Origin of the sequence: Serratia liquefaciens (assembly GCF_027594825.1) — a bacterium.
Taxonomy (GTDB): Bacteria; Pseudomonadota; Gammaproteobacteria; order Enterobacterales; family Enterobacteriaceae; genus Serratia; species Serratia liquefaciens_A.
Window position 1 is genome coordinate 4611477 of record NZ_CP088930.1, and the last position, 57671, is coordinate 4669147.

General features: G+C 49.0%; 46 protein-coding genes, 1 pseudogene and 1 other annotated feature (1 of these 48 only partly in view). Of the genes and pseudogenes, 33 read left to right on the forward strand and 14 right to left on the reverse strand.

The genetic code is table 11. From position 1 onward, the window contains the following. Positions 1 to 633 precede the first annotated feature (633 nt). The 18 genes from galU to LQ945_RS21385 all read left to right on the forward strand — a co-directional run bounded on the left by galU (position 634) and on the right by LQ945_RS21385 (position 23047). Entirely contained in the window at positions 634 to 1533 is a 900-nt protein-coding gene (gene galU, locus LQ945_RS21300) for a UTP--glucose-1-phosphate uridylyltransferase GalU (protein ID WP_270101674.1), read from the forward strand. Between the two features lie 44 nt (positions 1534 to 1577). After that, on the forward strand, positions 1578 to 2465 hold the full coding sequence (locus LQ945_RS21305) for a UTP--glucose-1-phosphate uridylyltransferase (RefSeq protein ID WP_270101675.1): 888 nt from the start codon (positions 1578 to 1580) through the stop codon (positions 2463 to 2465). A gap of 450 nt (positions 2466 to 2915) precedes the next feature. Beyond that, entirely contained in the window at positions 2916 to 4052 is a 1137-nt protein-coding gene (locus LQ945_RS21310) for a polysaccharide export protein (protein ID WP_270101676.1), read from the forward strand. Positions 4053 to 4066: 14 nt separating this feature from the next. Continuing rightward, positions 4067 to 4501: a protein tyrosine phosphatase gene (locus LQ945_RS21315; protein ID WP_182821038.1), complete on the forward strand. Its 435-nt coding sequence runs from the start codon at positions 4067 to 4069 to the stop codon at positions 4499 to 4501. Positions 4502 to 4513: 12 nt separating this feature from the next. Next, positions 4514 to 6661 (forward strand): tyrosine-protein kinase Wzc, encoded by a 2148-nt coding sequence (wzc, locus tag LQ945_RS21320; protein WP_182821036.1) that lies wholly within the window; start codon positions 4514 to 4516, stop codon positions 6659 to 6661. A gap of 91 nt (positions 6662 to 6752) precedes the next feature. Next, positions 6753 to 7442 (forward strand): cytidylyltransferase domain-containing protein, encoded by a 690-nt coding sequence (locus LQ945_RS21325; protein ID WP_270101677.1) that lies wholly within the window; start codon positions 6753 to 6755, stop codon positions 7440 to 7442. A gap of 3 nt (positions 7443 to 7445) precedes the next feature. Further along, positions 7446 to 9686 carry an N-acetylneuraminate synthase family protein gene (locus LQ945_RS21330; RefSeq protein ID WP_270101678.1) on the forward strand — a complete coding sequence of 747 codons (2241 nt, stop codon included), beginning with the start codon at positions 7446 to 7448 and terminating at the stop codon, positions 9684 to 9686. After that, positions 9687 to 10925 carry a lipopolysaccharide biosynthesis protein gene (locus LQ945_RS21335; protein WP_270101679.1) on the forward strand — a complete coding sequence of 413 codons (1239 nt, stop codon included), beginning with the start codon at positions 9687 to 9689 and terminating at the stop codon, positions 10923 to 10925. Beyond that, on the forward strand, positions 10922 to 11428 hold the full coding sequence (locus LQ945_RS21340) for an acyltransferase (protein ID WP_270101680.1): 507 nt from the start codon (positions 10922 to 10924) through the stop codon (positions 11426 to 11428). Before LQ945_RS21335 ends, LQ945_RS21340 begins: the two co-directional genes overlap by 4 nt. Before the next feature lie 48 nt (positions 11429 to 11476). After that, positions 11477 to 12493 (forward strand): polysialyltransferase family glycosyltransferase, encoded by a 1017-nt coding sequence (locus LQ945_RS21345; protein ID WP_270101681.1) that lies wholly within the window; start codon positions 11477 to 11479, stop codon positions 12491 to 12493. A gap of 30 nt (positions 12494 to 12523) precedes the next feature. After that, positions 12524 to 13660, forward strand: coding sequence for a glycosyltransferase family 4 protein (locus LQ945_RS21350; protein ID WP_270101682.1), 1137 nt, complete (start codon positions 12524 to 12526; stop codon positions 13658 to 13660). A 2-nt stretch (positions 13661 to 13662) separates the two neighbouring features. Next, complete coding sequence (locus LQ945_RS21355) at positions 13663 to 14997, forward strand: hypothetical protein (protein WP_270101683.1); 1335 nt, start codon at positions 13663 to 13665, stop codon at positions 14995 to 14997. Positions 14998 to 15029: 32 nt separating this feature from the next. Then, positions 15030 to 16088, forward strand: a complete 1059-nt coding sequence (locus LQ945_RS21360) for a glycosyltransferase family 4 protein (RefSeq protein ID WP_270101684.1) — start codon at positions 15030 to 15032, stop codon at positions 16086 to 16088. Then, positions 16085 to 17149 carry a glycosyltransferase gene (locus LQ945_RS21365; protein ID WP_270101685.1) on the forward strand — a complete coding sequence of 355 codons (1065 nt, stop codon included), beginning with the start codon at positions 16085 to 16087 and terminating at the stop codon, positions 17147 to 17149. Before LQ945_RS21360 ends, LQ945_RS21365 begins: the two co-directional genes overlap by 4 nt. A 90-nt stretch (positions 17150 to 17239) precedes the next feature. After that, complete coding sequence (locus LQ945_RS21370; RefSeq protein ID WP_270101686.1) at positions 17240 to 18655, forward strand: mannose-1-phosphate guanylyltransferase/mannose-6-phosphate isomerase; 1416 nt, start codon at positions 17240 to 17242, stop codon at positions 18653 to 18655. 62 nt (positions 18656 to 18717) lie between these two features. Next, positions 18718 to 20091: a phosphomannomutase CpsG gene (cpsG, locus tag LQ945_RS21375; RefSeq protein WP_270101687.1), complete on the forward strand. Its 1374-nt coding sequence runs from the start codon at positions 18718 to 18720 to the stop codon at positions 20089 to 20091. Positions 20092 to 20217: 126 nt separating this feature from the next. Next, positions 20218 to 21612, forward strand: coding sequence for an undecaprenyl-phosphate glucose phosphotransferase (gene wcaJ / locus LQ945_RS21380; RefSeq protein ID WP_182821013.1), 1395 nt, complete (start codon positions 20218 to 20220; stop codon positions 21610 to 21612). A 100-nt stretch (positions 21613 to 21712) separates the two neighbouring features. Further along, the gene (locus tag LQ945_RS21385) at positions 21713 to 23047 is read left to right on the forward strand and encodes a cellulase family glycosylhydrolase (RefSeq protein ID WP_270101688.1); all 1335 of its coding nucleotides are present in this window, start codon (positions 21713 to 21715) and stop codon (positions 23045 to 23047) included. Between the two features lie 265 nt (positions 23048 to 23312). Here LQ945_RS21385 and LQ945_RS21390 read toward each other — a convergent pair whose 3' ends face one another. Beyond that, the gene (locus LQ945_RS21390; protein WP_270101689.1) at positions 23313 to 26300 is read right to left on the reverse strand and encodes a beta strand repeat-containing protein; all 2988 of its coding nucleotides are present in this window, start codon (positions 26298 to 26300) and stop codon (positions 23313 to 23315) included. Positions 26301 to 26959: 659 nt separating this feature from the next. On the opposite strand from LQ945_RS21390, the gene LQ945_RS21395 reads away from it, so the two are divergent. The 3 genes from LQ945_RS21395 to LQ945_RS21405 are packed head-to-tail and all read left to right on the forward strand — an operon-like array spanning position 26960 to position 31494. Beyond that, positions 26960 to 28726, forward strand: coding sequence for a type I secretion system permease/ATPase (locus LQ945_RS21395; protein ID WP_020826025.1), 1767 nt, complete (start codon positions 26960 to 26962; stop codon positions 28724 to 28726). A gap of 54 nt (positions 28727 to 28780) precedes the next feature. After that, a complete protein-coding gene (locus LQ945_RS21400; protein ID WP_020826026.1) occupies positions 28781 to 30112 on the forward strand; it encodes an HlyD family type I secretion periplasmic adaptor subunit in 1332 nt (443 codons plus the stop codon). A gap of 2 nt (positions 30113 to 30114) precedes the next feature. After that, positions 30115 to 31494 (forward strand): TolC family outer membrane protein, encoded by a 1380-nt coding sequence (locus tag LQ945_RS21405; RefSeq protein WP_262242557.1) that lies wholly within the window; start codon positions 30115 to 30117, stop codon positions 31492 to 31494. 92 nt (positions 31495 to 31586) lie between these two features. Here LQ945_RS21405 and LQ945_RS21410 read toward each other — a convergent pair. After that, positions 31587 to 31872: pseudogene (locus LQ945_RS21410) on the reverse strand (transposase); the annotation flags it as partial. A 314-nt stretch (positions 31873 to 32186) separates the two neighbouring features. Between LQ945_RS21410 and galE the strand changes: the two are divergent. From galE to gndA, 8 genes are all read left to right on the forward strand, one after another. Further along, positions 32187 to 33206, forward strand: a complete 1020-nt coding sequence (galE, locus tag LQ945_RS21415; protein ID WP_270101690.1) for a UDP-glucose 4-epimerase GalE — start codon at positions 32187 to 32189, stop codon at positions 33204 to 33206. A 360-nt stretch (positions 33207 to 33566) separates the two neighbouring features. Next, positions 33567 to 34100 carry a dTDP-4-dehydrorhamnose 3,5-epimerase gene (gene rfbC / locus LQ945_RS21420; RefSeq protein WP_270101691.1) on the forward strand — a complete coding sequence of 178 codons (534 nt, stop codon included), beginning with the start codon at positions 33567 to 33569 and terminating at the stop codon, positions 34098 to 34100. Further along, the gene (rfbD, locus tag LQ945_RS21425; protein ID WP_270101692.1) at positions 34100 to 34963 is read left to right on the forward strand and encodes a dTDP-4-dehydrorhamnose reductase; all 864 of its coding nucleotides are present in this window, start codon (positions 34100 to 34102) and stop codon (positions 34961 to 34963) included. Before rfbC ends, rfbD begins: the two co-directional genes overlap by 1 nt. Before the next feature lie 169 nt (positions 34964 to 35132). After that, positions 35133 to 35975: a glycosyltransferase gene (locus LQ945_RS21430; protein ID WP_270101693.1), complete on the forward strand. Its 843-nt coding sequence runs from the start codon at positions 35133 to 35135 to the stop codon at positions 35973 to 35975. A gap of 124 nt (positions 35976 to 36099) precedes the next feature. Continuing rightward, positions 36100 to 36933 (forward strand): ABC transporter permease, encoded by an 834-nt coding sequence (locus LQ945_RS21435; RefSeq protein WP_129940195.1) that lies wholly within the window; start codon positions 36100 to 36102, stop codon positions 36931 to 36933. Beyond that, on the forward strand, positions 36923 to 38239 hold the full coding sequence (locus LQ945_RS21440; RefSeq protein WP_270101694.1) for an ABC transporter ATP-binding protein: 1317 nt from the start codon (positions 36923 to 36925) through the stop codon (positions 38237 to 38239). Before LQ945_RS21435 ends, LQ945_RS21440 begins: the two co-directional genes overlap by 11 nt. Positions 38240 to 38247: 8 nt before the next feature. Beyond that, positions 38248 to 41667, forward strand: coding sequence for a GT99 family glycosyltransferase N-terminal domain-containing protein (locus LQ945_RS21445; RefSeq protein WP_270101695.1), 3420 nt, complete (start codon positions 38248 to 38250; stop codon positions 41665 to 41667). Positions 41668 to 41870: 203 nt separating this feature from the next. Further along, positions 41871 to 43277 carry an NADP-dependent phosphogluconate dehydrogenase gene (gene gndA, locus LQ945_RS21450; protein WP_020826040.1) on the forward strand — a complete coding sequence of 469 codons (1407 nt, stop codon included), beginning with the start codon at positions 41871 to 41873 and terminating at the stop codon, positions 43275 to 43277. A gap of 74 nt (positions 43278 to 43351) precedes the next feature. On the opposite strand, the gene hisIE is transcribed toward gndA, so the two are convergent. The 9 genes from hisIE to hisL form a co-directional block, all read right to left on the reverse strand. Further along, the gene (hisIE, locus tag LQ945_RS21455) at positions 43352 to 43966 is read right to left on the reverse strand and encodes a bifunctional phosphoribosyl-AMP cyclohydrolase/phosphoribosyl-ATP diphosphatase HisIE (protein ID WP_269933986.1); all 615 of its coding nucleotides are present in this window, start codon (positions 43964 to 43966) and stop codon (positions 43352 to 43354) included. Next, positions 43960 to 44736, reverse strand: coding sequence for an imidazole glycerol phosphate synthase subunit HisF (gene hisF, locus LQ945_RS21460; protein WP_044549393.1), 777 nt, complete (start codon positions 44734 to 44736; stop codon positions 43960 to 43962). Before hisF ends, hisIE begins: the two co-directional genes overlap by 7 nt. Next, on the reverse strand, positions 44718 to 45455 hold the full coding sequence (hisA, locus tag LQ945_RS21465) for a 1-(5-phosphoribosyl)-5-[(5-phosphoribosylamino)methylideneamino]imidazole-4-carboxamide isomerase (protein ID WP_270101696.1): 738 nt from the start codon (positions 45453 to 45455) through the stop codon (positions 44718 to 44720). The genes hisF and hisA overlap by 19 nt, the downstream gene beginning before the upstream one ends. Positions 45456 to 45460: 5 nt before the next feature. Next, entirely contained in the window at positions 45461 to 46051 is a 591-nt protein-coding gene (gene hisH, locus LQ945_RS21470) for an imidazole glycerol phosphate synthase subunit HisH (RefSeq protein ID WP_044549398.1), read from the reverse strand. Further along, a complete protein-coding gene (gene hisB, locus LQ945_RS21475) occupies positions 46051 to 47118 on the reverse strand; it encodes a bifunctional histidinol-phosphatase/imidazoleglycerol-phosphate dehydratase HisB (protein ID WP_044549401.1) in 1068 nt (355 codons plus the stop codon). Before hisB ends, hisH begins: the two co-directional genes overlap by 1 nt. Beyond that, positions 47115 to 48203: a histidinol-phosphate transaminase gene (hisC, locus tag LQ945_RS21480; RefSeq protein WP_270101697.1), complete on the reverse strand. Its 1089-nt coding sequence runs from the start codon at positions 48201 to 48203 to the stop codon at positions 47115 to 47117. The genes hisB and hisC overlap by 4 nt, the downstream gene beginning before the upstream one ends. After that, on the reverse strand, positions 48200 to 49507 hold the full coding sequence (gene hisD / locus LQ945_RS21485; protein ID WP_270101698.1) for a histidinol dehydrogenase: 1308 nt from the start codon (positions 49505 to 49507) through the stop codon (positions 48200 to 48202). The genes hisC and hisD overlap by 4 nt, the downstream gene beginning before the upstream one ends. 4 nt (positions 49508 to 49511) lie before the next feature. Beyond that, a complete protein-coding gene (hisG, locus tag LQ945_RS21490; RefSeq protein ID WP_041414374.1) occupies positions 49512 to 50411 on the reverse strand; it encodes an ATP phosphoribosyltransferase in 900 nt (299 codons plus the stop codon). 70 nt (positions 50412 to 50481) lie between these two features. Next, positions 50482 to 50608: a sequence feature (His leader region), on the reverse strand. Continuing rightward, positions 50584 to 50631 (reverse strand): his operon leader peptide, encoded by a 48-nt coding sequence (gene hisL, locus LQ945_RS21495; protein WP_101495319.1) that lies wholly within the window; start codon positions 50629 to 50631, stop codon positions 50584 to 50586. (Overlaps the previous feature by 25 nt.) A gap of 229 nt (positions 50632 to 50860) precedes the next feature. On the opposite strand from hisL, the gene LQ945_RS21500 reads away from it, so the two are divergent. Beyond that, entirely contained in the window at positions 50861 to 51685 is an 825-nt protein-coding gene (locus LQ945_RS21500) for an SDR family oxidoreductase (RefSeq protein WP_044549404.1), read from the forward strand. On the opposite strand, the gene LQ945_RS21505 is transcribed toward LQ945_RS21500, so the two are convergent. Beyond that, entirely contained in the window at positions 51678 to 52619 is a 942-nt protein-coding gene (locus LQ945_RS21505) for a LysR family transcriptional regulator (protein ID WP_270101699.1), read from the reverse strand. The two genes, LQ945_RS21500 and LQ945_RS21505, sit on opposite strands and share 8 nt — an antisense overlap. Before the next feature lie 246 nt (positions 52620 to 52865). Here LQ945_RS21505 and speB point away from each other — a divergent pair, with 246 nt between their 5' ends. Together speB and LQ945_RS21515 are read left to right on the forward strand one after the other, a co-directional pair. Further along, a complete protein-coding gene (gene speB / locus LQ945_RS21510) occupies positions 52866 to 53798 on the forward strand; it encodes an agmatinase (protein ID WP_044549407.1) in 933 nt (310 codons plus the stop codon). 73 nt (positions 53799 to 53871) lie between these two features. Next, a complete protein-coding gene (locus LQ945_RS21515) occupies positions 53872 to 55254 on the forward strand; it encodes a sodium:solute symporter (RefSeq protein WP_270101700.1) in 1383 nt (460 codons plus the stop codon). 39 nt (positions 55255 to 55293) lie between these two features. On the opposite strand, the gene corA is transcribed toward LQ945_RS21515, so the two are convergent. Together corA and LQ945_RS21525 are read right to left on the reverse strand one after the other, a co-directional pair. Continuing rightward, positions 55294 to 56274 carry a magnesium/cobalt transporter CorA gene (gene corA / locus LQ945_RS21520; protein WP_262242682.1) on the reverse strand — a complete coding sequence of 327 codons (981 nt, stop codon included), beginning with the start codon at positions 56272 to 56274 and terminating at the stop codon, positions 55294 to 55296. An 11-nt stretch (positions 56275 to 56285) separates the two neighbouring features. Beyond that, complete coding sequence (locus LQ945_RS21525; protein WP_270101701.1) at positions 56286 to 56705, reverse strand: GNAT family N-acetyltransferase; 420 nt, start codon at positions 56703 to 56705, stop codon at positions 56286 to 56288. Positions 56706 to 56836: 131 nt separating this feature from the next. Between LQ945_RS21525 and LQ945_RS21530 the strand changes: the two genes are divergently transcribed. Next, positions 56837 to 57671, forward strand: the 5' portion of a protein-coding gene (locus LQ945_RS21530; RefSeq protein ID WP_270101702.1) for a PQQ-dependent sugar dehydrogenase. Its footprint extends 263 nt past the window's final position; the window shows 835 of its 1098 coding nt (coding positions 1-835); it begins with the start codon at positions 56837 to 56839; the stop codon falls past the right edge of the window.

Sequence of the window (57671 nt, forward strand, 5' to 3'; positions counted from 1 at the left end):
GGTGTTGCTCCGGGAAAATTCAACTTTAAAACCATGGCCTGGAAGGCTAAGCATGCAACATGAAGGAAATTACGAAAATAATGCATAAAAAATCATCGCGTTAAAGGGCGTTCGGAATGAACTGTGGCGAGGAATAAGTGGTTTTTCGGAAAAGAGAGTAGGCAGTTGTCACATGGCAACAGACGCTTGATGATAAAATCAGCGTGAATATAAATTTTAAAAATCAACCCATTATAGGTTTGGTTGGCTGCTACACTTTGTTCAGTTTGCTCCCGTGGGTAGTCTTATTCTGAAAAGGGCATCCAACGGGTATCTTAGGCTTGTATCGATAAGGTAATAGTATAAGAATCTTAGCCACATAAACATTTACAAGTATCATCGTTTGGTTATAAGGGCGTATTTATTTTGTTTTTTCTGTGATCTACCTATCGCTTAACAAACGAGTACGGCCCCTAATTTACATCAAAGTGAGATTGGAACCTCCAATCCCCCCACAGAGAACGATGACAGTGCATTGGTAGCTGAGAGCCAGGGGCGGTAGCGTGTCTAAATCATGCGACCCAGGCTTCGTAAGCATCTGGGAACAGGCTTAGGTCGGTTACGTTGTAGTTATTTGATTTTGGATGAAAAAACATGCAAAAAAGATTGAAGGCTGTGATCCCCGTAGCTGGCTTGGGAACCCGTATGTTGCCGGCGACAAAAGCTATTCCTAAAGAAATGCTGCCGGTGGTCGATAAACCACTGATTCAGTACATTGTGAATGAGTGCGTGGCTGCCGGGATCAAAGATATTGTGCTGGTCACACATTCCTCCAAAAATGCCATCGAAAACCACTTCGATACCTCGTTTGAGCTTGAGGCCGTTTTGGAGTCACGCGTTAAGCGCCAGTTACTGGAAGAAGTGCAGACTATCTGCCCGGCAGATGTGACGGTGATGCAAGTGCGTCAGGGGCAGGCTAAAGGCTTGGGTCACGCGGTGTTGTGCGCCAAACCTATGGTCGGTGATGAGCCTTTTGTCGTTTTGCTGCCTGACGTGTTGCTGGATGACTCCACGGCAGATCTGCGTAAAGAGAATCTGGCCAAGATGATAGAACGTTTCGCGCAGACCGGCTTCAGCCAAATCATGGTGGAACCGGTACCGGAACAGGATGTTTCTAAATACGGCGTCGTCGATTGCGGCGGTGCAGGATTGTCGGCAGGGGAAAGTACCCCGATGACAGCCGTGGTAGAAAAACCGGCGCTGGAAGATGCACCCTCTAACTTGGCGGTAGTCGGCCGCTATGTTCTGTCTGCAGATATCTGGCCACTGCTGGAAAAAACCTTACCGGGCGCCGGTGATGAAATTCAGCTGACCGATGCCATTGCGGCATTGATGGGACAGGAAACCGTAGAAGCTTTCCATATGAGCGGAAAATCACATGACTGCGGTGATAAGCTGGGTTATATGAAAGCATTCGTACAATATGGTCTGCGCCATTCCTCGGAAGGTGAAGACTTTACCCAGTGGCTAAAGCAGACGCTGAATAGCAAGTAAGAGTTACGGCTAAAATACGATCACAAGATCGATAGAGGATTATCATGACTAAGTTGAAAGCTGTCATTCCTGTTGCAGGACTGGGTATGCGTATGCTGCCTGCAACCAAGGCTATCCCCAAGGAAATGTTGCCGATCGTTGATAAGCCGTTGATTCAATACATTGTCAATGAGTGTGTCGCTGCCGGGATTAAAGAGATCATCCTGGTTACGCATTCATCAAAAAATGCGATAGAAAACCATTTCGATACCTCGTTCGAATTGGAAGCGATGCTCGAAGCACGCGTAAAGCGCCAGTTGCTGGACGAAGTGCAGTCGATTACGCCAAAAGGCGTGACGCTGATGCACATTCGTCAGGGACAACCAAAGGGACTGGGGCATGCGGTACTCTGCGCTAAACCTCTGGTTGGGGATTCGCCCTTTGTTGTATTGTTACCTGATGTCTTGCTTGACGATGCAAAAGCCGATTTGAAGCAAGACAATTTGCCTCATATGATTTCCCGGTTTGAGCAGACTGGATTGAGTCAAGTGTTGGTTCAGGCTGCCGATGAGCATGTGCTGCATGATTATTCCGTTGTGGAATGTGAAACTAACAGCTTGCAACCAGGCGAAAGTTCGAGGATGACCTCGATTATCGAGAAACCAGGCCGTGAGGTTCAGTTGAAATCCAATTATTCTGCAGTAGGGCGCTACGTTTTGTCCGCGGATATTTGGCCACTATTGGAGAAAATAGAGCCAGGTGCTTGGGGACGAATTCAGCTTACCGATGCCATTGCTGAACTGTTGAAACACCAACCGGTCGAGGCGATGGAACTGGTGGGTGAGTCGTTTAACTGTGGTGAAAAAATGGGCTATCTGAGAGCGTTTGTTACTTATGGTTTACGCCACCCTACCCAAGGTAAAGCGTTTCGCGAATGGGCGGAAAAACTGTAACTTTAAAAAAACTAAACTATTCTAACGCTCAGCAGTGAAATCACTATCAAACATCACATTTACTGTGTCCATTGAATCCTAAGTAATTTCGCTGTTTCATTTTTTATATTAGTATACATTCTATTACAGACTGCTTTATCGCTTGCTCTTCGGGATTTTTCTTTGTGAATCAGGGTGTAAAGTGCATTCAACTCTATGTTTTGTAAAGATAATGATCGTTAATGGCAGTAGTCAGTGCAAGCAAAGCTGAATACTTTATATCGTTAATAATAATATCTTTGTATTCATCAACAGCAGCTAAACGTTGTGGGTTAATTGCGATAGGTTTTACCTTCGTCTCAAGACTACACCGTGAACCAAGGCATTTTGGTAAGGTTACAGAGTCGAAGCCATGGTCGGCTAGCATTGTAGCTTTGCGGATACATTTACTTTGAAAGTGATGATAATTTGATGGCAAAACAACAATTGAAAATGATATCACTCTTGATATCTATCAGCGTAATCAGTGGTTGTACTGTATTTCCTGGAACTCATCTTTCTACAAGTGGAAAAGATGTTGTAAAACAAGAAGATGCGGATTTTGATATTGACAAGTTAGTCAATATTTACCCAATGACACCTAAGTTGCTGGACAAGTTACGACCTGCCAAGGTTGTGGCGCAAACTAATGGTCAGTTGGATGCCTCTTTACGGACCTATGAATACCGGATCGGTGTGGGTGATGTACTTAATGTTACAGTTTGGGATCACCCGGAACTAACCACACCTGCAGGACAATACCGTAGTGCCAGCGATACTGGCAACTGGGTACACTCGGACGGCACCATTTTCTACCCTTACATTGGTAAGGTGAACGTGGTAGGCAAAACGGTGACTCAAATCCGCGATCAGATTGCCTCTCGTTTGGCTCAATATATCGAGAGTCCGCAGGTTGATGTCAATATTGCGGCTTTCCGTTCTCAAAAAGCGTATGTAACCGGTGAAGTGTCCAAATCAGGCCAACAGCCCATTACTAACGTACCTTTGACTGTGATGGACGCGATAAATGCCGCGGGTGGTCTGACGGAAAATGCAGATTGGCGTAATATTGTACTGACTCATAACGGCAAAGAGTCAAGTCTCTCATTGCAACAGCTGATGCAGAATGGCGACTTGACTCAGAACCGTCTGCTTTATCCGGGTGACATTCTTTATGTTCCGCGAAATGACGATTTGAAAGTATTTGTTATGGGTGAGGTCAGAACGCCAGCGACGCTTAAGATGGATCGTAGCGGCATGACTCTGACAGAAGCTCTGGGCAACACCCAAGGGATCAGCCAGGCTGCGGCCGATGCGACAGGTGTATTCGTTATTCGCCCTCTACACGGCACTCAAGGTGAAAAGCTGGCAAACATTTATCAGCTCAACATGGCGGATGCGACTGCCTTGGTTATGGGGGCGGAATTCCACCTGCAACCTTATGACATTGTCTATGTGACAGCGGCGCCAGTAGCTCGTTGGAACCGTCTGATCGTTCAATTAGCACCAACTATTGACAGCTTTAACAATCTCACGGAAGGCGCATTGCGTGTTCGTAATTGGCCGTAGAAGGGGAGTAGGTAATGTTTGAGTCTATTCTGGTTGTCTGTGTTGGTAATATCTGCCGTTCCCCAACGGCGGAACGTTTGCTGAAACAGCATTTACCAGATAAAGAGATCGCCTCTGCCGGTATTAGTGCTTTAGTCGGTAAACCTGCCGACAAAAGTGCTATTGCCATTGCGGAAAAACACAATTTGTCGTTAGACCAGCATGAAGCGAGGCAACTGACAAAAGAAATGTGCCGGGAGTATTCGTTGATCCTGGTGATGGAAAAGGGGCATATCGATGCGGTTTGTCGACTTGTGCCAGAAGTCAGAGGGAAGACGATGCTTTTTGCTCACTGGCTGGGACAAAAAGAAGTGCCCGATCCTTACAAAAAAAGCGCAGAAGCGTTTGAATTTGTTTACCGCCTTCTTGATGATGCTGCCCAAAAATGGGCACAGGCATTAAATCGTTAACCAGAGATTCCAATGACTGATAATACGAAACCAGGCTTATCAACGGCCAATAATCATGACGAGATCGATCTAAGTCGTTTGCTAGGTACTTTACTTGACCATCGCTGGCTTATCATCGGTATTACAGCGTTATTTTCTGTTGCCGCTATCATTTATTCGCTGTTTGCCACCCCGATCTACCAGGCCGATGCAATGGTTCAGGTTGAGCAAAACGTTGGGAACTCACTGGTCAATGATTTATCCCAGATGTTACCGAACAGTCAGCCGGGTTCTTCTACGGAAATCGAACTAATCAAATCGCGCATGGTAACGGGTAAAACTGTTGACGATTTGAATCTTGACACTGTGATTCAGCAGAAATATTTCCCGCTTTTTGGTCGTGGTTGGGCGCGTTTAACTGGCGTTGAGCCAGGGCGCATAGCGTTGTCGCGTTTGAGCGTACCGCCGAACTCAGATGACATTGAGCTTGAACTGAAAGTCATCGATGGTAAAAACTATGTGCTGAACAAAAATGGCACTGAAATTATCAAAGGGAAGGTCGGTGAGTCAGCCAGTGCTCACGGAATAACGTTATTGGTCAGTGAAATTTCTGCTGAGCCAGGCACCGTATTTGAAGTAGCCAAATTGCAGCGTTTGGTTGCCACCAACAATTTGTTGGACGCTTTGACCGTTGAGGATAAAGGTAAGGATACCGGTGTCCTGGCACTGAGTTTGATCGGCGACGATCCGATACTGGTGCGTAAAATTTTGGACAGCATAAGTAAAAACTACCTACTGCAAAACGTTGAGCGCAAATCAGAGGAAGCGGCCAAAAGTCTGGACTTCCTGAAAGAGCAGTTACCAGAGGTCCGGAGCTCTCTAGATAGCGCTGAAGAAAAACTCAACCGTTTCCGCCAAGCCAATGATTCGGTCGATTTGTCTCTGGAAGCTAAATCGGTATTGGATACCATTGTTGGTGTTGAAGCTCAGTTGAATGAACTGACTTTCAAAGAAGCGGAAATCTCCAAGCTCTATACTAAAGAGCACCCTGCTTATCGTGCACTGATGGAAAAACGCGTTACTTTGCAAAAGGAAAAGGACAAACTGAATAAACGCGTCAGCGGCATGCCGAAAACCCAGCAGGAAATTTTGCGTCTAACCCGTGATGTTCAGGCTGGACAAGAAATTTACATGCAGTTGCTGAACAAACAGCAGGAACTGGGCATTACCAAGGCAAGTACCGTAGGTAATGTACGTATTGTTGACCCGGCAGTAACGCAGCCGCGGCCGGTGAAACCGCAAAAAACAATTATCGTCCTGATTGTCACTCTGTTGGGTGGGTTGTTCTCCACCGGGTTCGTCCTGTTAAAAACCATGCTTCATCGCGGCATCGAAAGCCCCGAGCAGTTGGAACAGCAGGGCATTAACGTTTATGCCAGCATCCCTCTGTCCGAATGGCAACAGAAAAGTGACCGCGAAACAATGTTATCCGGTAAGCGCAGCAGCACCAAAAGTTATACGCTGCTTGCCGTGGGTAACCCGGCGGATCTGGCTATCGAAGCAGTTAGAAGCCTGCGTACAAGTTTGCACTTCGCCTCACTGGAAGCAAAAAATAACGTTCTGATGATCTCGGGTGCCAGCCCAAGCATAGGTAAGACGTTTGTCAGTATTAACCTGGCGGCAGTTATTGCTCAGGCGGGACAACGTATTCTGGTCGTGGATGCCGATATGCGTAAAGGTTACGCACATTCATTGTTGAACTGTGAATTGGGTACCGGTTTATCGGATGTTCTTTCCGGGCAGGCAACGGCGCAGCAGGCGATCAAGAAAACTTCGATTGAGAACCTGAGTTTTATATCGCGCGGTAAAATCCCACCCAATCCTTCAGAGCTGCTGATGCACAACCGTTTGTCAGAGTTCCTAGAGTGGGCGGGCAAAGAATATGACATCGTATTAGTCGATACTCCGCCAATCTTGGCGGTGACGGATGCTGCAATCGTGGCACGTAATGTAGGGACCACTCTTTTGGTTGCTCGTTATGCGGTTAACTCGTTGAAAGAGATCGAAGTAAGTATCCGTCGCTTTGAGCAAAATGGCATGGAAATTAAAGGTATTATCCTTAATGCCGTTGAGCATAAATCCGGTAGTGCCTACGGCTACTACGCGTACGAATATAAATAATCCCCTTCCTAGTGTTAAATAGAGGCTCCTTATTCTGAGGAGCCTTTTGTCCTATTCAATAAATTATAGATTCCAATTTCGGAGATATCACATGAGTAATCTTGCAATTATTCCAGCAAGGGGTGGGTCGAAAGGGATCCCTAAGAAAAACATTAAAGAAATAGCAGGGAAACCCTTAATTGCTTGGAGTATTGAACAGGCGATTAATTCATCAAATATTGATCGTGTCATTGTAACAACGGATTGCGAAGATATTGCTTCAATTGCAAGAGAGTATGGTGCTGAAGTTCCCTTTATGCGTCCAGCTCACTTGGCGGTAGATACTGCAGCCACCGAGCCTGCGTTGTTACATACGCTAGAGTGGCTGGCAGAGCATGAGAATTATAAGCCTGAATTTACCGTATTATTGCAGGCAACATCACCAGTCCGTAAAGATGATGCGATTGATGTCGCAATCAAAAATATTATTGATAAAAAAGCCGACTCTCTACTGAGTGTCTGTGAATTCTGGCATTTTCTTTGGGAAAATGAAGATAATCCGAAAGCTTATTATGACTATTTAAACCGTCCACGGCGTCAAGATATTAAGCCGGAAAATATTAAGTTGAAAGAAAATGGTTCAATTTACGTAACTAAAAGCGAGATTCTTTTGAGCACCGGTAACCGTCTTGGCGGAAAAGTTGTTGCGCACAAGATGTCAGAAGAAGAAAGCTTTGAAATTGATACCATGCTCGATTGGGCGGTTGTTGAAGTGATTTTGCAGAATTGGAATGGGAGATAATTAATGTTAATTCAGAAAAAAATATCCGATTTTTTGGTGTTTGAAACAGAAACAATCATCAAAGCATTGGAAAAAATCAACTCAAATAAAAAACGCATTATCTTTGTTGTTACTGAAGACGGTAAGTTATGTGGTTCCTTCTCGGATGGCGACTTCCGCCGCTGGATCACCAGTGGTGATTTCGACCTGAGTCGTGAAATGTCTGAAGTCATGAACCAGAACGTTCGCTACAAAAAAGTTGATGCGCCGCGTACTGAAATTGAAGCCTTTTTCACCAACGGCGTTGACGTTCTACCTTTGGTGGATGACTATCGCCGCCTGGTAGCTGTAGCGCTGCAAAGTGAGAAGGGGCTGACCATTGGTAAGCACACTATCACAGATACATCACCGAGCTATATCATTGCAGAAATTGGCAACAACCATAACGGCGACATCAAGCTGGCTAAGCACTTGGTCGATCTGGCCGTTGATGCTGGCGCTGATTGCGTCAAATTCCAGATGCGTGATCTTAGTTCATTGTATAAAGGTGGCAACGAGAAAGATCAATCTGCTGATCTTGGTGCGCAATATACAATTGATTTATTGAGAAAATTCCAGCTGTCCAATGAAGAGCTCATCGAGGTGTTCGATTACTGCAAAACTAAGGGGCTAACTCCATTGTGTACGCCATGGGATCTGAGAAGCCTTGAGATTTTGGAAGAGTATGGCATGGAAGGTTATAAAGTCGCTTCTGCAGACTTCACTAACCATGAAATGCTAGCCGCATTGGCGGCTACAGGCAAACCGTTGATTTGTTCAACCGGCATGTGCAGTGAAGCGGAAATCAAAAGTTCGGTTGAATTCCTGAAGTCTAAAGGTGCCGAATTTGTCATTCTGCATTGCAACTCAACCTATCCGACGCCGTTTAAAGATGTGAACCTGGCTTATATTAAACGTCTGCAGCAAGTGACCGGTTGCTTGGTTGGCTATTCTGGCCACGAGCGCGGGATCTCCGTACCCATCGCAGTAGCCGCGCTTGGCGCTCGAGTAATCGAGAAGCATTTCACTATTGATAAATCAATGGAAGGTAATGACCATAAGGTTTCATTGCTGCCACCAGAATTTAAAGAGATGGTCGTGCGTATTCGTGAAGTTGAAGAATCCATGGGTCAGGCTGGCGAACGTGCCATCACTCAGGGGGAAATGATCAACCGCGAAACCTTGGCGAAGAGTTTGATCATAAACCGTGACCTGAAAAAGGGCGAGATCATCACTCGCGATATGATTGAAGTGAAAAGCCCAGGTCAGGGGTTGCAGCCTCTTTATATGGAGCAATTGGTGGGTAAGAAAGCCATCCGAGATCTTGAGGCCGGTGGTTACTTTTATGAATCAGACCTGAATGATGAGGCGATTGAAGCTAAAGATTATGATTTTGATCGCCCATTCGGTATTCCTGTTCGTTATCACGACTACAGCAAATTGAAAAACAAATCCAATCTGGATTTTGTTGAGTTCCACCTGAGCTATCAGGATATGGAATTGGATTTAACCGAGTTCTTCTCAGGAGCAGAAGACATTGGTTTTGCCGTACATAGCCCTGAACTGTTCGCCAACGATCATATACTGGATCTGGCATCTGAGGACCCGGCATATCTTGCACATTCCATCAAGCAATTGCAGCGTGTCTGCGATGTTACCAGAGCACTGAAGCAATATTTCCCTAAAACTGAATGCCCGGTTATCGTAGTTAACGCTGGTGGATTCAATACCACAGGTTTCTTGCCTAAAGAAGCACGCCAGGCAATGTATGAGCGCATTGGCTCTGCATTGAGTCAAATAAACCAGGAAGGCGTGGAAATCATTATCCAAACCATGCCGCCATTCCCATGGCACTTTGGTGGACAGAGCTACCATAACCTGTTTGTTGATCCAAATGAGATTAAGGCATTCTGCGAAAAGTATAACTACCGTATCTGCTATGACACATCTCACTCGATGATGGCATGTAATTACTACCAATGGGACCTCCATGAGTTTACTCAGAAAGTGGGTGCTTACACGGCGCATATGCACGTCGTTGATGCGTTGGGCGTTGACGGCGAGGGTGTACAGATTGGTAAAGGCGATGTGAACTTTGATGAGCTTGCCGATGACCTGCTGCGCTATGCTCCCGGCGCGATGTTTATTCCAGAAGTTTGGCAGGGCCATAAAAATCAGGGAGAGGGATTCTGGCACGCACTTAACTTCCTGGAAAAGTATCTGTAAATGAGCAAAGTCATTATGGGCGCTGCGGCCTTGTCGATAGGGGATATTCTTGGCAAGGTCATAGGCTTCATCATACTGCCTTATTTAACAGCACACCTTGGCGCGTCGGGATACGGCGCGCTAACTCTGTATCTGTCCGTTATTCAGATGTTGATCATTTTTATTTCATTTAGTGGTCAGGGTTTGTTGCCGGTCAAATACATGCAGGAGGGGGAAGGGAGTTCCCTGGTGTTCCGCAGAGATAACATCACTCTGGCCATGGCGTCGAGCGTGTTATTAGTGGCGATATTTTATATTGTTACGCTAGTCGCTAATATATCTGTAAGTTTTAGTGATGGTTTTCTGGTGGTTTTGGCATCTTTAGCTCAGGCGCTTAACTTTATCAATTTGTCGCACTTGCGTATTAGCCAGACTTACAAGGTTGCAGCGATTGGGCAGTTTTTGCTGTCCGCATTTAACGTTCTGTTTACGATCGTGCTTTTCGAAATGATTGCGGCGACCCCGGGACAGCGGTTGATAGCGATAGCGGCCTCGTTTTTCAGTATTCAGCTTGCCTATGAGTTTTTTGTTTACAAGAAAATCAAGGGCGAGCGTATTACATGTGAACCCGTACGAAAACGCTATAAAGAAATTGTCAGTTATGGTTTGTCATTGTTGCCACATCATGGTAGTTACTGGATTAAATCATCAATAGACCGTTTTTTTATTGCTCATTACATGAGCACCGCCGTAGTAGGGGTTTACGGTTTAGCATTTCAGCTTACCTCTATCGTGATGTTGTTCTTTGGTGTAATTAACCAGGCATTTCAGCCTTTTATTTACCGCAAGTTGAAAGAAAATGATTTTAGAGGCGTTGAGCTTATTCAATATGGCTATACAGGTTTAGTGATCGTAGCCTGTGTGATTTATTTCTTTATTATGCCATTTGTTTTTCCTTATCTCTTTAAGGCTGAGTTTGATCGCGCTATATACTATTTTAATATTTTATTGCCTGGGACGGCGTTTCTTTCTATTTATTATATATTTACGCATTCCCTCTTTTATTATCGAAAAAATAAAATCATTTCAATTATTACCATGGGCTCAATGATTACACATTTAGTCGGTATATTTATCATCACGATGACGACAATAAAGGTCGAATATTTCTGTTTCGTTTATGCTGTTTCAAGTCTTTTTGCATGTGCAGCGACATTTATCTATGGTAAGCGGCAAATTAACATTGAGAGGAAAAGATGATAGCAAGTTTTATACGATGGTTACGTAGTCTACGTAAGCAACGTTATAAGTCTAAAGTTCTCAATGCCGTGGCGAAATGTGGCCGCGATCCAAAGGTTAACTTTTTGACTCTTGTTAATAATAAAACAACTCTGGGTAATAACTTCAACTCCAACGGATTGACGGTGGTGGGGAAGGGGAGTGTTGTCATTGGCGATAATTTCCACTGTGGCTTCGGTTGTGTAATAATCACCGAAAATCATAACCACAACGGCACTGCAATTCCGTATGACCATACTTATGTCATTAAAGATACTCATATTGGAGATAACGTTTGGTTAGGTATTAATGTAATTATTCTGCCAGGCGTCACTATAGGTGAAGGTGCGATTATCCAGGCTGGTAGCGTTGTGGTTAAGGATATTCAACCTTATGCTATCGCTGGCGGCCATCCGGCTGCGCAATTCTCGCAGCGCAATGTTGATCATTATTTACAGCTCAGAGCCGCAGGTAAGTTCCACTAAGTGGTACTTGGAAATTAGTATTAGTTGCCTTAACCGGATATCAGAAATATGAGTAAGCACATTGCGTATATCGAATCGCCACTGCAGGCTTTTAACCTGATCGAGTATCTGGATGCGAAAAACATCACACTCGACTTACTGATCGTCAATAAACGTTCAGCAAATTCAGCATTGAATCATGGGCAGATTGTATATTTGCTGCAGATGATCAGACACAAAACTTTGAAAACTATTGATGTCGAAGGATACCTAGGTAAAGTGTTTGATATCAGGAGTGAATTAAAGGACGTAAAATCTGAAGTCTGCGTGAAAGATCATGTCACATTGATCGCTGGCGAATACCGTGCGAGAGTATTTTGGATGTTAGCACATAAATATCCAAAAAGAGATATTGTCTTGCTCGATGATGGGACGGCTACGCTAAGGATTAAGCGTACTAATACCGTTACGGTGAGAGATCTTCTGAAGTCGATCTTTCTTAAGTCACTGGGGATGGTCAATAATGATCGAGAGAAATTGACCTTTTTCTCGGTTTACAATATCGAGAGAAATATTGCTCAGCGGGACACGGTAGTTAGGCATAACTATCAAAAATTCAAGATTAAGCTGGCAAGTTTGCCACAGGGTGGCAATAAGATATTTATTATTGGCACCCCACTCTATGAGGCTGGAGTAACCTCAGTTGATGATATCGAACTGACGCTAAAAATGATCGAAGATCTAAAGCAGAACCAGGAAGGAGCCGAATTAGTTTATATTCCGCACCGCCGCGAGCGAGAAGAAAAAATCGAGGCGATCAGGCAACATGTGGAAGTACGTCGTCTTGATTTCCCGTTTGAGGTTTATCCCATCGTGGTGGGAGAGAATGTAGCGTCAATAGCCGGTTTTTATTCATCATTGTATGACAACCTAATAAAAATTTATGATGAAAAGATAAAAATAACTGCGTATGTACTTGATGAAAAAGTTCTTTCTCCAGAGTGGGTGGGCTTTGTTGATGCGATCTATAAAAATTATGAAAGTTATGAGAGTGCTGATATTACTCTGATTAAAAATAAATTTTAATTTTATAAATTATTCTGTGGTGGCCAATAAATGAAGATTGCTTTAATAAATACACTTTATGCTCCCTATAAGATTGGTGGCGCAGAGGTCTCGGTACAAATGCTCGCTGAAAGTCTACATTCGGTCGGGCACCAAGTGCGTGTATTTTGTCTTCATGATGGTGATAAAATAAAATATGATTCAATTAATGGCGTAAGCATTGTTTATTTCCCGCTAAAGAATCTGTATTGGCCGTTCCAAAATCAGGTAGCCGGCAAACTGCAAAAAGCAGGCTGGCACCTGCTGGACTCTTATAATCCGTTCATGGCGCGTATGGTTAGAGATGAGTTGACGGCTTTTGGCCCTAAAGTGGTGCATACCAATAATTTGAGCGGTTTTTCTGTTGCTGTATGGCGCGTGGCAAAAAAACTGGGTGCTCGTGTTGTACACACCACCCGCGATTATTATTTGTTTCATCCCAACGGAACTCTGTTTAAGCATGGCCAAAATATGGATGTAAACAGTCTGCCGGTGACTGTTACTTCCTACTTCAAGAAAAAGGCCAGTCAGCATGTCGATGCTTTTGTGGGCATCAGCAAGTACATTTCAACCCTACATCAGGAAAATGGCTTTGCGCGCCACGCGTTACATACTTATATCTATAATCCAGTAGCGGCTATAGCTTTTGTTCCGTCTATAAGTGATAAAGTAAGAATAGGTTTCGTCGGCCGTTTGACTGAGGACAAAGGCTTCGATGAATTCTGTTTGTTGGCGAAACAGGGACTGCAGAATCCTCAGGTAGAATTTTATGCTGCTGGTCGCTTTAATAATGATGCAAGTGGTCAGCGGATGAACGCACTGGCAACAGAGGTTGGGGTTAAGCTGCTCGGATTTATCAAGATTGATGAGTTTATGGCGCAGGTAGATGCGGTGGTTTTGCCAACGCGCTGGAACGAACCTTTTGGTCGTGCGGTTGCGGAATCGGCGATCTCTGGAAAGGTTGTGTATACTACTTTCAGCGGTGGAGTGACCGAAATCGCTGCTTTCTATGATAATATCTTAGAATTGAAAGACTTTTCTGTCTCAGGCGCAGTTAAGGCCGTTAGAGAAAATAATAATAAGCTGCGGTGCTCTTTTTTTGAGAGTGGAAAAATAGCGAGCAGTTACGAAAGTGTGTACAGAGGATAATAATGAGAGTATCGACGAAATCGCTGGTTGTTTTCCTATTATTAACGTATATGACACTGCTATCGTTGAATGGGATTGTGACTGTCATCGCGTACATGTCGACCAGGGCACTTTTGCTGTATAAAGATTTTTTTGCCATGGCCGTCCCCGTTTTTGTGCTTATCCTTCTTTTCGCTCGAAATCCACGGGTTTCTGCTCAGTGCCGGAGTATATTGATTTTATTTTTATCGATGGTTATATTTTCATTAGTATTTATTCTTTTGAGTATGCTATCAGGAAGATTTGACCTTTTCCGCACTATCGTACAATTCCGGTTGGAATTATTAACTTTTGGCTCTTTTTTCTTTGCCGCTGTCCTGCTCCTTTTTGAATTTGATGAACGAGTTGAAATTGTCACTAAAGTCATCAAGTACTATATTATTTTTTCCGTACTCAATGCGCTTTTCGCCGTCGCAGAGTCAAGTTTAGCGGGTGTATTATACGCGGTTATTGGTTTCGACCCTGGCCCTCAGCTGACACAGTTTGGTAAAGAGTACGGTCTACTGCTACGAACTATTCAGGGGCAACTCAGAGCTTTTGGCTTGCTTACCGGCCCATTCAGCTTAAGTGAGTACCTGTTCTTTTCATTGGTATTGGCGCCTTTTATAAGTGTGAAGCATCGTAAGAAATACATCGTTCTTATTATGGTCGGGATTGTGTTTTCAACCTCTAAAACAGCCATAATCATGGCGCTGCTTTATATTATGTATTTGGTGTCTCGGCGTTTCTTCTCCGAGCGTTTTAGCTTGAATACTGTAACCATGGTGACAATGGTCTTATCATTGTTCTTTTATGTTACCACGACGAATTACAGCATTTATGAAATGATTTTTCCTAAAGAAAATGCCTATGCAGAGAACAGTATTCTGCTTAGAACGGTAAATATCGAGGCAGTACGTGCAGATAGCGGTTATTCACCCTTCACGGGGGCAGGATATGCTGTTAATGGGAATGCCGTAATTGGCGATGACAATACGAACTCTATACCTTTAGACAGTATGTATATCTACATGCTTTCTAATTATGGTAACGTTGGGATTATCTTCTTGGTTATTGTTGCTTCGGCTATTCTTGGTATTCTTTATCAGCGTACTCGGCGAGGGCTCAATCCCAGTATATATCTGTATTGGATGATATCGTTGTCAATGAACTTTGTTTATAACAACCCATTGACCAACTATCCCGGATATATATTCCCGATAATAATATCAATATTATTGTTGTCAGTTAGAAGACCAGAGAATAGTTTGGTCAAGAGAACGGGGAAATCTCTTAGCCGTGCTCATCTGGCACATTGACACGTTGTTATTTGAATGGCACGAGGTAGATAATGATTTATGTCAATGCGAGATTTTTAACACAAGATTTAACGGGCGTTCAACGTTTTGCTCAAGAGATAAGCCTGGCGTTAAGTAACATTCGAAATGATGTGGTGTTTATTTCCCCGAAAAATATTATTCACACTGATATCGCTTCAAAGTTGAATGTGCAAATTATAGGTGAACGAAGCGGGCATTTATGGGAACAATTAGAGTTACCTGCTTTTTTATGTAAGCAAGGAAACCCTTTATTGATTAACCTATGCAATACCGCTCCGGTATTTTATAGTAATAAATTTGTAACTCATCATGATGTTATTTATAAACGCTACCCACAAAGCTATTCTGCAAAGTTTCGTTTTGTTTATAATAATATTTTTCCTTTGATGTTGCGTTCTAGCAAGGCATTGTTGACCGTAAGTGAATTTTCAAAGAAAGAACTTTATGCAGCGTTTAATTATCCTTTAAACAATATTCATGTAATTAATAACGCCGTTGCCGGTAAGTTTAGGGCTGAACCTCAGGTGACTAGTGACGAGAAACCTTATTTATTGGCGGTTTCATCCCCGAACTATCATAAAAATTTTCACGGACTAATTACCGCCTTTTCGCAAATGGAAGGTAATAAGGATGTAGTGTTGAAAATCATTGGGTCTGCAAATAAAAATTTTGCAGGGGTGCATTTTTCGCCAGAGGCAATGCAGGCGGAGAACATACAATTTGTTGGCCGTGTGAGTGATGAGAGCCTGATTAAACTTTACTCGAATGCCAGAGCTTTTGTTTTTCCTTCATTATACGAAGGGTTTGGAATTCCTCCATTGGAGGCACAGGCTTGCGGTTGCGCAGTGGTAGCATCCAATAGGGCCTCTCTGCCAGAGGTACTGGCTGACAGCGTGTTGTATTTTGACCCAGAAAATACCCTTGAAATGAGGCAAACCTTGGATCGAATTATGCAAGATGATGTTTTACGTCAAACTCTGGTTGAAAAGGGTTTTGAGAACGTTAAACGTTTCGATTGGGGGCGTTCTGCTGAAGACTTGAACAAAATCATTATGAGATCTACCCAATGAAAAAAAAAGTGTTGCACGTTGCTGAAACGGTGAAAGGTGGAGTCGCAACGGTTATCCGGCAACTTGTACAACCAAATGGTGAGTTTGATTTTTATTGCTTGCTGCCGGATAGCCAATACAGCGAGATTGGCACGTTTCCTGAGAGTAAGTTGAAAAAATTCACTCGTACTGGGCGAAATATTTCATCATTTATTTCACTGGCCGTGAATTATATTCGCATAGTTCGTAAAGAAAAGCCGGATGTTATCCATATCCACAGCACTTTTGCAGGCGTAATATGTCGATTACTTACGCCTTTGATTAGAATGAGCTGTCAACCAAAAATAATTTATTGTCCGCATGCATTTTCTTTTTTGATGGATACTTCTGAGAAGAAAAAAAGTGTTTATACGCGGATAGAAAAGATACTGCAAAAAAAAACCGATGTGATTATTTGTACCAGTGAGTATGAGAAGAGAGTGGCTCTCGGCGTAGGGCTGGACTCAAATAATTTAACCGTGGTTTATAACGGGGTCGAACCGCCATTGCCCACTGGTGATCATGTTACGCCCTATCAATCAGATAAGATTAATATACTTTTCGTTGGGCGTTTTGATTATCAAAAGGGTTTCGATTTAGTTAAAGAAATTGCGGATAGATTAGACGATGGATTTTTAATTACCGTCGTTGGTGGCAATGTACATGCAACAGAGCATCCCCCTCTTCATGCAAGAATAAACTATAAAGGGTGGCTGACTTCTACTGAGATAGCTCCTTACTTTTCCTACGCAGATGTTTTGTTAATGCCAAGTCGTTGGGAATCATTCGGCCTGGTAGCGGTTGAAGCTGAGAGTTACGGGCTGCCAGTGGTAGCCAGCCGTTGCAGCTCTTTACCTGAAGTCGTCTGTGAAGGTGTTACGGGCTACCTGTTTACGACCAATAAAGCCAATGAGGCTGTAGAAATACTGAGCACACGTGGTAAAGATGATTGGGCATCAATGAAAGCTGCCTGTGTGGATTTTTATAGCACCAATTTCACTTCTGACAGAATGGTTTCTAGTACTTATCATCTTTACAGGTAATTCTAAGCCTGGAATGTACTTCTTGTAGTTAATAATGTTTTCTTTGTGTTTCTTCTAATTTTCTTTTGTATTTAATCAGTGAGAGTAAAAATGAGTAACCTTTATCCTGTTATCATGGCTGGGGGGACAGGGAGTCGTCTGTGGCCACTTTCTCGTGAGTTGTTCCCAAAACAGTTTCTAGCTTTGTGCAATGAATTTTCAATGCTGCAAACTACGGTGATGCGTCTTAAAGGGTTAGACATTATTAATCCTCTTGTGATCTGCAATGAGGAACATCGTTTTATCGTTGCAGAGCAACTGCGTCAAATTACCCGTTTGTCGCATAATATCATTTTAGAGCCAGTAGGGCGGAATACAGCCCCTGCGATCGCACTTGCTGCGCTGCAGGCTGTTTCGAGTGGTGATGATCCTCTTATGTTGGTATTAGCTGCGGACCATGTTATTCAGGATGAAGCCATTTTCCGAGACGCGGTGAATCAGGCGGTACCCTATGCTGAAGCGGGTAAGTTAGCGACATTCGGGATTGTACCGACGGGGCCTGAAACGGGTTATGGTTATATTCAAAAAGGCACTAGCATTGATGGTTCCAGTATTTGTGGCGTGTCGCGTTTTGTTGAAAAACCTAATCTTGAAACTGCTCAACAGTATCTGGATAGCGGGGAGTATCTGTGGAATAGCGGTATGTTCCTGTTTAAAGCCAGTCGCTATTTAGATGAATTGGAGCGTTTCCGTCCCGACATTCTTGACGCTTGCAAAAAATCCCTGGCGCACCTGTCTCCGGATATGGACTTTATCCGTGTCGATCGCGAAGCATTCATTGCGTGTCCGGATGAGTCGGTTGATTATGCCGTGATGGAACAAACAGCGGATGCCGTGGTTGTACCGTTGGACGCCGGTTGGAACGATGTGGGTTCCTGGTCAGCCTTATGGGAAATCAGTGAGAAAGACGTAAAAGGTAATTCTACCTTTGGCGACGTTCTGGAACATAATTGTTCTAATAACTACATCCGTGCGGAACATAAATTGGTGGCTATGGTTGGGGTAGATAACCTCGTAGTGGTAGAAACCAAAGATGCGGTATTGATTGCCAACAAAGATAAAGTTCAAGATGTTAAGGAAATCGTTAATCAACTCAAGCAGCAGAAACGTTCCGAAAGCAAACAGCATCGTGAGGTTTATCGTCCATGGGGTAAACACGATGCGATTGCACAAGGTGAACGTTTCCAAGTACGCCGTATTACTGTCAAACCCGGCGAAAAGCTGTCTCTCCAGATGCATCACCATCGATCAGAACATTGGGTAGTTGTTTCTGGGACGGCGAAAGTCAATACCAATGGGAAAGTACAGTTAATTAGCGAGAACGAGTCTATTTATATTCCTTTAGGTGCTGAGCATTCCCTCGAAAATCCGGGAAAAATAGAGCTGGATCTGATTGAGATTCAATCAGGAGCCTATCTGGGTGAGGATGATATCGTTCGTATTGGTGATTCAACTCAACATAACTAATAATTTAGCGCTGTGGGCATTTCACAGCGCTAGCGGATTTATATTTTGGTAAGGATCTCAACATGTCACAATCATTGACCTGCTTCAAAGCGTACGACATTCGTGGACAACTGGGCGAAGAACTGAATATCGATATAGCTTATCGTATTGGTCGCGCATATGGAGAGTTCTTAAAGCCTAAAAGCGTTGTTGTTGGCGGCGATATTCGCCTGACCAGTGAGGAGCTCAAGCTTTCTCTGGCTGAAGGATTACGTGATTCTGGTGTGGATGTATTGGACATTGGTGTGAGTGGGACGGAAGAAATATATTTTGCGACTTTCCATTTAGGAATAGATGGCGGGGTTGAAGTTACCGCTAGCCATAATCCCATGAACTATAACGGTATGAAGTTGGTTCGCAGCCAAGCCAAACCCATCAGTGGCGATACCGGTTTGCGTGATATCCAGCGTCTGGCAGAGCAAAACAACTTTGCGCAGGTGAACAAGGAAAAACGCGGCAGCTATGAAAAGATCTCCATCGAGAAAGATTATGTGGATCATCTGTTGGGTTATGTGAATACGGCTAACCTGAAGCCATTGAAATTGGTCGTCAACTCCGGCAATGGTGCCGCAGGCCATGTGATCGATGCTATTGAAGCACGATTCAAACAGCTTCAGGTGCCCGTTGAATTTATTAAAGTACATCATCAGCCGGATGGTAACTTTCCTAACGGGATCCCTAACCCATTGCTGCCGGAGTGCCGTGAGGATACTGCCCAGGCTGTGCGCCTCCATAAGGCCGATATGGGTATCGCTTTTGACGGGGATTTTGACCGTTGCTTCCTGTTCGACGAGCACGGTGGTTTTATCGAAGGGTATTACATCGTTGGTTTACTGGCTGAAGCGTTCCTCGAAAAGGAACGTGGGGCAAAAATCATCCATGATCCACGTTTAAGCTGGAATACCATTGACGTGGTGACTCAAGCAGGCGGGGTGCCGGTGATGTCAAAGACTGGCCACGCATTTATTAAAGAACGCATGCGTTTGGAAGATGCGGTCTATGGTGGTGAAATGAGTGCACACCATTATTTCCGTGAGTTTTCATACTGCGACAGCGGCATGATCCCATGGTTACTGGTGGCTGAGTTGTTGTGCATTAAGGGTAAGACGCTTGGGCAATTGGTTGAAGACCGTATGGCGGCCTACCCTGCGTCAGGGGAAATTAACAGCAAATTGCAGGATCCGCAGGCTTCAATCGAGCGGGTTTTAAATCGTTACCAGCCAACTTCGTTGGCATTTGACACAACCGATGGTATTAGTCTGGAGTTTTCTGACTGGCGCTTTAACCTGCGCAGTTCTAATACTGAACCCGTAGTACGTTTAAATGTTGAGTCCCGTGCTAATCCTCTATTAATGCAACAAAAAACAGAAGAAATACTGGCCTTGCTGCGCAGATGATCTCTGAGTTTAACGCTATATTGTATAACTGGGCTGTATAGATGGCCCAGTAAAGTTAAGAGATATAGGTACCAGAGAAAACTTAAAAAAGGCATCTATACTATGATAGTTAATAGGCAGTTATCTATGAACGGTTTCCGTCGAGGAACATTGCATACCAATGCATCCCTAACCTCAATGATCCAGCGTTTTTCCGATATTTTCATTATTTTTGCCGGATTGTACTTGTCTTGCCTGATTTCTGGTGCTGACTTTATTATGCAGCACTGGGTCATGGTATTGATTTCAATTGTTATTTTCCAAATGATTGGTGGTATTACCGATTTTTATCGCTCATGGCGTGGGGTTCGCGCGGGTCTTGAGGTCCAGCTCATCTTACAAAACTGGTCGTTGAGTCTGCTTTTAACCTCAGGAACAGTAGCCTTAGTTAATTCTTTTAACAATGAATATTCCGTTTATATCCAATGGTATTTGTTGGTGTCTTGCGGGCTGGTTATTTCGCGTAGCGTGATCCGTTTGTTTCTTGGTTATATGCGTAATATCGGTTTTAATACCCGAAACGTGGCGATAATGGGGGCGATGCCAGTTGGTATTCGCTTGGCTGAATCACTTCGCGATGCCCATTGGATGGGATTTAAAGTACTTGGGATTTATGATAATGATAATTCTCAACTAAATACTACAATTGAGCGCCGGGGTGACTTATGCCAACTGGTAGAAGATGCTAAAAGTGGGCGTATCGATCGTGTGTATATAGCTATGTCGATGGAGCAGGAGAAGCTAATCAAAGACACGGTTGCCGATCTTTCCGACACCACCTGTTCAGTGATGTTGATTCCTGATATTTTCACCTTCAATATATTACAGTCACGCTCCGAAGAAATTAACGGTGTGCCGGTTGTTTCGCTGTTCGATACTCCTATGAGCGGTATTAATCAGGTTATTAAACGCATTGAAGACATTATTTTGTCAATTTTTATCTTGCTGTTTATTTCTCCTGTGTTGTTGTTGATTGCTGCCATGGTGAAATTCACCTCTTCCGGACCAGTGATCTTTAAACAAAGACGCTATGGCATGGATGGTAAGGCCATCGAAGTTTGGAAGTTCCGTTCCATGAGCGTGATGGAAGATGGAGACAAAGTGGTTCAGGCAACAAAAGGGGATACGCGGTTAACACCGGTAGGGGCTTTTTTACGTCGCACCTCTTTGGATGAACTACCACAATTTATTAACGTATTGAAAGGTGACATGTCCATCGTTGGCCCAAGGCCGCATGCGGTGGCGCATAATGAACAGTACAGAAAATTGATTAACGGTTATATGTTACGCCATAAAATGAAACCAGGTATAACCGGCTGGGCGCAGATCAATGGCTGGCGTGGAGAAACTGATACGCTGGAGAAAATGCAAAAACGTGTTGAGTTCGATCTGGATTATATTCGTAACTGGAGTGTCTGGTTGGACATTAAGATTGTGTTCTTAACCATATTCAAAGGTTTTATTAATAAGTCTGCTTATTAATTATAAGAATAGCGTTAATGGTAATCCACACACAAGAGTGTGGATTACCTGATCTCTGGGACGTGAGACAGTTAATCTTTCATTCAAAACTGGAGGTCAGATGCCAATTATTTCAAGCTGTTATAAATCGAGGCTCAGGGAGCGAAAAATAAAATTTTTTCGCCTTGGCGCTTTATCAATATTGGCTTTTAGCACTAGTTCGATGGCGTTTGAAGTGGGTGTTCATACGCATTTTCGCTGGTATCCTAACGATCCAGACAAGTATCTGGAGTTGGTTAAACGTTATGGTTTTACGTCATATCGTGCTGACTTCCCGTGGAGTGGGCTTGAGCAACAAAAAGGTCAGTATGTAGTAACCGGGAATATGCAAAAGGCCGACCAGGCCTTTAATGATGGCCAGACAAAGTTTGGGCTTAACGGTTTGTTGGTTTTGGCATATGGCAATAAGTTGTATGATCCTTCAGGTTATCCAACCACACCTGAAGCTATCAATGCTTTTGCTAACTATGCGTATTGGACTGCCTCAAAATACAAGGGCAAGATTAAGTACTACGAAATTTGGAACGAATGGACAAACTCTACGGCGATTAAGCCTAAGCCACCTAAGCCGCCAGCACCAGAGGTTTTTGTTGCGTTGGTGAAAGCAACTGCTGCCGCTGTCAAAAAGGCTGATCCTGATGCGATTATTATGACTGGCTCAGCCAATCCGACGGGAACACGAGATCCTTCTTGGGTAGATAAAATTGTCAAACTAGGTGTTCTCAATTATGTCGATGGTTTATCTATTCATCCATACTCCTATGGTAATGACAGCTATGCTGTACGAGCCCCTGAGGGAAATCTTAGTGTTGTGGATCAATTTGAGGCTAAGCTTGCAAAGGCTGCAGGTCGTTCTGTGCCCATTTATATTACCGAAATAGGAGTGCCAACTTATGAAGGTAAAGGGGGGCTTTCGAAAGATTTGGCTGCGCAGTACATAGTAAAATATACCTTCCTGGCGAAGTCACGCCCATATATTAAAGGGGTGTGGTGGTATGACCTACTCGATGATGGCGATAACCCGAAGATTAATGAGCACCGTTTTGGCTTGTTGACACGTGATGGCCAGCCGAAGCCATCGATGTTGGCCTTCAGTAAGGTGGCTGATATTGCTCGTTCGTATACGGTGGAGAAATATCAAACTCTGCCAGGAGGAAAAATCTCGATTGCGTTGAAGGGAAACAATCAACACGCGATGTTATTTTGGCAAGAGAAACCGATAGCTCAGCCCTCAAACGGAATTTCTTCAACTTTGCGGAGCTTTATCAATAGCAATACGGCTCCGCAGCAGCAAAAGGCTATGCCATTGAAAGAAGTTCAGGGTAACTCAGCAACGCCTGATGGCGATGTTCCTGTGATGATGCGTTCTACGTCCCCGATTAACTCACCTTGGTAATAATGGATATAGTAGCTAACCGAAGGAATAGGGTTCTCTGAATGCGGTTTTTAATGAAATCCGAAAACGTTTCCGTTTTCGGATTTTTTTTTTTGCTGCTAATGTCAGATAAGGCTTTCTTCGTTAATTTGGTAATTCTTTTTGGCATTATTAGTACGATATAAAAAATAATTAAAAATGCCAGCCATAATTAACTGGCTGGCATTTGTTTATTTAATCTTAATTGGCGATTTTAACGAACGCCATCAATCCACAAATGAATATCTTATGCGTAATGCAGAGTATCCAGCAATTGTTGATGGTTTTGTCCTGTCAGGTAAACAACGCTGTCGTTAGCATCCAGCGTGTGGTTATTGTTGTTATCAATAATCACATAAGAACTGGCATTATCGCCGGTACCGCCGAACACCACTGACGCCACACCCACTTTAGCCGTCAGTGCGTTGCTGCTACCAAGGCCGAGGATACCGCCCAACAGGCCAATAACGCCGTTGGTCAGACCGCCAACCAGAGTACCCAGCAGGGCATCCAGAGTATCAGAAGCACGGGTGCCGTAATCCGCCACCGCGGTGCCGCTGGTATTGCCGGAGATGGTCAAAGCAGAAGCCGCATCGACAATCTTGTCTTTGGTACTGTCAAAGTCGGTAATGGTAACACCGGCCTGAGTGGTACTGGACTTCAGTTGATAGGTATTCACACCGTTGCCACCTGCCAGGGTGGTGTTACCCAGAACGTTAAAGCTGTCAGCCGCACCGGTCCCTTCTACAGTCAGTTGATAACCGTTCAGGCCCAGCGTATTCAGCAGTGGCGTCAGCAGCGCTGTAGTTACCGCACTCAACGGCAGGATGTTCAGCAGTTGAACGATAATACCGTCACCGGTACCAGCATGGTTTGAATCAAGATTCAGACCGGCAGTATTGGTGGATGCGTTAACATCACGCACATTACTGAAGCCGCTGCCCAGCGTTAAATTCAGAACATGATCACCGGTAACGTTTATGTTCTGAACCTGCGCGTTGGTACCAGCCAATGAGACGATATTGCTAAACGACCCCGTACCGCCAGATGCAATATTCACCGTACCTAATGCCGTCCCCAACAACGCACTGCTGCTACTGGTCAGACTGATAGCGCCAGCATTGACGTTTGAAGAACTTACTGCATCAAAATTGATATTGAAATGATCGGTCGCGTTCTGAACAAAAGTGAAGCCCAAGGTGCTTGCAGATGTTGCATCGCCCTTCACTTCCAGTTGTGCAGCGTTACCGCCCGCAGCGTTAATGACACTGGCATTGGTTAAGCCAGAGATCACAAAACCTTGGGAACCCAGGTTGGTTGCTGCTGCGCCTTGAGTTACCGTGCCCCCAGTCGTCCCTTCAACTGTCGCCGTCCCGTTGGTTAAACCAAAATCAAAGACGTGCGCCGGTGTGGTTACGCTGGTAGTGGTCGGCGAACCGATCAATGGCGTGGTAATCAGGGTACCAACAGACTTGCCGATAAATCCTGTCAGATCAATCTTCTCGAAATTCGAGAAGTTATTGGCGTTACTGGTGACAACGCTGCTACGAACGCCCAGGGCGTTTTGGTTGGTCACGACGGACTTGGTGATAAAGTTGGCAGAGATGGAGTCAATCCCTGTTCCGCCATCGGCTTTGATGGTGGTCGCTACCGTATTAGCCCCGTTTGATACCCCATTACCCGCCCACTTCAGGCTGTCGTTACCCGCGCCAAGGTTAAATTGACCGGTGCCAGTGGCAATATTGGCGGTGGAAGTAACAACCACTGCGTCCGCACCCGAGCTGGCGTTCAAAATGACATTGCCGTTATTGACGGTAATGCCTACGCCTGGGTTAACGCCATTGTCTGACAGGTTAACCGTTGCAGCACTGGTTCCGTTAATGGTCAGATTCGCCAGGTGATCGGCGAACTTAAGGTTAACGACACTGGCGGCGTTAGCGTTCAACAGCACATTCTGCAGGACTGCTGTTTCTGCATTGCTGATCTGGTGCGAAGAACCGGTGTTAACCGTGCCGGTAGCATTGCCGCCAGCCGCAGTTGCGGTCAATGAAGCTGCTGTTTTGTACAACAAGCTGGTGCCAATATCGAATTCAAACCCGTGCTGTTGAGTAACGGTAGCGGCATCGGTGGCTACAGACGTTCGCAGGTCATTAATAATGGCTTGGGTAATTGATGTTTTGTTAGCCAATGCGCCGTAGGTGGCTAATTGCTGAGCCGTGGCCGCTACACCGTGCACAAGTGTAAAGACGTGCTGAACAAAGGCATCACCCGTTAACTGGCCGCCTTTTTGCTGTGATTCCGCTGAGTTTATTAGAGTGGTGATAACCTGAGCGTAGGTTTTTCCTGCGAAAAGAGCTTTGCTCCAGGTGTCTAGACCACTTGAGTCAATCCCTCGGCCCGGTACTGCGAGGAACACTGCTGCTGCTTGTTCTTGGAAGCTCAAGGCAGGAAGTTCACCTGGTTGATAGACGTGGGTTGCTGCTTGGAAATGTTGCTGCGCGGTAGTGTCACCGGCGGCTACCGTGCCTTTTAATGAGTTAATAACCTGAGCGACAATATCACCACGGGTAGCGCCACCGCTTAACAATGCAAGATAGCTGTTACTTTCGGCAGTAGTTGGTGCACGCTCATAGCTATTTTGGAAAATAGCATTCACGAAGGCGCTGTCACTCAATGTTTTTAATGGACTGGAGTTTACAAACGATTGTGCGATAGCTGCCAGAGTTTTTGACCCCTGAGCCAACACCGTACCCCAATAGTTGATCCCATCCTGAGTTTGAGTCAGTCCCACAACGTGGAAAATCCCCTGAACATCACCTGCCCCTGCTGTAGCTGATGCGCTGGCTACAGGGAACAGTGATTTTTCAACTTTAGTTTCGAAAGTTGTTTGTTGTGTTAATAAAGTGGAATCAAAGCCATTGTAGTCCAGTAAATCAGAAATAACTTTCGCAACAACTGATGCGGTCGTCGGGTTACCAGCTAGCAGATCGGTTAGAACCTGATTGGAAGGGGCACTGCCATAAACGGAGGTGTAGATGGTAGTGACGATCTCAGAGGCCGTGCGACCATTCAGGCTGGCAGTACCTGCAATGAACTTTTGGGCAACTTGTTCAAGTGAAAGGGCAGAAGTTTCGATTTTTTGTGAATAGTAATCTAAGCCCGCGGTATCAATGTTCTTTCCAGAAATGGCTAGAAATAAAGCCGCTGCTTTTTGCTGTGAGACTAATGTGGCCATACGTTACCCCTTTGGATGTACCCATTTATATAGTCAAAAGTATGTCGTGACCTTGATCCCAGTACCGTTAACAGGAAGAGATTCGGTCGGAATTTTAGTGTTAACACATGCAAAAACAGCGACATGTAAAGATGACGCATAAATAGCCATTTTCTGTTTTCGCAATTTAAGCAAAGGAGTTAACAGGTATTTTGTCAAGGCGGTAGGATTTTTTTTATTTTCTTTCCATTGAATTGCTCTTAAATGTTCGTCAAAGTAACAACTTACATTATGTATATGTTGGTGATATATTTTTTCATTAATTATAATAATTAGTTATTGCTTGGTTTAAGAGTGAAATGATTAGATATCTAATCATTTTTAGGTTGAAATTTCATAGGGTAAAGTGGGTATGGGATATGCTAAAACCATATAATAACTGATGGTTTTTCTTTTTGTGATGTCGGATGTTTTAACTTGCTGTTTTTCATTGTGAAAAAATGAGACTTTGTCCGTGTTTTTTTTTAACTTCGTGCCTTGCCGTTACGGGGTTTATGTAACTATAGTTAATAAAAATGCGACTGCAGTCCTGAGCATATTTGGGGTGATTTTTCGTGTGGTTTTATCTATGCGAATCAATGCGGATTTGGCTGACAGTGCACATGATGTAAGGGCAGAATGTGAATCAATTTATACCGCGCAATGAAATTGCGGATGTTATACGGACACGCAGTAAAGTTTTTTGGACCGTTGGCATATTCACCGCATTTATTAACTTGTTAATGCTTGTTCCTTCAATCTATATGCTCCAGGTTTATGACCGGGTGCTTCCTTCGCGCAATGAAATCACCTTACTGATGCTGACGCTGATTATGCTGGGAATGTTCGGCATGATGGCGCTGCTGGAGTATGTGCGCAGCATGGTGGTGATCCGTATCGGTAGCCAATTGGATATGCGTTTGAATACGCGGGTTTATACGGCAGCGTACGAATCTAACCTTAAGAATGGTTCTTCCGATGCAGGGCAGATGCTGGGTGATTTGACTACCGTACGGCAGTTCCTGACCGGCAGCGCATTGTTTGCTTTCTTCGATGCGCCCTGGTTCCCGATTTACCTGCTGGTGATTTTCCTGTTCAACCCGTGGCTGGGTTTGTTTGCTCTGGTTGGCTCATTGCTGCTGGTTGCGTTGGCGGTGGTCAACGAAATGGTTTCCAAGCAACCCTTGGGCGAAGCGAGCAAGTTATCGATCATGTCCAGCAGCCTGGCGAGTACCAATTTGCGCAATGCTGAAGTGATCGAAGCATTGGGCATGCTGCCTAATCTAAAAAGACGCTGGTTTGGATTGCATCAGAGATTTCTGAATAGCCAGCGTGTTGCCAGCGAGCGCGCGACTACCGTCAGTTCCATCACCAAATTTGTTCGTCTCTCTCTGCAGTCATTGGTCCTGGGGCTAGGGGGATGGTTGGCGATTGATGGGCATATCACTCCCGGCATGATGATAGCGGGCTCTATTTTGATGGGGCGTACTCTGGCGCCCATCGAGCAGGTGATTAACGTCTGGAAAAGCTGGAGCTCGGCCAAACTGTCCTATCAGCGTTTGGTCAAACTGCTTGATAAGCATCCTCCGCGCGGAATGGGGATGTCGCTTCCCCGTCCTGAAGGGATCATCTCGGTCGAAGGCGTCACCGCCACCCCTCCGGGATCAAAAGCCGATGCGGTGTTGCACAATGTCAGCTTTGCTATTCAACCCGGCGACGTGCTAGGGATTATCGGACCAAGCGCTTCCGGCAAGTCTACGCTGGCGCGTTTACTGGTCGGTATCTGGCCGGTCAGTGAGGGCATTGTGCGTCTTGATAATGCTGATATCTACCAGTGGAATAAAGATGAGCTGGGGCCCTACATTGGCTACCTGCCGCAGGATATCGAGCTCTTTGCCGGCACCATCGCCGAAAACATAGCTCGCTTTAACGATATCGACTCCGAGAAAGTCATTGAAGCCGCCAAGCTGGCTGGGGTGCATGAGCTGATCCTGCGTTTCCCTAATGGTTACGATTCGATCATCGGTAATGGCGGGGCCGGGTTATCCGGCGGGCAGAAGCAGCGTATTGGCCTGGCGCGTGCGCTGTATGGCGATCCATCTCTGATTGTGTTGGACGAGCCTAACTCCAATTTGGATGACGCCGGTGAGAAAGCGCTGAATCAGGCCATTTTGTTCCTCAAGCAGCGTAATAAAACGGTGATCCTGATTACCCATCGTACCAACCTGCTGTCGATGACCACCAAGTTGCTGCTGTTGGTTAACGGTAGCGTCAATGCGTTTGGCCCAACGCAGCAAGTTCTGCAAGCGCTGGCCAATGCGCAAAAAGCGCAAACGCCACAGCAAGCCGTGCGTGCGGTCAATTCCGAGCCGGACGAAGGCAATATCCCAAAAACTCAAATTAATTAAGCCGTGAACTTGCCGGGCGGGGCAACAGCGCCGCCTGCAGTCGAAGGAGTTGGTATGTCTACGCACATTGGCGAGCCGCAAGACTCGTATTCAGAAGAGATCCCACAAGACGAGCGGCGTTTTACCCGCATGGGGTGGTTGGTGGTGGGGCTGGGCCTGTTTGGTTTTTTCGCCTGGGCTGCCTTTGCACCTTTGGATAAAGGGGTTGCTTCGCCAGGCTCGGTGATCGTTTCCGGCAACCGCAAGACCGTGCAGGCGCCAGCCAGCGGCATCATTAAAAGCATCACTGTAAAAGAAGGCGACAGGGTTAAAGCCGGTGAAGTATTGGTGCAACTGAGTCAGGTACAGGCGCAGGCGCAGGTTGATTCTCTACGCGATCAATATTACACCACCCTGGCCACTGAAGGCCGCCTGCTTGCTGAACGTGATGGATTAAGCAAAGTCACTTTTTCGCCGGTCTTCGAACAACTCCAGGCTCAGCCGCGGGTTGCCGAGATCATCGCGCTGCAAACCCAGCTCTTCTCCTCACGCCGTCAGGGGCTGCAAAGCGAAGTCGACGGTTATAAGCAGTCGATGGACGGTATGCGCTTCCAGCTAAAAGGCCTGCAGGATTCCAGGGTCAACAAGCAGATCCAACTTTCCAGCCTGCGCGAGCAGATGAACAGCATGAAACAACTGGCTGCCGACGGTTATTTACCGCGTAACCGTTATCTTGAAGTGCAGCGTCAGTTTGCGGAAGTTAACAGCAGCATCGATGAAACCGTCGGGCGTATCGGCCAGGTACAAAAACAGCTGCAGGAATCTCAGCAGCGGATCGATCAGCGTTTTGCCGACTATCAGCGCGAGGTTAGAACCCAACTGGCGCAAACGCAGATGGATGCCAGCGAGTTCAGAAACAAACTGGAAATGGCGAATTTTGATCTCGGCAACACCGCTATCACTTCGCCGGTGGATGGCACCGTAGTCGGGTTGAATATCTTTACTCAGGGGGGCGTCGTGGGAGCGGGTGACCACCTGATGGACGTTGTACCTAGCCAGGCTACGCTGGTGGTGGATTCCCGCCTGAAGGTAGAGCTGATTGACAAGGTGTACAACGGGTTGCCGGTGGATTTGATGTTTACCGCTTTCAACCAGAACAAAACCCCGAAAATCCCGGGGACGGTGACGTTGGTTTCTGCCGACCGGTTGGTGGACAAGGCCAATGGCGAACCCTACTACCAAATGCAGGTTACGGTATCGCCGGAAGGCATGAAAATGCTGGGTGGGGAAGACGTTAAGCCGGGGATGCCTGTTGAGGTGTTTGTGAAGACGGGGTCGCGCTCACTGTTGAGCTATTTGTTTAAACCTATTTTGGATCGCGCTCATACTTCATTAACCGAGGAATAATTTTGATTCAATTTAAACGACAGGTTGCTGGCCTTGCTATCAGTACCCTCTTGTTTGCGATAGCTGCGCCGGTTCATTCGATAGGGATTCTAGACGCATATTCGCTGGCACTTGAAAAAGATCCGACCTTTCGGGCGGCTATAAAAGAGAAAGAAGCGGGGGATGAAAACGAAAACATTGGCAGGGCGGGGTTGCTGCCGAAGGTATCGGCCAATTACCAGAATTCACCGCGTAACTGGCAGACGCAAAAGTATCCGGCGAGTGACATTTTTGGCAATAGCCTTGGTGAGGCGACCAAGCGGCAACAGTATCGCAGCCATTCCAGTTCGATAACGCTGACGCAACCGTTGTTCGATTACGAAGCCTATGCGCGTTACAAGGCCGGTGTGGCGCAAACGCTGATGTCGGATGAGCGTTACCGCAGTAAGTATCTGGATCTAGCTGTGCGGGTGATATCCGCCTATGTTGAAGTGGCTTACTCCAAAGACCAGATTGCGCTGGCCTCAGCGCAAAAGGCGGCTTACAAAGAGCAATTGGCGCTGAACGATCGATTAATGAGCGCGGGTGAAGGTACCATTACCGATGTTTCAGAAACCCAGGCGCGCTACAGTCTGGCAGAGGCGCAGGAAATCGAGGCACGTGATGCCCTGGATGCGGCACAACGCGAGCTGGAGGTGATTATTGGCGTACCGCTCGATCAACTGGATGAGCTGCAGGTACTGCGCCCCGGTAAATTCCAGGTGGCGCCGTTAATCCCTTCCAAATTTGAAGAGTGGCAAAAAATTGCCCTGGAGAATAACCCGATGTTGGCTGCCTCGCGCCATGGCGTTGATGCCGCCAAGTATGAGGTGGAGAGAAACCGCGCGGGCTTTATGCCGCAGGTTCAGCTCTATGCTTCGCACTCAGAAAATGATTCCAGCAGTGATAACACGGTTAACCAAAAATACCGCACCGACAGTATCGGCGTGCAGGTGAGCGTGCCGATCTATGCCGGCGGTGGGGTGTCAGCATCGACTCGCCAGGCGGCATCCCGCTATGGGCAGGCGATGTATGAAATGGATGCGCAAGTCGGCACCACGCTGAACGATCTGCGTAAGCAGTTCAATCTTTGCATCAGCAGCCGCGCCAAATTAGCGGCGTATGAACTGGCGGTAAAATCGGCGACAACGCAGGTCACTGCCACACGCCAGAGCGTGTTGGCCGGGCAGCGTGTCAACGTTGATGTGCTGAATGCCGAGCAACAGCTTTACAGCGCGCAGCGTGATCTGGCTTCGGCCAAGTACACCTACATAAAGTCCTGGGTCACCCTGTTGAGCGACTCGGGAACGCTCGACGAAAAGGACGTGAAACGGGTGGCGCAGTATTTCTCTATGAATCGCTGAGCGGGTAGGGGTAAATGGTTCAAATACTCGCCATGAGTATTTGTCTGAAAGAGCAGCCCTGAGCTGCTCTTTTTTGTCTCAATACGTTATTACTTTAGTCGGGCTTTCTTGCAAAGTACCGCGCTGCCTTTTTCATAATATCTCGTTCGTCCTCAGATCGTTTAAGTTGCGCTTTCAGCTTAAGGATCTCCGTTCTGGCATCCAGTAAATCCTGGCCTGGTGCCCGTTGTTATCAGGTTTTACTGAGCGCAACCATTTATAAAGACGGTGTGCCGACACGACAAGCCTTTCTGAAACATCGGCAACAGAATCGCCCCGCTCAGTGATCTGGCGGATAGCTTCTTCTTTAAATTCAGGGGAGAATCGTGGTGTGACCATAGACTCCTCCTATGCTCAAAATATAGGCCAGATTTGTCTACGGGCTCTGGGTCAATCAACAGGGCTGCATTTCGCAGCCCTGTTGATTGAATGAGTTTGATAAGCGGAACTGTAATCAATGAATACGGGCTCAATAATGGGCGTTGCTATCGAGCACATATGATTTATCCTAAAGACAATGACGTCGAGGGCAGTTAGTGTTATCAACTTTGCTGTCTTGTCCATTTTGGGCTGGAACCCCCCAAAGGCTATCGGTTCGAGATAGTGATAGAATTTATGTCGTTAGCGCTGCAGGCGCGCATAAGGAGTGGTGAATGGCAATTTTAGTTACCGGTGGCGCCGGTTATATTGGTTCTCATACGGTATTAGCCTTGCTGGAACGCGGTGAAGAAGTGATCGTGCTTGATAATCTGTCAAACTCGTCAGAAGAATCACTGAATCGTGTCGAAAAGTTAACGGGCAGAGCGGCTACTTTTTATCAGGGTGATGTCCAAAATGGCGACTCTTTGCGTAGCATATTCGATGCGCATGATATTTCTGCCGTCATACATTTCGCTGGATTGAAGGCGGTGGGGGAGTCGACTCGTAAACCGCTCGAATACTACCAGAATAATGTTTCCGGCACTTTGGTGCTCCTGGACGAAATGCGTCGTGCCGGTGTAACTAAATTTATCTTCAGTTCTTCCGCGACGGTCTATGGCACGCCGGAGCATGTCCCGTTGCTTGAAACTTCCCGTGTTGGCGGAACCACAAACCCATACGGAACGTCGAAACTGATGGCAGAGCAGATGCTGCAAGACTTCGCGAAAGCGGAACCTCATTTTTCAATTACTGCGCTGCGTTACTTCAATCCCGTCGGTGCCCATGAGTCTGGTATGATTGGTGAAGATCCTAACGGTATTCCTAATAATTTGTTGCCTTATATTTCTCAGGTGGCCATCGGTAAACTGGAAAAATTGTCTGTTTATGGTGATGACTACCCAACGCCTGATGGCACCGGCGTGCGTGATTATATCCATGTGATGGATTTGGCTGAAGGCCACCTCAAGGCAATCGATCATATTGACGATCAAAAAGGCTTTACCGTCTACAATTTGGGGACCGGTATCGGCTACTCAGTGTTAGAAATGTTGCATGCATTTGAGAATGCCTCAGGGTGCTCGGTGAGCTATCAAATCGTACCGCGCCGTGACGGGGATATAGCCGAATGTTGGTCTGCTCCTGAATTGGCGGCTGAAAAGCTGGGATGGAAAGCGAAACGTGATCTGGACACTATGATGCGTGATGCTTGGAATTGGCAAAAAAACAACCCGCAAGGCTACCAACGTCATTAATGTTTTCGCTTAGAGGGAAAGCTGTGCGAGTGGGCGCAGCTACGAATAATAATTGTTCTTTTTGAGCTGATGTTAATAGCCCATAAAAAGCAAAGAACCTCACTCTGCCCGCCAGCGAGGATGCTGGTGGGCAACATTAATTGTGACTGTTTTTTTGTGGTTTAGTGTCGGATATTTTGATTAGTTGTGCTAACCTCGCGTACCTCTGTCTAGCGTGCTTCGTTGAACTTTTCATACTTCATTATTGTTTAGTGTGTATTAAGAAAGTGATTGCATGGGTAGTATAGACTGGCGCTGTGGCGCATGTTCAGAAGACAGTTGTTGGTCTCTGAGGTAGAGTTTTTGCTAGCAGGTTATCTAATGAAAGTGATTGATACACCAGTCGTAGGTGTGAAACTGATTGAGCCAAAGGTTTTCGGCGATCGCCGAGGCTTTTTCGTCGAAACTTTTCAAAAAAGTCGTTATCAGGAATTGCTGAATATCGATGTTGATTTTGTGCAGGATAACCACTCCCGCTCCTCAAAAGGCGTGTTACGTGGCCTGCATTTTCAGCGCGTAAACCCCCAGGGGAAACTCGTCAGAGTTGTCCGTGGCGAAGTCTATGATGTTGTTGTTGACATTAGGGTTGACTCACCGACGTTCAAGAAGTGGGTGGGGGTGTACCTATCAGAAGATAATCAAAACCAACTTTGGGTCCCGCCTGGTCTTGCACATGGCTTTTTGGTGATTTCAGATATTGCTGATTTTGAATACAAATGTACTGAGTATTATGATCCTGACAGCGAAGCCTGTCTGTTATGGAACGACCCTGAGATCGGGATTGATTGGCCTACCGGTGAACCTCTGCTGTCGCCAAAGGATCTGCAAGGAAAACTACTTAGAGAGCTTTTTTGATGCGTGTACTTTTGACAGGTTCGGCGGGGCAACTAGGGCGCTGTTTCACCGATAGACTACCATCTGGGTGGATCTTGATGGCTTCCGATAGCTTGCAGCTTGATATCACAGATCCTGAAGCTATTACGAAAGCTGTAACGGAGTTTGCACCCGATGCCATTGTCAATGCTGCTGCCTATACTGCAGTCGATAAAGCTGAATCTGAGCCTGAGTTGGCGAAAGCTATCAATTCAGATGGTCCAGGCTATCTTGCTTCGGCTGCTGCATTGCTGAATATTCCTTTTGTGCATGTATCTACCGACTATGTATTCGATGGTTGCGCTAGCGAACCTTACAGTGAAGCTACGCCCTGTTCGCCAAAGAACGTCTATGGTAAAACCAAACTTGACGGTGAAGTTGCTGCGCTGAATGCCAATCCCAAAACTATCGTTATAAGAACGGCTTGGGTTTTCAGTGAGTATGGAAATAACTTTGTTAAGACTATGCTACGAGTGGGAATGCAAAGAGATGAGCTGGGCGTAGTGGACGACCAATTTGGTAGCCCAACCTACGCGGGCGATATCGCTGATGCCATTATCGCCATGTTGCAATCTCCTGGTGCGTACGGGGTTTATCATTTTTGCGGCGATTCGGCCGTTTCCTGGTGCGATTTTGCACGGGAAATTTTTAAGATTGCTAATGAGACTGCTCTTTATCCGCACCGGGTTGCAATCAAGCCTATTGCCACTCAAGAATACCCGACACCGGCATCCAGACCGGCTTACTCTATTCTAAGTACTGATAAGATCTGTGCCTTGAATCTTAAGCCAAGTCCTTGGCGTCGGCAGCTACGAACCGTTGTCAGTAAGCTATTGTCTCAGTAATGAGATTTTGTTGAGTGAAATGAAAGGGGATAATGTTATCCCCTTTGATGTTTTTGCTGGATGGCTATGATTTTTCATACTGCAGTGATGAATGATAAGCTCAGCAATGACCAGAATTACGTAACACTATTTTATTAAAAAAATTATGGTTCTAGGAACTTCATACGGCATGTCTTCAGAACAAAAACGATACCAAATTGTTACCTCAATCGTTTTGTATAACCACAGCTACGCTCAACTGGAAGATACCTTGTTGTCACTGCTTAGCGAAGCTTGTGTTGAAAAGATCGTCTTGGTCGATAACGGAGGTTCAGACTGGGCAGCCTCCTTAGATAACCCTCGGATCAGCTACATTGTGGCTGATGCCAACAGAGGGTTTGGTTATGGCCACAACCTTGCTATGAAACGCTACCTGGACGAGTGCGATTACTTTCTGATCTGCAATCCGGATATCAGTTTTGAGCCTGGGGCGCTTGAACGTCTCTATCATTTTGCCAGAGATGGAAAGCATCAGTTTGTCTCTCCCCGTATCCATTATAGCGATGGGCGCTTCCAGTTTAGCTGTCGTTTGTTGCCTACACCGTCAAACTTGTTTTTACGCCGATTTTTCCCTCAATGGGGGGCCAAGTTGGATATCAAATATGAAATACAACGTGCTGATTATACAAAATCTTTTTCAGTTCCGTCGGTTTCAGGCTGTTTTATGCTTCTAGAATCAATGTTATTGAAGCGCCTCGAGGGGTTTGATGAAAGGTATTTCATGTATCTGGAGGACGTGGATCTTTGTCGCCGGGCATTGTCAATGACCGATATCATCTATTTCCCAGGGGCCACGATTATTCATGTGTTTGGTAAGGGATCTTACAAGAACTTGAATTTATTCATTTATCATATGAAATCCGTAGTGCTGTACTTCAACAAGTGGGGATGGTTTTATGATCCGCTAAGGTCTAAGGCAAATCAAAAATGCTTAAAAACGATCCCCATGACTTCGTCTGATAAGTCGCAGTAGAATGACTGACTATCAGAAAGACCGGCTTTATGAGTTTAATTACATCTAAGGTGTTGATTATGTTTGTTATGACTGGGTGCGATTTTGGAGCACAGAGCGTTGTCATGATGGTGAGGTGGGGGCAATGAGCAATCCACATAAAATGCAGCCTTTATCGCCATTGGCTCTGATCCGCAATATATGGGGATTCAAGTCGCTTATCCTGCAAATGACCAAACGTGAGGTTGTAGGGCGTTACAAAGGGTCAACCATGGGCTTAGCATGGTCCTTCCTCAATCCACTGTTTATGTTGATCGTTTACACGTTTGTTTTTTCAGTGGTTTTTAAGGCCCGTTGGTCCGTTGGTGGCGATGAAAGCCGGACGCAGTTTGCGGTCATCTTATTCGTTGGCATGATTGTGCACGGTTTTTTTGCTGAAGTAGTCAACAGAGCCCCCCAGATTATCTTGGGCAATACCAACTATGTGAAGAAAGTCGTTTTTCCTTTGGAAACGCTACCGGTGATTGGGCTTTGTGCTGCACTGTTCCATACCATGATCAGTTTGGTGGTATTGCTGTGCGCGTTCTTTTTGTTTAATGGTTTCCTGCATTGGACAATTATTTTCCTGCCATTGGTTTTTCTGCCTTTAGTCATTTTTTGTCTGGGATTAGCTTGGATATTAGCGTCGTTAGGCGTTTTCATCCGTGACGTAGGGCAAACCACGGTAATTATTACAACGGTAATGATGTTCCTGTCTCCGGTATTTTTCCCTATCACGGCGTTACCGGAAAAGTATCGCGTATGGATTATGCTCAATCCTTTAACATTTATTATTGAGCAGTCACGCAATGTGTTGATTTGGGGACGCTTACCAGAATGGCATGGCCTGGTTATTTACACATTGGCGGCAGCGTTGGTTGCGTGGCTCGGCTTTGTCTTCTTCCAGAAAACCAGAAAGGGATTTGCTGATGTCCTCTAATGAAATTGCCATTGAAGTGAATGGATTAAGTAAATGCTATCAGATTTATGATCGCCCTCGTGATCGTCTGAAACAGTTTTTTGCTCCTAAACTGCAACGTGTGGCACGTCGAGAATCTCGTCGCTATTTCCGCGAGTTCTGGGCGTTACGGGATGTCACATTCTCAATAAAAAAAGGTGAGACGGTAGGTATTATCGGCCGAAATGGTGCAGGTAAATCTACGCTATTGCAGATGATCTGCGGCACTTTAACCCCGACACAAGGCGAAATACAGGTTAATGGACGTATTGCCGCACTGCTTGAGTTAGGTGCTGGGTTTAATCCCGAGTTTACTGGGCGTGATAATGTTTATCTGAACGGTTCTGTACTTGGTTTTTCGCGCGAGCAAATCGATGCTCGTTTCCAAGAGATCACTGATTTTGCAGATATTGGCGAGTTTATCGATCAGCCAGTCAAAACCTATTCAAGCGGTATGTATATTCGCCTGGCTTTTGCTGTTCAAGCCTGCGTGGAACCGGAAATTCTGATCGTAGATGAAGCATTAGCCGTAGGTGATATTGGTTTCCAGTATAAATGCTATAAACGTATGGAAGCCTTACGAGCCAAAGGTGTAACGATCATCATGGTAACCCATTCTACCGGAAGCATTCTGGAATATGCTGATCGCTGCCTGGTGATGAATAATGGCGAATTGGTCGGGGATACCTATGACGTGCTGGCCGCTGTACTAGCCTACGAAAAAGGGATGCTACTCTCACAGGCGGTTAAACGTGAAAATACAGGGAAGATCTCTTCGTCGGTGGTGATAGATCAATCCTCCTTACAAAATCTGCAACAGGAACAGACCAATACTGAAGTAGGTGAGAAACGTTTTGGTAGCGCCAGAGCGATTATTCAGCATCTTGAAGTGATTAAGTCAGATGGCACCTCCCTTTCGGATAAGCCTTTAGTGCGCTCTGGCGATGAACTGCTTTTAGACTTTACGATCCTGGCGTCTGAAGAAATCCGTGACGTTGCCCTGGGAGTGTCTATATCGAAAGCGCAGGGCGGGGACATTTGGGGAGATAGCAATATTGGCGCCGGGAAACCTTTGGTACTCAAAGCTGGTGAGCAACACGTGATTTACAAAGTAAAACTACCGATTAACTCGGGTGATTATTTAGTGCACTGTGGCCTTGCCTCATTGCAAGGCGGTAATCGTGAGGAATTGGATCAGCGCAGACCAATGATGAGATTGAAATTTTGGTCTTCTCGTGAACTGGGGGGAGTGGTGTATGCCCCTATTAGCGTGATAGGCGAGGAGTAAATAGATTCATGTTTGCGACATTCTTACCGCCTTATCCTTTCAGAGGAGTAAAAGCTCCTTATCTGTGGATCTTTTATCGGCTGCTAAGTTCTTTAAAAGAGCGCTCATTGTTCATAACCGGCGAAGACTATTTATTGCTGCCCGACGAGTGGCGTGCGACTGGCCGTTGGGAGTTTGATATTCCTACCATGAACAACCTGGGGTACAGCATCCCATCCGCAGAATTGCTGGCTAGTCATGATTATTATTATCTGAACGACAGTGTGTTTGAGAAGCTATTGGCTTCCTGTAATCACAATCCGATCCTGGCGTTCAAGAAAATGCTGACTCAACGTATTCCTGAGCTGGAAAATGAGTTGCTTGACTATCTGAGCCGATATGAGCCTGGAAAAATTGAGGGTATATTATCGATTTGTAATTGCCCTTCACTGGAGGCTGTAGCTGAGTCTCTGGCTATACCCGTGTTGCACTTTGAAGTTGGTCCGCTGCGCGCACCTACTTATTTTAGCACGGGGTATTTAGATTTTACCGGCGTGAATGGTCATACTGAAGCTGAGAAACGTTACCTGGATGTTCGAGAGCAGTGCCAGGTTGATGTCTCTATATCAGAGCTACACCGCTATTTCTTACGTGTGCCTTTCGTGGATGAGCAACAGGCTGATGCTGATCTGGGGATCGTATTGCAGGTAGAAGATGACTCAAATCTTATCGCTTACGGTAATGACTTTGATAACTTGACACTGCTATCGTACGCACGGACACAAAAACCGCAGCAGAAGTTATTGATTCGAACGCATCCTGGTAGTCAGTTCCAAATTAAGGATGGCGATTATGAAATTGATAGCTCTGTCAGTAGCCTCGCCTTTGTTCAACGCTGCCGTCACATTTTGACGATTAATTCCAGTGTTGGCTTAGAAGGGGTGTTGACGGAAACTCCGACGACGGTGATTGGTGATAGTTCATACAAGTACGTTACATTGGCGGAAGATGAGCAAGAAAAAGCTAATCGCTTAGCATTTTATCTGTTCTCATACTTAGTGCCATTCGACTTGCTTTTCGATATTGACTACCTGCGTTTTCGCCTGTCACGGCCGGATGAGAAGGCGATCGTAGGGTGTCATATTGATTTTTATTCTACTGAGAAGGAAGGGTTGCTGAAAATGCAGGGGTTAACTCTGGGCGAGTTGCTGTCAAAGCAGGTGAAGCAAGAGAATGAGAAACAGAGTGAGTTGCAGCATAAAATTTCTGATGCGGAACATCACCTGGTGACAGAGATTGAAGAAAAGCAAAAGATGCTTACTTCCATGCAGGAGCAATTGCTGTTGTTGCAGGAAAACATGCGCTGTCAGGCTGAGGAGAATATCACTCTGCAAGAATCGCTGATCAAACAACGTGAACAGCAGATCCTCACGCACCAGATGCTGGAAAATGCAGAAAAAGAAGGCCAGCATCTGCGCAGCGCTGAGAGTGAGTCACTTAGAGTCCAAGTGGAAAAATTAAATAATCAGCTCAGTGAAACTCACTCGGAAATGATCAATATACGCCGGAGCCTGTCATGGCGTCTGACAGTGCCAGTGCGGATGTTGGGACGTGCCGTTCGCGGTGAGTTTGGAGTGATTAAAGATATAACCCGCCATTATATGCGGCAGCATGCTGCCGCAAAATCTACATCGTTGGTTGGGAAAAGTTGGCAGGCGTTTCGCGCTCATCCGCATCCTTATCGTGCATTGTGGCGTAAATCAAAAGTGGCGGGAAAATTGCTGGTCACGGGGCGTTTTGGGGAACTGCGTGGTAGCCTGCAGCGTGTGGCGAGGAACACCGCCAATACACCGATGCCTATGGTAAATATTGATACTGACCATATCGTTATTTTGACGACTCGGCATACGCTGTTCGTTGCCCATCTACTGGAAAAAACACTCAATGAAGTAGGCCGCGGTGTCACCATAATCGAAGCTTATTCTGCCGAAGCGGACAACGGGCAATTGCACATTGTTATCTGTCCACAAATCTTCGCCGAATTACCGCAGAATTTCGTTGCTTTCCAGATGGAGCAATCCATTAACCCTCGTTGGTTTACACCGGAATATTTTGCAACTCTTGAACGCGCAATGGCGATATTTGATTACTCTTTGACCAATATCAACTATCTGCTGGAGCACGGCATTCCTTATCAGAAGCTGTTCTACCTACCCATTGCTTCCTATGCTGATTACGATGTGCAGTTGAAACAGAAGGGGCATCAGCTAGAGGGGGAAGGGAAGCCGATCGACATCTTGTTCTATGGTGACACTAATTGCGATCGTCGCCGCCATTACCTCGAGCAATTGGGCCAGCGCTTTAATGTCCACATTGCTTCGGGCGTATTCGGTGATGATTTAACCCGGTTGGTTAAAAGCGCCAAGTTGGTGATAAATTTACACTATTATGAAAATGCGCTGCTTGAGACCACTCGTATCTATGAGGTGTTATCGCTGGGGACGCCAATTGTCAGTGAAGAAAGTGTTGATATCGCAGAACACACTCATCTAATTGATATAATTGATTTTTCTCCCATTGGTGATATTGAGGCGATGGCGGAAAAAATCGAGCGTCTTCTGAATGAATCGGAATACTACGCCAACCGCAAGAAAGATATAGCTGCTTTTACGCACAGCGATAATATGTTTGATGCTTATTTCAAACGATACCTGCTGGCGAATGATTTAATCGACTTCGCGACCTATAAAAATGGCGTTGATTTTATCCCTAAAGTTGAGGCGGATATTCCAAAGCTTTGCTTGTCTCTAACCGAAACACCGGTGCGTAAACAAGACTTCTTGAGCAAACCTACTCATGGCTTCAAGGTAATTGAAGGTGTGCGCCATCGTATTGGGTGGATTGGATGTGGTATGAGTTACAAATATATGCTGTCCGTGCTCGCCGATCGCGATACCGAAATCGCAATGATCTGTGAAGATGATGCCTTGTTCCCGGAAGATTTCGACATCAAACTTGAAAAGATTGTCGCTTACCTGGAAAAGAGCAACTGGGACTGGCATATTTTCTCCGGCATTATTGCGCATTTGAATGAAGACACCGAGATTTTGGCTGTAGAGGAAGTGGATGGCATCGAATATATTTACATTAACCGTATGACCAGTACGGTAATGAATATTTATTCACGCCGTGGCATTGAAGCCGTCAGCCATTGGGATGAAAGTAATGTCGATGCGCAAACCAATACGATAGATCGTTATCTGGAGTCGGTGCCAAATCTGGTTGTGGTCACTACACTGCCATTCCAGGTCGGCCATGCGGAAGATCAAACCTCGACACTGTGGGGGTTTGTTAACACGCAATACCTGGATATGATCAGTGAAAGCGAGCGCTTGCTGCAGGAAAAAGTAGATGCCTTTAAGGCAGCGAAAGTGCTTCAACCAGCGTAACAGAGAACTGTGTTGCCAACTTTAATAGCGGCCCCCTTTGGTGGGCCGTTTTTTTCTCTTTACTGAACAGTATTTCCTGATTATGTGACCTATCGCACCAATCACTACCCACGCGGCTCAATCCTGAGTTAACATGTGTGCCACATCACAAAACCTGTTGGCCACAGTTGTTAACAGGGTCATCCTCAGACAGGAGTTCTTCAATGTCCAAGCAACAAATCGGCGTTGTCGGCATGGCGGTAATGGGCCGCAATCTGGCACTGAACATCGAAAGCCGTGGTTACACCGTTTCGATCTTTAACCGTTCAGGCGATAAAACTGATGAAGTTATTGCCGAGAATCCAGGTAAAAACCTGGTGCCGCACTACACCGTCGAAGAGTTCGTTGAATCGCTGGAAAAACCACGCCGCATCTTGCTGATGGTGAAAGCGGGTGAAGCGACTGACAAGACCATTGCTTCCCTGACTCCGCACCTGGATAAAGGTGACATTCTGATCGACGGTGGCAACACCTACTATCAGGACACCATCCGTCGTAACCGCGAACTGTCTGATCAAGGCTTCAACTTCATCGGTACCGGTGTTTCCGGTGGTGAAGAGGGCGCGCTGAAAGGGCCTTCAATCATGCCTGGCGGCCAGAAAGAAGCTTACGAGCTGGTGGCGCCAATCCTGGAGAAAATCGCTGCGGTAGCTGAAGGCGAGCCTTGCGTGACCTACATCGGTGCTGATGGCGCCGGTCACTATGTGAAGATGGTGCACAACGGCATCGAATACGGTGACATGCAGCTGATCGCAGAAGCCTATTCCCTGTTGAAGCAGGCGCTGAACCTGAGCAATGAAGAGCTGGCTGACACCTTTGCCGAGTGGAACAAAGGCGAACTGAACAGCTACCTGATCGACATCACCAAAGATATCTTCACCAAGAAAGATGAAGAAGGTAAATACCTGGTTGATGTGATCCTGGACGAAGCTGCCAACAAAGGCACCGGCAAATGGACCAGCCAGAGCTCTCTGGATCTGGGCGAACCGCTGTCATTGATCACCGAATCGGTGTTTGCGCGTTACCTGTCCTCACTGAAAGACCAGCGCGTTGCCGCATCTAAAGTGTTGACCGGTCCTAAAGTGACGCCAGTCAGCGGTGACAAAGCCGAATTCGTCGAGAAAGTGCGCCGCGCGTTGTACCTGGGCAAAATCGTTTCTTATGCGCAGGGCTTCTCTCAGTTGAAAGCGGCTTCCAAAGAAAACAACTGGGATCTGCACTACGGCGACATTGCCAAGATCTTCCGCGCCGGCTGCATCATCCGTGCACAGTTCCTGCAGAAAATCACCGACGCTTATGCGCAGGACGCGGATATCGCTAACCTGTTGCTGGCTCCTTACTTCAAGCAGATTGCTGACGAATATCAGCAGGCGCTGCGTGACGTGGTGTCCTACGCGGTGCAAAACGGCATCCCTACGCCGACCTTCTCTGCGGCTATCTCTTACTACGACAGCTACCGCTCAGCGGTTCTGCCTGCCAACCTGATCCAGGCGCAGCGTGACTACTTCGGTGCTCACACCTACAAACGTATCGATAAAGAAGGCGTGTTCCATACCGAATGGATGGAATAATCCCAACGTTTGAAGCATAAAAAAAGCCGCCGAGGTTAACGCCCGGCGGCTTTTTTATTGCCTGCAAAACAGGCTTACTTTTGATGACGTTCGCGCAGCCGACCAATCACCTTACTCAAATCCAGATCCTGATCCTGCAGCAGCACCAGCAGGTGATAAATCAGATCGGAGGCTTCGTTGGTCAGCTCTTCGCGATCGTTCACCGTCGCGGCCAATGCGGTTTCCACGCCTTCTTCACCGACTTTCTGTGCGATGCGCTTGGTGCCGCTAGCGTACAGGCTGGCGGTGTAAGAGCTGTCGGGGCTGGCATTTTTGCGTTCCGCCAGCAGTTGCTCCAACTGATACAGAAAACCCCAGTCGCTGGCGGCCGGGTGGAAGCAACTGGTATTACCCAGATGGCAGGTCGGGCCGATAGGGTTGGCTAAAATCAACAGCGTATCGTTATCGCAGTCTGGGGTGATGCTGACCACGTTAAGGAAGTGGCCAGAGCTTTCGCCCTTGGTCCACAGGCGCTGCTTGGTACGGGAGAAGAAGGTGACCTTGCCGCTTTGCTCGGTAGCGGTCAGCGCTTCCTGGTTCATGTAGCCGAGCATCAGCACTTCACCGGAGACGGCATGCTGGACAATCGCCGGCAGCAGGTGGTCAGTTTTTTCCCAGTCGAGCTGGTTTCTTTGTTGTTCTGTTAACACAGGCGGATCTCCACACCTTGGGTGGCAAGGAACTTTTTCAGTTCGCCGATATTGATGATTTGCTTGTGGAACACCGACGCGGCCAGGGCGCCGTCAACGTCCGCATCGCGGAATGCTTCCAGAAAATGTTCCATGGTGCCCGCGCCGCCGGAGGCGATCAAGGGCACTTTGCACACCTCACGAACCTTTCGCAGCTGTTCCAAATCGTAACCGTTGCGTACGCCATCCTGGTTCATCATGTTCAACACAATCTCGCCGGCACCGCGTTTTTGCACTTCCTTAACCCAATCCAACGTTTCCCATTGGGTGACGCGGGTGCGGCTTTCGTCGCCGGTGTATTGGTTAACGTGATACTTGCCGGTTGAGGCTTCGAACCAGGTATCGATACCCACCACGATGCACTGCACGCCAAAGCGATCGGCCAGACGGCTGATCAGATCAGGGTCGGCCAGCGCCGGAGAGTTGATGGAAATCTTGTCGGCGCCGAAAGAGAGGATCTGGCTGGCGTCTTCCGGGCTTTTGATCCCGCCGGCGACGCAGAAGGGGATATCAATCACCTCCGCCACCCGCGACACCCAGCTTTTGTCCACCACCCGGCCATCGCTTGAGGCGGTGATATCATAGAACACCAGTTCGTCCGCGCCTTCCTGCGCATAACGCTGCGCCAGCGGCACGATGTCACCGATGATCTCATGGTTGCGGAACTGCACGCCTTTCACTACTTGCCCGTCTTTGACATCCAGGCACGGGATTATCCGTTTTGCCAGCATGCGATTGCCTCCTCAACGCTAAACTTACCTTCCAACAGGGCACGCCCCACAATCACACCTTTAACGCCACTGCCACGCAGTTGGGCGATATCGTCCAGGTTGCCGATGCCGCCGGATGCCTGGAAGTCAATCTGCGGATAGCGTTGGCTGATTTCCTGGTACAGCGCTACGTTGGAGCCAGCCAGCGTGCCATCGCGGGAAATATCGGTGCACAGCACGTGCTTGAGGCCGTAGGGCAGGAACTGCTCCACCACCTGTTCCAAAGTGGCGTCTGAATTTTCTTGCCAGCCGCTGATCGCCACGCGCTTGATGCCGTCGGCGTCGATACGCACGTCCAGCGCCAATACCATGGCCTCTGCGCCATAGCGCTCAAACCAGCCTTGCACCAACTGCGGTTGTTTCACTGCGGTGGAGCCGATGACCACGCGGGTCGCACCGGCTTCCAGCAGTGCCGAAACGTCCTGCTCATTGCGAATGCCGCCGCCAACCTGTACCGGCACGTTAACCCCGGCGAGCAGTTGGCGCAGCAGCGGGATCTGGCGTGCAGCAGGATCTTTGGCCCCGGTCAGATCGACCAGATGCAATACCTGTGCACCCTGTTGTTGATAGTCCTGCAGGCGTGAGCGCGGATCGTTACCGTAGTCGCGCTGTTGGCCGTAATCACCCTGATGCAAACGCACCACGTTGCCGTCGATCAAATCCAAAGCTGGAATAATCATGCTGCCTACATCTCCAGAAAGTTTTTCAACAGTTGCGCCCCGGCTGCTCCAGAACGTTCTGGATGAAACTGCACGCCGAAGAAGTTGTCTTTTTGCACGGCGGCGGTGAAGGGCTCGCCGTAGTTCGCCTGGGCGATGGTGCTTGGGCATATCGGCATCGCATAGCTGTGAACGAAGTAGAAGTAGGCACCGTCTTCAATGCCGCGGAACAGATGGTGGCCGGCCTGTGCCGACACCTGGTTCCAGCCCATGTGCGGCAGCGGCAGACCGAAGTCGGTCATCTGGGTGACCGGCGTCTCGATAATGCCCAGCGTGTCGATACCGCCATTCTCTTCGCTGCTTTTTGCCAGCAACTGCATGCCGAGACAAATGCCCAGCACCGGCTGAGTACAGGCTTTGATCAAATCGATCAACTCGCGTTGCTTCAACTGATCCATGGCCGCCTGTGCTGTGCCGACGCCCGGCAGGAAAAGCTTATCGGCGCGTAACACGATCTCCGGGTCACGGCTCACCTCAGGCTGGTAACCCAATCGCTGCACCGCGTAGGTGACGGAAGAGAGGTTGGCGCAGCCGGTGTCCAAAATCACCACGTTCATCACAACACTCCTTTCGAGCTCGGGAGGGTGTTGCCCTCAACGCGGATCGCCTGGCGCAGCGTGCGACCAAATACCTTGAACAGGCTTTCGACGCGGTGATGGTCGTTTTTGCCCTTGGTTTTCAGGTGAAGCGTGCAACCCATGGTGTAAGACAGCGAGCGGAAGAAGTGCTCGACCATTTCGGTGCTCAGATCGCCGACGCGCTGATAGTTGAACTCCGCCTTGTATTCCAGGTGCGGACGGCCGGAGATATCCAGCGCGCAGCGAGCCAGGCACTCGTCCATTGGCAGCACAAAGCCGAAGCGCGCGATGCCGCGTTTGTCGCCCAGCGCCTTGTTCAGGGCTTCGCCCAGCGCCAGGCCGGTGTCTTCTACCGTGTGGTGATCGTCGATATAGAGATCGCCCTTCACGTTGATGTCCATGCGGAAGCCGCCGTGGGTGGCGATCTGATCCAGCATGTGATCGAAGAAACCCACGCCGGTTTTGATCTTGCTGCCGCCTTCGCGATCCAGCCAGACGTTAACGTCAATTTGGGTTTCTTTGGTGGCGCGGTTAACCTGCGCATGGCGATCGCGCTGGGTCAGTTGGCGGGTGATTTCTTTCCAGCCCAGGGTATCGCGTTGATAGCGTAACCCCTGAATGCCCATGTTCTCTGCCAGTTGAACGTCGGTGGGACGATCGCCGATCACGTAGCTGTGAGCGGTATCCATCACGCCGGGCTCCAGATAGCCTTTGACCAGTGCGGTCTTGGGTTTGCGGCAGTCGCAGTTGTCCGCCGGCAGGTGCGGGCAGATCAGGATATCTTCAAAGTGGATCCCCTGTGAGCTGAGGATCTGCATCATCAGGTCATGCGGCGGATCGAAGGTTTCCTGCGGGAAACTGGCGGTGCCCAGGCCATCCTGATTGGTGATCATCACCAGTTGGTAACCTGCCTGCTGCAATTCAAGCAGGCAAGGGATGACGTCCGGCTCCAGCGCCAGCTTGTCCAGGCGATCAACCTGGAAGTCTTCCGGGGGTTCAGCAATCAGCGTGCCGTCACGGTCAATAAAGAGGAATTTCTGGCTCACATTGGCTCCTGGCGAGTCTCGGTTGCACCGGGCAGGGCAGACAGCGCGTCAACCACGCGCTGACATTCGTCACGGGTGCCGATGGTGATGCGCAGGCAGCCGGACAACCCAGGTTGTTTGTTTTGGTCTCGTAAGATAATGCCCTGATCCCATAAGGTTTTAAACACATTACTGGAAGCAGTGAAACGAGCCAGCAGGTAATTGCTGTCGCTGGCGAAAACCTGCTCAACGCAGGCGCAATTTTGCAGCGCCTGCTGCAGCCAACTGCGGTTGGCGGCAATCTCGGTAACGCGCTGACGCATCACGCGGATCCCCTCGGTGCTGAGCGCCTGAGCCGCGATATCGGCGACCGGGGTAGAGAGCGGATAAGGGGCTATCACCTTCAGCAGCAGGGCGATCAAGTCTTCGTTACCCAGAGTAAAGCCACAACGCAGGCCGGCCAGCGCGAAGGCTTTTGACAGGGTGCGCAGGACTGCCAGGTGTGGATAATCGCTCAACCAGGCGGCCACGCTGGCCTGCGGGCAGAATTCGATATAGGCCTCGTCAACCGCGACGATCGCCTTGCCTTTGGCCATTTCCAGCAGGGCGCGCAGATCGTTGGGGTCGATCAGGTTGCCGGTTGGGTTGTTTGGGCTGCAGACGTAGATCAGTTTCACGTTATCCAGGCTGTCGGCAATGGCCGGCAGATCCAACTGCCAGTCCCGTTTTGCCGTCACGGTGCGACGCTCCACGCCAAAGGTTTCAGCGCTGACGGCGTACATGCCGTAAGTCGGCGGACAGAACAGAATGGCGTCTTTGCCCGGCTCGCAGAAGGCGCGGATCAGCAGCTCGATGCCTTCGTCCGCCCCACGGCTGACCAGCACCTGTTCCTTTTTAACCCCGGCGTAATCGGCGTAGCGCTCGATTACCCGCGCCGGCTGGCACTCCGGATAGCGGTTAAAGGTTTGAGCGGTCAGTTGGAATTCCGGAGCGATCGGGTATTCGTTGGCGTTCAGCCACACATCGCCATTGCCCCCCAGACGGCGAGCCGATTGATAAGGGGTCAGCTCGCGAACGTTGGCGCGCGCCAGGTCTTCAATGCTCATGCTTGCTCCTTCAGTACGGCAACGCGCAGGGTGACGGCGTTTTTGTGGGCAATCAACTGCTCGGCGGCGGCCAGGGTTTCAATGGTGGCAGCCAGGTTCATAAAGCCTTGCGGCGTCAGTTCCTGCACCGTCATGCGTTTTTGGAAATCCGCCATGCCCAGGCTGGAACAGGTAGCGGTATAACCGTAGGTCGGCAATACGTGGTTGGTGCCGGACGCATAGTCACCGGCGGACTCTGGCGACCAGTCACCGAGAAACACCGAACCGGCGCTGGTGATGCTGTCGACCAGGGCGCGGGCATCACGGGTCTGAATGATCAGGTGTTCCGGACCATACTGATTGCTGATAGTCACGCATTCGGCCAAGTCTTTGGCGACGATCAGCCGGCTGCTGGCCAGTGCCTGACGAGCGGTTTCGGCTCGAGGCAACTGCGCCAGTTGCTGCTCTACCGCTTCGGCGACCGCCTGTGCCATAACGGCGTCCGGCGTCAGCAGGATCACCTGCGAGTCAGGGCCGTGCTCCGCCTGCGACAACAAATCAGAAGCAACAAACGCCGGTGTCGCACCGGCATCGGCAATCACCAATACCTCTGAAGGGCCTGCCGGCATATCGATCGCTGCACCGTCCAGCCGTTGGCTGATTTGGCGCTTGGCTTCGGTGACAAAGGCATTGCCCGGCCCGAAGATCTTCGCCACGCGCGGCACGGAATCGGTGCCGAACGCCATAGCGGCAATGGCCTGCGCGCCCCCGACCTGAAACACTTCCTTTACCCCGCACAGCTGCGCGGCATAGAGAATTTCATCGGCAATCGGCGGCGGCGAACACAGCACCACGCGGCGGCAACCGGCGATACGCGCCGGCGTCGCCAGCATCAGCACGGTAGAAAACAGCGGCGCGGAGCCTCCGGGAATATACAGTCCGACCGAGTCGATCGGGCGGGTGATCTGTTGGCAACGCACGCCCGGCTGGGTTTCCACATCCACCGGCGGCAGCTGTTGCGCATTGTGGAAGGTTTCCACATTGGCTACGGCCACGGCCATGGCCTGTTTGATCTCATCACCCAGACGAGCGCTGGCGGCGGCGATCTGGTCGGCAGTGACGCGCAGCGCGCCAACTTCGGTTTTATCAAATTTGGCGCTGTAATCGCGCAGCGCCTGATCACCGTTGGCCTTCACGTTGTCGAGGATCTCGCTCACCGTGCGGGTGATGCTGTCCGAGGCGGAGATCGCCGGGCGCATCAACAGTGCCGCGCGCTGCTCGGCGCTGCAGCCTGCCCAATTGACCGGAGTATTGAAAGTCGACATGGCGTTACTCCATCATCTTCTCAATTGGCAACACCAGAATCGAACTGGCACCGAGCGCTTTCAGTTTTTCCATGGTTTCCCAGAACAGGGTTTCACTGCTGACCATGTGCATTGCCACGCGGTTTTGCGCGCCGGCCAGTGGCAGAATGGTTGGGCGTTCCGCGCCCGGCAGCAGCGCAACGATTTCGTCCAGGCGCTCGCTCGGCGCGTGCAGCATGATGTACTTGGATTCACGTGCCTGGATCACGCCCTGAATACGGGTCATCAGGCGGTCGATCAATTGCTGTTTGGCTTCCGGCATTTCGCCGTCACGTTGGATCAGGCAGGCTTTTGAGCGGTAAATCACTTCCACTTCGCGCAGGCCGTTGGCTTCCAGCGTGGCACCGGTGGAGACCAGGTCACAGATGGCGTCGGCCAGACCGGCACGCGGTGCCACTTCCACCGAACCGTTCAGCAGGCAGGATTTGAAGCGCACGCCTTGTTTATCAAGGTATTGCTTCAGCAGGTGCGGATAAGAGGTGGCGATGCGGGCGTCTTGCAGGCTTTGCGGGCCGGTGTACTCCGTGTCGAGCGAGGTAGCCAGCGACAGGCGGCAACCGCCGAAGTCCAGGCGGCGCAGGGTGAAGTAACGGGGATCTTCGCCCTGAGCGCGGCGGGTGAGCAGCTCTTCTTCCAGCACGTTCTCACCGATAATGCCCAGGTCGACCACGCCGTCCATCACCAGGCCTGGGATATCGTCATCACGGACGCGCAGGATATCAATCGGCATATTCTCCGCGAATGCAATCAGGCGCTGCTGTTGCAGGTTGATTTTAATGCCGCAGCGCGCCAGCAGCTCCTGGGATTCATCACTCAGGCGGCCCGATTTCTGCATTGCTATCCGTAAACGTGTTTTGTCCAGCATGGTAACCTCTGTTTAATCTGTAATTTTATGAATTTATTTTAAAAATTATTGTTTCTGTCTGTCCGGAGCCAAAAAAAAACCCTCGGAAGAAATCTTCCGAGGGCTCTCTCTCGCATTCTGCGCGCCACTGGAAGATTAAAAAACCGTCTTCCAGCACACATCGCCTGAAAGACTAGTCAGGATGATGGTGATGATGGTGGCTGAACTGAATGCGTGTCATGGTGTTTTCTCTGTATAAAGTCGCTACAAACTCAATTGCTAATTAACCTAAACTATCCGCCGTCTGTCACGCAACCCTTTTTTACGGTCATAAATTTAATTTATTGAAACAGGTTGAGTTATTAGCTGGACGCGACTTTACCTAAGCTTAAACTGGGTGGATTGTATCACTTCACGCAGTGGCGTAGCCTTAATGGGCAAAGCGCAGCGATCTTCAAGAGAGGAAGATGATGAAAAAGGTAGCCATTATTGGATTGGGCTGGCTGGGCATGCCGTTGGCCCTGTCGCTGATGAGCCGTGGGTTTGACGTCGTTGGCAGTAAAACGACGCCGGATGGCGTTGAAGCCGCACGGATGAGCGGTATTGAATGTTATCAGTTGGAAATGACGCCGGAGCTGATTTGCGAACCGGAAGATCTGGAGTCTTTGCTGCGCGTCGATGCGCTGGTGGTGACGCTGCCCGCGCGCCGCACCGTTGAAGGCAGCGAGAACTATTTCAATGCGGTACGCATGCTGGTGGACAGCGCGATGGCTTTCGGCGTACCGCGGATCCTGTTTACCAGTTCGACCTCGGTATACGGTGAAACTACCGGTACGGTCCGCGAGGATTCGCCACTGCAGCCGGTTTCGCCTTCGGGGCGGGTGCTGGTGGAACTGGAGCGTTGGCTCCATGAACTGCCGAACACGTCGGTGGATATCTTGCGGTTGGCGGGACTGGTGGGGGGGGATCGCCACCCCGGCCGTTTCCTGGCCGGCAAAGTCGATGTGAAGGGCGGTTCGCAAGGGGTGAATCTGGTGCATCAGGATGATGTGATCGCCGCGATTCAACTGTTGCTGAAGCTGCCGAAAGGCGGTCACGTTTATAACCTTTGCGCCCCGGCCCATCCCACCAAGCGTGAATTTTACCCGGCGCTGGCCGAACAGCTGCATCTGGCACCGCCGCAGTTCGCCGTTGAGGCAGAGCAGGGAGGGCGTCTGGTGGACGGTAGCCGTATCTGCAATGAGCTGGGGTTCGAATATCAGTACCCCGATCCGGCGCGTATGCCGGTCAATTAATTGCTCTGTCTGACCCCGCGCCTGCGGGGTTTTTTGTCTGTGGCTCTCGCGCCAATCCGCTCAAATCCTCTATCAGCGCCAGCAAGGCTTCCTTTGGCGCCCCGGGCCGGGTCACCAGGCTCAGCGGTGCCTGGTAGGAGAGCGCCAGCCCGCCTAACTGCCTCAGTGCCCCCTGTTCTACCCAGCGTGCGGCGTAATGGGTTGGCAGATAACCGAGATATTCGCCGCTGAGCACCAGATGGGCGACTCCTTCCATATGGTGGGCGACGGCAGCGAGGTTTAACGGCGCCAACGGGCAGAGTTGCTGCGCCAACAGATAACCGCGCTTGACCCAACGGGCATTTTCAATTTGTTCGCGGCTCGGTTGCTCTGCGGTAAACAGCGGGTGATCGCTGCTGCAGTAGACCGCCTGGGTTTCGCTTATCCAGGGTTGATACTGCAATGCTACCAACTGCTGGCCAAAATAACCGATGCCCAAATCGAGCTGCTGATTCAGCAGCCCCTGTTCTATTTCACCGGGGGCGCAAATTCGGCACTGCAACTCCACGTCCTGATGGCGACGTTGAAACTGTTTGATAGCACGGCTAAAGGTGTTGCCCGGCAGCGACACCAGATTATCCACCAACCCGATTTGCAGATCGCCGGTCAGCAGACCGTTCAGCGACTGGCTGACCCGGGTGAAGTCGCGTGCGGCGTTAAACAGGGTACGGCAGGCGATCAATATGCGCTCCCCTTTGGGCGTGAGCATAAAGCCGGAGCGTCCTCGCTGGCACAGACGAAACCCCAGCCGGGTCTCCAGCGTCGCAAGATGGGTGCTGATGGTCGACTGATTCATCAACAGCGGCTCCTGGGCGGCGCTGACGCCATGGGCCTCCGCGACGGCGACGAATACCCGCAGCAGCCGCAGATCGATGTCGCTTAGATTAGTGAGCATCTTTTCCTCCGCAAAACTTCCCTTGTTAACCGATTGGTAACATCCATGGCGTCAGCCTGATGGGCCAAAATCACTCTTTTTATGTCACAGATTACAAATAAAACCAACGGTTCAATGCGTTACCAAACATCGGTGTTTTCAATGCTTACATCACAAAGATGGAATGGTAGCTCTGTCGGGCATCGGGGTAGCCTGTATTTGTTATCTAAATGTTGAAATTAAATCATGCCCGAACGAGGAAAATACATGCTCAATCAACCCCAAAGTGGCAACGACATGCCGCGGTTTGCCGGTATCCCTACCATGATGCGCCTGCCCGTTGCCGAAAATGCGCGCGGTCTGGATGCGGCCTTCGTTGGCATTCCTCTTGATATTGGCACTTCAAACCGCAGCGGCACGCGCTATGGGCCACGGCAGATCCGTCAGGAGTCGGTGATGATCCGTCCGTACAACATGGGCACCGGCGCTGCCCCTTTCGAACGGTTGCAGGTTGCCGATCTGGGGGATGTCGCCATCAATCCCTACAGTCTGGCGGACAGCGTTAGACGCATCGAACTGGCCTATAGCGACATTCTGGCCCATGGCTGCATCCCGCTGACGCTGGGAGGCGATCACACGCTGACGTTGCCGATCCTGCGTGCCGCCGCCGGCCGTTATGGCCCGGTCGGTTTAATTCACGTGGATGCGCATTCAGACACCAATGAGGAGATGTTTGGCGAGCAACTGGCGCACGGCACCACTTTCCGTCGCGCTTTTGAAGAGGGGCTGTTGGCACCGCAACGGGTTGTGCAGATTGGGCTGCGGGGCAGCGGCTATGCAGCCGCTGATTTTGACTGGTCGCGCCGGCAGGGATTCCGCGTCGTGCAGGCGGAAGAGTGCTGGCATCGCTCTTTAGCGCCGCTGATGGCTGAAGTGCGCGAGCAGATGGGCAATGCGCCAGTTTATCTCAGCTTCGATATCGATGGTCTGGATCCGGCGTTTGCTCCGGGTACCGGCACGCCGGAAGTTGGCGGGCTGTCGGTGTGGCAGGGCCTGGAAATTGTCCGAGGATGCCGGGGGCTGAATCTGATCGGCGCCGATGTGGTAGAGGTTTCACCGCCTTACGATCGTTCCGGTAATACCGCGTTGCTGGCGGCCAACCTGCTGTTTGAAATGCTGTGCGTGTTGCCTGGGCGATAAGGCACCGTCATACCTGACCGGCGGAGCCGTTGCGCCTGGATCCAATAACAATAATAAGCATGCGGAGTGACTCATGAATCTCGATCTGCTGGTAGTGGTGTTTTACTTTTTGGTGATAGGAGCGGTGGGCTGGTTAGGCGTGCGCCGGGCGACGACCAAAGAGGATTACCTGGTTGCCGGGCGTAATCTGGGGCCCTGTTTGTATCTGGGTACCTTATCTGCGGTGGTGCTGGGCGGGGCATCAACCATCGGCAGCGTCAAACTGGGTTATACCTACGGCATCTCTGGCGTGTGGCTTTGCGGTGCGTTGGGGGCGGGCATTGTGGTGCTGAGCCTGGTGTTGGCAAAGCCGTTGCTTAAGCTAAAGCTCTACACCGTCAGCCAGGTGCTGTCGCGACGTTATCACCCGGCGGCCAGGGTCACCAGCGGCGCCATTATGTTGGCCTACGATCTGATGGTGGCGGTGACGTCGATCATTGCCATCGGCAGCGTGATGCAGGTGATGTTTGACTTGTCGTTTACCGTTTCAATTTTGCTCGGTGGCGGTTTGGTGGTGCTGTATTCAACGTTGGGTGGCATGTGGTCACTGACGCTGACCGACATTATCCAGTTTATCATCATGACCGTCGGCATGATGCTGGTACTGATGCCGATGAGCATCGTCAAAGCCGGGGGCTGGGAAGCGTTCAGCAGCCAACTGCCGGAAAGCTACTACCGGCTATCATCCATCGGGCTGGACACTATCGCGGTGTTCTTCCTGATCTACTTCTTCGGCATTTTGATTGGGCAGGATATCTGGCAGCGGGTATTTACCGCCCGCAGCAGCACCATTGCTCGCTATGCCGGGTTAGGCGCCGGGGTGTATTGCGTGCTGTATGGCGTGGCCGGCGCGTTGATCGGCATGGCCGGCAAGCTGGTGCTGCCGCAACTGGCTAATACCGACGGGGCTTTTGCCGCCATTGCGCAGGCTGTGCTGCCCCCGGGCGTCAGCGGGTTGGTGGCCGCCGCCGCATTGGCTGCGCTGATGTCTACCGCCAGCGCCTGCCTGTTGGCGTCATCGACCATCGCGCTGGAAGACGTATTGCCGGCGATTCGCAAGCGCCCCTCGGGCGGGCTGGCAGCCGGGCGATTTACCACGCTGATCATGGGTTGCATTATGCTGGGGTTGGCGTTTGTGGTGCGGGACGTGATGGCGGCGCTGACACTGGCTTATAACCTGCTGGTGGGTGGCATGCTGATCCCGCTGATGGGCGCGATATTCTGGCAACGGGCCACCAGCACCGGCGCGATCGCCAGCATGCTGACTGGCAGCCTGAGCGTTTTGGGGCTGATGTATTATCAGGGTATTGAAGCCAACAGCCCAATCTACGGCGGCTTGCTGGCGGGCGGCGCGGCCTTCGTGCTGGGCAGCTTATTGACCCGGCCAAGCCCGCAGCCGCAGGTGCAACCCGAGTAGCCGGTCACCCGGGGCTGCCATGCGCAGCCCCATTATCGTTTACAGCCAGCCGGATCGCTTCAGTTTCTGGTAAAGGAAGAAGCAGCCGACGACGGTGATCCCCAGCGTGGTGTGGTAGGCCCAGGGGAACTTCAGCTCCGGCATATCGGCGAAGTTCATGCCATACAGGCTGAATATCACCGTAGGGATCGCCAGGATCGCCCCCCAACCGGCCAGGCGTTTCACCACTTCATTCTGTTTTACGGTGACCAGCGCCAAATTGACGTGCATCGCGTTGGTCAGCATTTCGCGCATATCGTCGATATTGCTGACCACCTGATGCGCATGGTCCTGAACATCGCGTACGTAAGCGCGCAGCTCTTTCGGGATCACTTCCTCATGCAGGCGGATCAGCTGATTGCAGATTTCGTCCATCGGCATCGCGGCATTGCGCAGCGCCAGCAGGTGCCGCCGCAGGGTATAGACGTTCTCGATGGCGGCCTGATCAAACTCTGATTTGAACATATTGGCTTCGATACCTTCGATGGTCGATTCGAACTTCGCCACCACGGTACGGTAGTTATCCACCACAAAATCCAATACCGAATACAAGGCAAAACCCGGGCCGCGGCACATTTGCTTGCGGTTCTCTTCGGCCTTGGCGCGGATCGGGGCGTAGCTCGGCGATTCGCCGTGGCGTACCGTGATCAGGAAGTTTTTACCCACGAAGAAGTGCGTTTCGCCGTACTCAATTTCGTCATTGCCCCATTGCGCGGTTTTGACCACGATAAACAGCGAGTCACCGTAGGCTTCAAGTTTCGGCCGCTGGTGGGCACACAACGCATCCTCAATCGCCAGATCGTGCAGCCCGAACTCCTCCTGCACTTTGCGCATAAAGGCGTCTTCCGGCTGCCACAGCCCGAGCCAGACGAAGGTATCCGGCTGTTTGACCACCTCGCTGATATCATCAATGGTCACTTCGCCCAGCCGTTCACCGGCCTTGTATGCCACGCAATTCACAACCATGGTTGCGGTTTCCATCAGGTCACCTGCTATTCAATAAGGGTTTTGGTAAGAAAGTAACATTCATGTTCCACTGGGTAATTCTGCAGCGTCATCTGCAGCTGATAACCCAGTTTTTCGTAGAACGGCCGCGCCTGAAAACTAAAGGTATCCAAACGAACATAGCGGCAACCGCGCGCTTTCGCCTCCTGTTCCGCCGCCAGCAATACTTTGCGGCCCAGGCCGCTGCCGCGTTGCGAATCCGCTACCCACAGCCATTCGACGCTCAGCCAGTTGCCCCAGGTCTCGCCGGTCAGGCCGGCGACCACCTGGCCGGCGGTGTCCCGGGCGTAAACGCCAAGTGGTTTACGCTGGCTGGGATCCACATAGGGGCTGTTATGGGCTCGCAGCCCCTGACGGATAGCGTCGAGGGTGTCTTCATTGAGCGTCTCGGTTACGGTGATGTTCATCTTTCCTCCTTGGTGAACCCTTAACTTAAGCACAGTCTGCTCAAAAGGCAACACGTTGAAATTTAAAACAAACGTCAAAATCAGCCTGCTGGGCTACACTGAGTAGGTTGTTTTTTGTCCAGGAGGACGCTATGCACCGATTGACTATGATGGCCGCTTTGCTGTTGTTCAGCGGCTTGCTGCACGCCGCGCCGACGGTAATGCAATTGCAGGACAAGCTGGAACACCCGTGGTCGCTGGCATTTTTGCCCGGCGAACAGGGAATGTTAATCACCGAACGGCCGGGGCGTTTACGGCTGTGGCAGACGGGCCAGAGGCTTTCGGCGCCCATAGCCGGTGTGCCGCAGGTGTACGCCGAAGGCCAGGGCGGTTTGCTGGAGGTGTTGCTGGCGCCAGATTTTTCCACCAGCCGGCGCGTTTATCTCAGCTTCGCCGAAGCGGGCGATGACGGCAAGGCCGGGACGGCGGTAGGCTATGGGCAGCTCAGTACCGACAACCGACGCCTGGAGAATTTCAAGGTGATCTTCCGCCAGCAACCCAAGCTGTCGGTCGGCAATCATTTTGGGGGCAAGCTGGCGTTTGCTCGTCAGGGGAATTTGTTTATCGCGCTGGGGGAGAATAATCAGCGGCCGACGGCACAGGATCTGGACAAGTTACAGGGTAAAATGGTGCGCTTAACCGCCGACGGCGCGGTGCCGCCGGATAATCCTTTTGTCGGCCAGGCCGGCAAGCGGCCGGAAATTTGGTCCTACGGCCACCGCAATCCTCAGGGGCTGGCGTTGAATCCGTGGAGCGGGGTGATGTGGGAGAACGAACACGGTCCGCGCGGTGGCGACGAGGTCAATATTCCGCAGGCAGGGAAAAACTACGGCTGGCCGATAGCCACCTATGGCATCAATTACTCCGGGCTGGCGATCCCGGAGGCGAAAGGACAGAAGGTCGCCGGTACCGAACAGCCCCTGCATT

Coding starts and splice junctions, on each gene's coding strand:
- wzc (WP_182821036.1), top strand. CDS start 4,514: ATGACTGATAATACGAAACCAGGCTTATCAACGGCCAATAATCATGAC.
- LQ945_RS21440 (WP_270101694.1), top strand. CDS start 36,923: ATGTCCTCTAATGAAATTGCCATTGAAGTGAATGGATTAAGTAAATGC.
- LQ945_RS21525 (WP_270101701.1), bottom strand. CDS start 56,705: ATGAACATCACCGTAACCGAGACGCTCAATGAAGACACCCTCGACGCT.
- hisF (WP_044549393.1), bottom strand. CDS start 44,736: ATGCTGGCAAAACGGATAATCCCGTGCCTGGATGTCAAAGACGGGCAA.
- LQ945_RS21330 (WP_270101678.1), top strand. CDS start 7,446: ATGTTAATTCAGAAAAAAATATCCGATTTTTTGGTGTTTGAAACAGAA.
- LQ945_RS21360 (WP_270101684.1), top strand. CDS start 15,030: ATGATTTATGTCAATGCGAGATTTTTAACACAAGATTTAACGGGCGTT.
- LQ945_RS21515 (WP_270101700.1), top strand. CDS start 53,872: ATGAATCTCGATCTGCTGGTAGTGGTGTTTTACTTTTTGGTGATAGGA.
- LQ945_RS21390 (WP_270101689.1), bottom strand. CDS start 26,300: ATGGCCACATTAGTCTCACAGCAAAAAGCAGCGGCTTTATTTCTAGCC.
- LQ945_RS21385 (WP_270101688.1), top strand. CDS start 21,713: ATGCCAATTATTTCAAGCTGTTATAAATCGAGGCTCAGGGAGCGAAAA.
- wcaJ (WP_182821013.1), top strand. CDS start 20,218: ATGAACGGTTTCCGTCGAGGAACATTGCATACCAATGCATCCCTAACC.
- LQ945_RS21365 (WP_270101685.1), top strand. CDS start 16,085: ATGAAAAAAAAAGTGTTGCACGTTGCTGAAACGGTGAAAGGTGGAGTC.
- LQ945_RS21445 (WP_270101695.1), top strand. CDS start 38,248: ATGTTTGCGACATTCTTACCGCCTTATCCTTTCAGAGGAGTAAAAGCT.
- LQ945_RS21350 (WP_270101682.1), top strand. CDS start 12,524: ATGAAGATTGCTTTAATAAATACACTTTATGCTCCCTATAAGATTGGT.
- LQ945_RS21500 (WP_044549404.1), top strand. CDS start 50,861: ATGAAAAAGGTAGCCATTATTGGATTGGGCTGGCTGGGCATGCCGTTG.
- speB (WP_044549407.1), top strand. CDS start 52,866: ATGCTCAATCAACCCCAAAGTGGCAACGACATGCCGCGGTTTGCCGGT.
- LQ945_RS21505 (WP_270101699.1), bottom strand. CDS start 52,619: ATGCTCACTAATCTAAGCGACATCGATCTGCGGCTGCTGCGGGTATTC.
- LQ945_RS21310 (WP_270101676.1), top strand. CDS start 2,916: ATGGCAAAACAACAATTGAAAATGATATCACTCTTGATATCTATCAGC.
- galE (WP_270101690.1), top strand. CDS start 32,187: ATGGCAATTTTAGTTACCGGTGGCGCCGGTTATATTGGTTCTCATACG.
- LQ945_RS21315 (WP_182821038.1), top strand. CDS start 4,067: ATGTTTGAGTCTATTCTGGTTGTCTGTGTTGGTAATATCTGCCGTTCC.
- LQ945_RS21340 (WP_270101680.1), top strand. CDS start 10,922: ATGATAGCAAGTTTTATACGATGGTTACGTAGTCTACGTAAGCAACGT.
- gndA (WP_020826040.1), top strand. CDS start 41,871: ATGTCCAAGCAACAAATCGGCGTTGTCGGCATGGCGGTAATGGGCCGC.
- LQ945_RS21355 (WP_270101683.1), top strand. CDS start 13,663: ATGAGAGTATCGACGAAATCGCTGGTTGTTTTCCTATTATTAACGTAT.
- LQ945_RS21435 (WP_129940195.1), top strand. CDS start 36,100: ATGAGCAATCCACATAAAATGCAGCCTTTATCGCCATTGGCTCTGATC.
- galU (WP_270101674.1), top strand. CDS start 634: ATGCAAAAAAGATTGAAGGCTGTGATCCCCGTAGCTGGCTTGGGAACC.
- LQ945_RS21325 (WP_270101677.1), top strand. CDS start 6,753: ATGAGTAATCTTGCAATTATTCCAGCAAGGGGTGGGTCGAAAGGGATC.
- rfbC (WP_270101691.1), top strand. CDS start 33,567: ATGAAAGTGATTGATACACCAGTCGTAGGTGTGAAACTGATTGAGCCA.
- hisA (WP_270101696.1), bottom strand. CDS start 45,455: ATGATTATTCCAGCTTTGGATTTGATCGACGGCAACGTGGTGCGTTTG.
- LQ945_RS21430 (WP_270101693.1), top strand. CDS start 35,133: ATGTCTTCAGAACAAAAACGATACCAAATTGTTACCTCAATCGTTTTG.
- cpsG (WP_270101687.1), top strand. CDS start 18,718: ATGTCACAATCATTGACCTGCTTCAAAGCGTACGACATTCGTGGACAA.
- hisC (WP_270101697.1), bottom strand. CDS start 48,203: ATGAGCATTGAAGACCTGGCGCGCGCCAACGTTCGCGAGCTGACCCCT.
- LQ945_RS21305 (WP_270101675.1), top strand. CDS start 1,578: ATGACTAAGTTGAAAGCTGTCATTCCTGTTGCAGGACTGGGTATGCGT.
- hisG (WP_041414374.1), bottom strand. CDS start 50,411: ATGCTGGACAAAACACGTTTACGGATAGCAATGCAGAAATCGGGCCGC.
- rfbD (WP_270101692.1), top strand. CDS start 34,100: ATGCGTGTACTTTTGACAGGTTCGGCGGGGCAACTAGGGCGCTGTTTC.
- corA (WP_262242682.1), bottom strand. CDS start 56,274: ATGGAAACCGCAACCATGGTTGTGAATTGCGTGGCATACAAGGCCGGT.
- LQ945_RS21400 (WP_020826026.1), top strand. CDS start 28,781: ATGTCTACGCACATTGGCGAGCCGCAAGACTCGTATTCAGAAGAGATC.
- LQ945_RS21370 (WP_270101686.1), top strand. CDS start 17,240: ATGAGTAACCTTTATCCTGTTATCATGGCTGGGGGGACAGGGAGTCGT.
- LQ945_RS21345 (WP_270101681.1), top strand. CDS start 11,477: ATGAGTAAGCACATTGCGTATATCGAATCGCCACTGCAGGCTTTTAAC.
- hisH (WP_044549398.1), bottom strand. CDS start 46,051: ATGAACGTGGTGATTTTGGACACCGGCTGCGCCAACCTCTCTTCCGTC.
- hisD (WP_270101698.1), bottom strand. CDS start 49,507: ATGTCGACTTTCAATACTCCGGTCAATTGGGCAGGCTGCAGCGCCGAG.
- LQ945_RS21335 (WP_270101679.1), top strand. CDS start 9,687: ATGAGCAAAGTCATTATGGGCGCTGCGGCCTTGTCGATAGGGGATATT.